Annotated in this window: 46 protein-coding genes, 1 tRNA gene, 1 other RNA gene, 1 pseudogene and 1 riboswitch (1 of these 50 cut by a window edge); of the genes and pseudogenes, 37 read left to right on the top strand and 12 right to left on the bottom strand. The window is 73.9% G+C overall.

Annotated elements, in window-relative coordinates:
* On the bottom strand, positions 1 to 106 hold the start of the coding sequence (locus ADK60_RS42230; RefSeq protein WP_079008570.1) for an SgcJ/EcaC family oxidoreductase. Its footprint begins 632 nt before the window's first position; only the first 106 of its 738 coding nucleotides appear in the window; its start codon is at positions 104 to 106; the stop codon falls past the left edge of the window.
* A 107-nt stretch (positions 107 to 213) separates the two neighbouring features.
* On the opposite strand from ADK60_RS42230, the gene ADK60_RS20975 reads away from it, so the two are divergent.
* A complete protein-coding gene (locus ADK60_RS20975; RefSeq protein WP_053648054.1) occupies positions 214 to 660 on the top strand; it encodes a MarR family winged helix-turn-helix transcriptional regulator in 447 nt (148 codons plus the stop codon).
* Between the two features lie 90 nt (positions 661 to 750).
* Here ADK60_RS20975 and ADK60_RS48470 read toward each other — a convergent pair.
* Together ADK60_RS48470 and ADK60_RS20970 are read right to left on the bottom strand one after the other, a co-directional pair.
* Positions 751 to 831 (bottom strand): annotated as a pseudogene (locus ADK60_RS48470) (IS5/IS1182 family transposase); the annotation flags it as partial.
* Positions 832 to 1026: 195 nt separating this feature from the next.
* The gene (locus ADK60_RS20970) at positions 1027 to 3840 is read right to left on the bottom strand and encodes an FtsK/SpoIIIE domain-containing protein (protein ID WP_053648052.1); all 2814 of its coding nucleotides are present in this window, start codon (positions 3838 to 3840) and stop codon (positions 1027 to 1029) included.
* Positions 3841 to 4267: 427 nt separating this feature from the next.
* Here ADK60_RS20970 and ADK60_RS20965 point away from each other — a divergent pair, with 427 nt between their 5' ends.
* The 3 genes from ADK60_RS20965 to prfB all read left to right on the top strand — a co-directional run bounded on the left by ADK60_RS20965 (position 4268) and on the right by prfB (position 8957).
* A complete protein-coding gene (locus ADK60_RS20965) occupies positions 4268 to 6256 on the top strand; it encodes a serine/threonine-protein kinase (protein ID WP_053648050.1) in 1989 nt (662 codons plus the stop codon).
* A 225-nt stretch (positions 6257 to 6481) separates the two neighbouring features.
* Positions 6482 to 7741, top strand: coding sequence for a serine/threonine-protein kinase (locus tag ADK60_RS20960; protein WP_045938707.1), 1260 nt, complete (start codon positions 6482 to 6484; stop codon positions 7739 to 7741).
* A gap of 103 nt (positions 7742 to 7844) precedes the next feature.
* Complete coding sequence (gene prfB, locus ADK60_RS20955; protein ID WP_053648049.1) at positions 7845 to 8957, top strand: peptide chain release factor 2; 1113 nt, start codon at positions 7845 to 7847, stop codon at positions 8955 to 8957.
* A 97-nt stretch (positions 8958 to 9054) separates the two neighbouring features.
* Here prfB and ADK60_RS20950 read toward each other — a convergent pair whose 3' ends face one another.
* Complete coding sequence (locus ADK60_RS20950; protein ID WP_045938705.1) at positions 9055 to 9249, bottom strand: hypothetical protein; 195 nt, start codon at positions 9247 to 9249, stop codon at positions 9055 to 9057.
* A 350-nt stretch (positions 9250 to 9599) separates the two neighbouring features.
* On the opposite strand from ADK60_RS20950, the gene ftsE reads away from it, so the two are divergent.
* The 8 genes from ftsE to ADK60_RS20915 all read left to right on the top strand — a co-directional run bounded on the left by ftsE (position 9600) and on the right by ADK60_RS20915 (position 18707).
* Positions 9600 to 10289 (top strand): cell division ATP-binding protein FtsE, encoded by a 690-nt coding sequence (ftsE, locus tag ADK60_RS20945; protein ID WP_030394280.1) that lies wholly within the window; start codon positions 9600 to 9602, stop codon positions 10287 to 10289.
* 76 nt (positions 10290 to 10365) lie between these two features.
* Positions 10366 to 11277 (top strand): permease-like cell division protein FtsX, encoded by a 912-nt coding sequence (ftsX, locus tag ADK60_RS20940; protein WP_030394279.1) that lies wholly within the window; start codon positions 10366 to 10368, stop codon positions 11275 to 11277.
* 122 nt (positions 11278 to 11399) lie between these two features.
* The gene (locus ADK60_RS20935; protein ID WP_053648046.1) at positions 11400 to 12548 is read left to right on the top strand and encodes a S41 family peptidase; all 1149 of its coding nucleotides are present in this window, start codon (positions 11400 to 11402) and stop codon (positions 12546 to 12548) included.
* Positions 12549 to 12592: 44 nt separating this feature from the next.
* A complete protein-coding gene (gene smpB, locus ADK60_RS20930; protein WP_043474758.1) occupies positions 12593 to 13069 on the top strand; it encodes an SsrA-binding protein SmpB in 477 nt (158 codons plus the stop codon).
* Positions 13070 to 13155: 86 nt separating this feature from the next.
* Positions 13156 to 13538, top strand: a transfer-messenger RNA (tmRNA) gene (gene ssrA / locus ADK60_RS41190).
* Positions 13539 to 13666: 128 nt separating this feature from the next.
* The gene (locus ADK60_RS20925) at positions 13667 to 15964 is read left to right on the top strand and encodes a HelD family protein (protein WP_045938703.1); all 2298 of its coding nucleotides are present in this window, start codon (positions 13667 to 13669) and stop codon (positions 15962 to 15964) included.
* Positions 15965 to 16394: 430 nt separating this feature from the next.
* Positions 16395 to 17867: an NAD-dependent malic enzyme gene (locus ADK60_RS20920; RefSeq protein WP_053648044.1), complete on the top strand. Its 1473-nt coding sequence runs from the start codon at positions 16395 to 16397 to the stop codon at positions 17865 to 17867.
* Between the two features lie 558 nt (positions 17868 to 18425).
* Entirely contained in the window at positions 18426 to 18707 is a 282-nt protein-coding gene (locus ADK60_RS20915; RefSeq protein ID WP_045938702.1) for an HU family DNA-binding protein, read from the top strand.
* Between the two features lie 105 nt (positions 18708 to 18812).
* Here the strand turns inward: ADK60_RS20915 and murA are convergent, their stop codons facing one another.
* Positions 18813 to 20186: a UDP-N-acetylglucosamine 1-carboxyvinyltransferase gene (gene murA, locus ADK60_RS20910; protein WP_053648042.1), complete on the bottom strand. Its 1374-nt coding sequence runs from the start codon at positions 20184 to 20186 to the stop codon at positions 18813 to 18815.
* 308 nt (positions 20187 to 20494) lie between these two features.
* On the opposite strand from murA, the gene ADK60_RS20905 reads away from it, so the two are divergent.
* The 6 genes from ADK60_RS20905 (at position 20495) to ADK60_RS20880 (ending at position 27921) form a co-directional block, all read left to right on the top strand.
* Positions 20495 to 21079 carry a YqgE/AlgH family protein gene (locus ADK60_RS20905; RefSeq protein WP_045938698.1) on the top strand — a complete coding sequence of 195 codons (585 nt, stop codon included), beginning with the start codon at positions 20495 to 20497 and terminating at the stop codon, positions 21077 to 21079.
* A gap of 85 nt (positions 21080 to 21164) precedes the next feature.
* A complete protein-coding gene (locus tag ADK60_RS20900; protein ID WP_030394272.1) occupies positions 21165 to 21446 on the top strand; it encodes a DUF3039 domain-containing protein in 282 nt (93 codons plus the stop codon).
* 96 nt (positions 21447 to 21542) lie between these two features.
* The gene (locus ADK60_RS20895; protein ID WP_053648040.1) at positions 21543 to 23153 is read left to right on the top strand and encodes a beta-N-acetylhexosaminidase; all 1611 of its coding nucleotides are present in this window, start codon (positions 21543 to 21545) and stop codon (positions 23151 to 23153) included.
* 303 nt (positions 23154 to 23456) lie between these two features.
* The gene (locus ADK60_RS46805) at positions 23457 to 24323 is read left to right on the top strand and encodes an FAD binding domain-containing protein (protein WP_051742572.1); all 867 of its coding nucleotides are present in this window, start codon (positions 23457 to 23459) and stop codon (positions 24321 to 24323) included.
* Positions 24320 to 25597, top strand: a complete 1278-nt coding sequence (locus ADK60_RS48465) for a (2Fe-2S)-binding protein (protein WP_502687440.1) — start codon at positions 24320 to 24322, stop codon at positions 25595 to 25597. The genes ADK60_RS46805 and ADK60_RS48465 overlap by 4 nt, the downstream gene beginning before the upstream one ends.
* Positions 25594 to 27921: a xanthine dehydrogenase family protein molybdopterin-binding subunit gene (locus tag ADK60_RS20880; protein WP_078896275.1), complete on the top strand. Its 2328-nt coding sequence runs from the start codon at positions 25594 to 25596 to the stop codon at positions 27919 to 27921. Before ADK60_RS48465 ends, ADK60_RS20880 begins: the two co-directional genes overlap by 4 nt.
* Positions 27922 to 28045: 124 nt before the next feature.
* Here the strand turns inward: ADK60_RS20880 and ADK60_RS20875 are convergent.
* Positions 28046 to 28120: transfer RNA gene (locus ADK60_RS20875), tRNA-Cys, on the bottom strand.
* A 256-nt stretch (positions 28121 to 28376) separates the two neighbouring features.
* A riboswitch (guanidine-III (ykkC-III) riboswitch) is annotated at positions 28377 to 28441 on the top strand.
* A gap of 45 nt (positions 28442 to 28486) precedes the next feature.
* Here ADK60_RS20875 and ADK60_RS20870 point away from each other — a divergent pair.
* Positions 28487 to 28801: a DMT family transporter gene (locus tag ADK60_RS20870; RefSeq protein WP_045938693.1), complete on the top strand. Its 315-nt coding sequence runs from the start codon at positions 28487 to 28489 to the stop codon at positions 28799 to 28801.
* A 108-nt stretch (positions 28802 to 28909) separates the two neighbouring features.
* On the top strand, positions 28910 to 30376 hold the full coding sequence (locus ADK60_RS20865) for an MFS transporter (protein ID WP_053648038.1): 1467 nt from the start codon (positions 28910 to 28912) through the stop codon (positions 30374 to 30376).
* A gap of 52 nt (positions 30377 to 30428) precedes the next feature.
* Here the strand turns inward: ADK60_RS20865 and ADK60_RS20860 are convergent, their stop codons facing one another.
* A complete protein-coding gene (locus ADK60_RS20860) occupies positions 30429 to 31673 on the bottom strand; it encodes a polysaccharide deacetylase family protein (RefSeq protein ID WP_053648036.1) in 1245 nt (414 codons plus the stop codon).
* Between the two features lie 434 nt (positions 31674 to 32107).
* On the opposite strand from ADK60_RS20860, the gene ADK60_RS20855 reads away from it, so the two are divergent.
* From ADK60_RS20855 to ADK60_RS20845, 3 genes are read left to right on the top strand one after another with little or no spacing between them, the layout of a single operon-like run.
* Entirely contained in the window at positions 32108 to 32752 is a 645-nt protein-coding gene (locus ADK60_RS20855; RefSeq protein WP_234325855.1) for a class F sortase, read from the top strand.
* Positions 32749 to 34077: an alpha/beta hydrolase gene (locus ADK60_RS20850; protein ID WP_053648035.1), complete on the top strand. Its 1329-nt coding sequence runs from the start codon at positions 32749 to 32751 to the stop codon at positions 34075 to 34077. The genes ADK60_RS20855 and ADK60_RS20850 overlap by 4 nt, the downstream gene beginning before the upstream one ends.
* Complete coding sequence (locus ADK60_RS20845; RefSeq protein ID WP_053648034.1) at positions 34074 to 36725, top strand: rhomboid family intramembrane serine protease; 2652 nt, start codon at positions 34074 to 34076, stop codon at positions 36723 to 36725. The genes ADK60_RS20850 and ADK60_RS20845 overlap by 4 nt, the downstream gene beginning before the upstream one ends.
* Positions 36726 to 36836: 111 nt before the next feature.
* Here ADK60_RS20845 and ADK60_RS20840 read toward each other — a convergent pair whose 3' ends face one another.
* Entirely contained in the window at positions 36837 to 37271 is a 435-nt protein-coding gene (locus ADK60_RS20840; protein ID WP_053648033.1) for an SsgA family sporulation/cell division regulator, read from the bottom strand.
* A gap of 325 nt (positions 37272 to 37596) precedes the next feature.
* Between ADK60_RS20840 and ADK60_RS20835 the strand changes: the two genes are divergently transcribed.
* The 3 genes from ADK60_RS20835 to ADK60_RS20825 all read left to right on the top strand — a co-directional run bounded on the left by ADK60_RS20835 (position 37597) and on the right by ADK60_RS20825 (position 41421).
* On the top strand, positions 37597 to 39429 hold the full coding sequence (locus ADK60_RS20835) for a DEAD/DEAH box helicase (protein ID WP_053648032.1): 1833 nt from the start codon (positions 37597 to 37599) through the stop codon (positions 39427 to 39429).
* Between the two features lie 455 nt (positions 39430 to 39884).
* Positions 39885 to 40535, top strand: coding sequence for an IclR family transcriptional regulator (locus ADK60_RS20830; protein WP_030308168.1), 651 nt, complete (start codon positions 39885 to 39887; stop codon positions 40533 to 40535).
* A gap of 79 nt (positions 40536 to 40614) precedes the next feature.
* Positions 40615 to 41421, top strand: coding sequence for a S16 family serine protease (locus ADK60_RS20825; protein ID WP_234371193.1), 807 nt, complete (start codon positions 40615 to 40617; stop codon positions 41419 to 41421).
* A 64-nt stretch (positions 41422 to 41485) separates the two neighbouring features.
* Here the strand turns inward: ADK60_RS20825 and ADK60_RS20820 are convergent, their stop codons facing one another.
* The gene (locus ADK60_RS20820) at positions 41486 to 41974 is read right to left on the bottom strand and encodes an Lrp/AsnC family transcriptional regulator (protein WP_053648031.1); all 489 of its coding nucleotides are present in this window, start codon (positions 41972 to 41974) and stop codon (positions 41486 to 41488) included.
* Positions 41975 to 42309: 335 nt separating this feature from the next.
* Between ADK60_RS20820 and ADK60_RS20815 the strand changes: the two genes are divergently transcribed.
* The gene (locus ADK60_RS20815) at positions 42310 to 42843 is read left to right on the top strand and encodes a VOC family protein (protein WP_052708877.1); all 534 of its coding nucleotides are present in this window, start codon (positions 42310 to 42312) and stop codon (positions 42841 to 42843) included.
* A gap of 30 nt (positions 42844 to 42873) precedes the next feature.
* Here the strand turns inward: ADK60_RS20815 and ADK60_RS44955 are convergent, their stop codons facing one another.
* Complete coding sequence (locus tag ADK60_RS44955; protein WP_052708876.1) at positions 42874 to 43443, bottom strand: hypothetical protein; 570 nt, start codon at positions 43441 to 43443, stop codon at positions 42874 to 42876.
* Between the two features lie 178 nt (positions 43444 to 43621).
* Here ADK60_RS44955 and ADK60_RS20805 point away from each other — a divergent pair, with 178 nt between their 5' ends.
* From ADK60_RS20805 to ADK60_RS20790, 4 genes are all read left to right on the top strand, one after another.
* Complete coding sequence (locus tag ADK60_RS20805; RefSeq protein ID WP_078880030.1) at positions 43622 to 44347, top strand: response regulator transcription factor; 726 nt, start codon at positions 43622 to 43624, stop codon at positions 44345 to 44347.
* Positions 44344 to 45900: a HAMP domain-containing sensor histidine kinase gene (locus tag ADK60_RS20800; protein ID WP_234371192.1), complete on the top strand. Its 1557-nt coding sequence runs from the start codon at positions 44344 to 44346 to the stop codon at positions 45898 to 45900. The genes ADK60_RS20805 and ADK60_RS20800 overlap by 4 nt, the downstream gene beginning before the upstream one ends.
* A gap of 210 nt (positions 45901 to 46110) precedes the next feature.
* Positions 46111 to 47784 (top strand): glycoside hydrolase family 18 protein, encoded by a 1674-nt coding sequence (locus ADK60_RS20795; RefSeq protein ID WP_053648029.1) that lies wholly within the window; start codon positions 46111 to 46113, stop codon positions 47782 to 47784.
* Between the two features lie 254 nt (positions 47785 to 48038).
* Positions 48039 to 49439, top strand: a complete 1401-nt coding sequence (locus tag ADK60_RS20790; protein ID WP_052708874.1) for a glycosyltransferase 87 family protein — start codon at positions 48039 to 48041, stop codon at positions 49437 to 49439.
* Positions 49440 to 49528: 89 nt separating this feature from the next.
* Here the strand turns inward: ADK60_RS20790 and ADK60_RS20785 are convergent, their stop codons facing one another.
* Positions 49529 to 49945, bottom strand: coding sequence for an SsgA family sporulation/cell division regulator (locus ADK60_RS20785; protein ID WP_045938677.1), 417 nt, complete (start codon positions 49943 to 49945; stop codon positions 49529 to 49531).
* 490 nt (positions 49946 to 50435) lie between these two features.
* Here ADK60_RS20785 and ADK60_RS20780 point away from each other — a divergent pair, with 490 nt between their 5' ends.
* On the top strand, positions 50436 to 51914 hold the full coding sequence (locus tag ADK60_RS20780; RefSeq protein ID WP_053648027.1) for an RDD family protein: 1479 nt from the start codon (positions 50436 to 50438) through the stop codon (positions 51912 to 51914).
* 82 nt (positions 51915 to 51996) lie between these two features.
* Positions 51997 to 52710 carry an RDD family protein gene (locus ADK60_RS20775; RefSeq protein WP_045938675.1) on the top strand — a complete coding sequence of 238 codons (714 nt, stop codon included), beginning with the start codon at positions 51997 to 51999 and terminating at the stop codon, positions 52708 to 52710.
* A 37-nt stretch (positions 52711 to 52747) separates the two neighbouring features.
* Here the strand turns inward: ADK60_RS20775 and ADK60_RS20770 are convergent, their stop codons facing one another.
* Entirely contained in the window at positions 52748 to 52975 is a 228-nt protein-coding gene (locus ADK60_RS20770) for a hypothetical protein (RefSeq protein WP_037779993.1), read from the bottom strand.
* Positions 52976 to 53203: 228 nt separating this feature from the next.
* On the opposite strand from ADK60_RS20770, the gene ADK60_RS20765 reads away from it, so the two are divergent.
* The 4 genes from ADK60_RS20765 to ADK60_RS20750 all read left to right on the top strand — a co-directional run.
* Positions 53204 to 53962, top strand: a complete 759-nt coding sequence (locus ADK60_RS20765; RefSeq protein ID WP_053648025.1) for an endonuclease V — start codon at positions 53204 to 53206, stop codon at positions 53960 to 53962.
* A gap of 94 nt (positions 53963 to 54056) precedes the next feature.
* Complete coding sequence (locus ADK60_RS20760; protein ID WP_159400520.1) at positions 54057 to 54521, top strand: DUF2563 family protein; 465 nt, start codon at positions 54057 to 54059, stop codon at positions 54519 to 54521.
* Positions 54518 to 56035 carry a WXG100 family type VII secretion target gene (locus tag ADK60_RS20755; protein WP_053648021.1) on the top strand — a complete coding sequence of 506 codons (1518 nt, stop codon included), beginning with the start codon at positions 54518 to 54520 and terminating at the stop codon, positions 56033 to 56035. The genes ADK60_RS20760 and ADK60_RS20755 overlap by 4 nt, the downstream gene beginning before the upstream one ends.
* A 136-nt stretch (positions 56036 to 56171) precedes the next feature.
* A partial coding sequence (locus ADK60_RS20750; RefSeq protein WP_159400519.1) for a S8 family serine peptidase occupies positions 56172 to 57244 on the top strand: 1073 nt, incomplete at its 3' end.

The following is a 57244-nucleotide window of genomic DNA, read 5'->3' as shown; positions in this document are numbered from 1 at the left end:
TACCGGTGCGGCGCCTGGGTGCCGGGTCGGCTGCAGGCGGCGCCGTGGGGACAGTGGGCTCGACAGGCCCGGTGGGCCCGGTCGGAGCGTTGGCGGTAGCAGGCATGGTGGTCCCCTCCCCATGGTAACTTCTTTGAAGAAGTTACTGTGTTGAAGATTTCTCTTCTCTGAGGAAGAGATTATGGAGAGGGGGAGCCCGTGTCAACGCCTGCCATGCGATCCGACGCGAGCGAGGTCTACCGCCGGTACCTGAGCGCGGTGATGCTCCACGGCCACGCGAGCGCCAGGGCGTGCGAACTCGGCGCCACCGACCTGTATGCGCTGAACATCCTTGAGCTGGCCGGGGCGATGACGCCCGGCGAGCTGAGCGCGCGCACCGGCCTGACGACCGGTCCGACCACCCGCCTGATCGACCGGCTGGAGCAGGCCGGCTACGTGCGCCGCGCACCCGACCCCGGCGACCGGCGCAAGGTCATCGTCGAGCCGCTCGGCGGGCCCGCCGACCTCGACCGCGTCATGGACCCCGCGCGGTGGCGGATCGGCGAGATCCTCGGGAGCTACTCGCCCGAGCAGCTCGAAACCCTCTTCGACTACTTCGCCCGCGCTGCCGAGGCCTACCGGGAGTCGGCCGAGCAGCTGCGCACCGGCGACGAGGACTGACGCCGACGGGCCCTCGCCGATGGCGGGTTCTAAAGCTCGTTGCAGAAGTGTGGGTGGGGGCAGGTCGGTGTGTGGTCCGACCTGCTGGTTTCATGCGGTGCGGGCGAGGTTGTGCATGTGGGCGACGGCCTGCACGGCGTGGTGCAGGCCGTCGCCCTTCTGTCGGCAGTTGTTCTGTGGGCCCACACCCATGGGTGCGGGCCCACAACTCGAAGGATCCGTCGGGGCCTTCGTTGGTTTTCTCCGCTGATGCCTGGGTGGCGTTTCGTCGCCGGGGTGCGGGCGGGGGAGTTCGAGGTCTGAGACGAATCGGACACAGCGGGCCCGCGTCCTCGGACGTGGGCCCGCTTCCTCTTCTCCGTTTCCTCAGCGGCCCGCCGCGCGCTGGAGGGCGCTGGCGAGGAGGGCGAGGTCGGTGGGGCCGTTTCCCAGCTCGCGGACGGGGCGGCGGGCGGGCGGGGCGCCCAACTGGAGCGGGTCTATGGCGACGACGGTGGGCCGCAGGGTCGCGGTGCGCGGGATGCGGCCGCTGATGCGGGCGGTTTGGAACGCGGTGACGCCGCCGTCCGGGAGGCGCAGGTAGCCGCGGCCCGGAGTCGAATCCGGCAGGGCCGCCGCGTCGCCGAGGTGGATCAGCAGATCGGAGTCGGCCGGGTCGTCCGTCCGCAGCGCGATCCGCAGCAGGGCGGCGTCGTCCACCTCGGTGCCGGTGGTCTCCTCCGGGCGGCCGGTGGTCACCGCGAGGTGGATGCCGAGCGGCCCGCCGCGGCGGGCGACGGCGGCTAGGGCCCGGGCGAGCGGCCGACCGGCCGGGGACGTCGGGGCGAGCAGGGCGTCGAAGTCGTCGACGACGACGACCAGCCGGGGAGGGCAGGGCCCGGCGCCCGCCGGAGGGGCAACTGCGGCCTCGGGGCTGCGCGGCTGGATGATCCGCGGGGTGCTCGCCGCCGGCGTCGGGGCGCCGACGGTGGCGGGGACCGGGACGGGCTCCCCGTCGAGGATGCGGGCCGCGTGCCAGGAGGCGAAGTCCAGGCCGTCGAACAGCCGCTCCCGCATCGCCAGCTCGTCCTCCAGCGCCTCGGCGGCGAGCAGCGCGGCGCGCGGGTCGGCGCCGGCGTTCACCAGGCCGGTGACGTGCGGGAGTTCGGTGCAGCCGGCGAGCCCGTCCTCGGTGGCCCGCCCCTCGACCACGGTGACGGCGAGGCGTTCGGGCCGCTCGGAGACGGCGAGCGAGGCGATCAGGGTGCGCAGCAGCTCCGTCTTGCCGGAGCCGCGGGCGCCGCCGATCAGCAGGTGCGGGCCGCCCGGGTCGGGGGAGGGGAGGGTGAGTTCGGGGTCGGCGAGGTCGAGCACGCACAGCTCGTCGCGGGTGGTGCCGAGCAGGGCGGTGGCGGCGCCGATGCCGCCGGCGTGGGCGTCCCAGCGGGCGGAGAGCTTGGCCGGGGTGACGGTGTCCAGCTGGAGCAGGTCGAGCAGGCGCAGCGCGTCCGGCAGCGGCCCCCGGTTGGCCGGGGTGGCCTCGCGCAGCGGGGCGAGGACCCGGGCGAGGCGCTCGGCCCAGGCGTCGGAGACGGCGTCCAGCGAGATCTCGTGCAGGGTCTCGCGGCCGCGGGCGACCGGGCCCGGGCGGTCGAGCGACAGCTGGGTGCCGACCTCGCCGGTGATCAGCGCGGTGGCGCCGAGGCCGCGGGGCAGCAGTTCGGGCTGCTCGGCGAGGCAGACGGGGAAGATGCCGACCGCCGGGCCCTGGCGCAGCAGCAGGTCGAGCGCCTGCCGGGCGGCCTCGGTGGCCGGGCGGCCGTCGACCACGACCACGGTGGCGGGGTGGCCGCCGAGGCCGACCGGGCCGCTGAGCCGGGTGGTGAGCTCGGTGAGCCGGGCGGCGGCCTGCTCGTCGTCGAGGCCGAGCAGCAGCCGGCAGTCCTGGCCCTCGGCGGGCCTCAGATGGGGCAGCCACAGGGCCCAGGCCCAGGTGTCGACGCGGTCCTGCGGGGTGCGCGCCGGGTCGGCGTCGACCACCACCAGGCTGAGTCCGGTCGGCGGGTGCAGCGCGGCGAGCTGGGCGACGACGGCGCGGGTCAGCGCGTCCAGCCGCTCGCGCGGGCCGCTGAGGCCGAGGCTGCCGGCGGTCTGCAGGTCGAGGGTGACCGGGACGGCGGGGAGCACGGTGCCGGGCGAGGTGCCGGGGCCGCCGGGCCGGTCTGCGGTGCCGAGCCGCAGGGTGAGCGCGTCGGGGTGGCCGGGGCCGCGCTCCCAGAGCCGGGGCCCGCGGCCGAGCGCGTTGAGCAGGAGGGTGGCGAGGTCGGGCCAGCGCTCGCGCTGGGCGGCGGCCTGCCGGGTGCGGACGGCGGCGTGGTGGCGCTCGGCGCTCTCCTCGGGCGGTTCGGCGGCGGAGCGGCCGAGCCGGAGCGAGAGCAGGCCGCGGCCGCGCCCGGTGGGCGGTTCGGGCGCGCTGGGCGGCTCGGTGACCGCCGGGGCGGAACGGACCGGTGCGGGGGCGGCGAGCTGGAGGTGGCCGTGTCCGTCGGGGAGCGCGGCGCGGGCGGGCGGCCCGGAGCCGTCCCGGGTGTCGGGGACGGTCACCCGCAGGGTGGTCTCGCCGAGCCGCAGCAGGCCGGTGCCGTCGAGCGGGACGGCCTCCTCCGGTGCTCCCGGCGGGACGATCCGCCCGTCCACGGTGGTGCCGTTGGTGGAGCCGAGGTCGCGGACGGTGACCGTGCCGTCCTCGGCGAGGTGCAGGGCGAGGTGCAGCCGCGAGACGTCGGGGTCGTCGACCGGGACGTCGGCCTCGCCGGAGCGGCCGACCCGGATCTCCCGGCCGTGCAGCCGGTGCACGCCGCCGGCGTCGGGGCCGCCGACGACGCGGAGTTCGGCGGCCGCGGGGGTGTCGTCCGGGTCGTCGGCGGTCGGGTCCGGCTCGTTGAGGGAGAGGACGGCGCCGTCGAGCAGCGGGGGGTGGCCGAGCAGGGTGTGCTCGTCCACCCGGCGCGCCCCGGTGTAGAGGTGCACATGGGTGGCGGCCCGGGGGCCGCGCACGCCGACGGCGCCCGCGAGCGCCCCGGCGAGGGAGCCCAGCGCGGTGCCCACGGGTGCGGTGACCAGCACGTCCACGTAGGGGATGGCGGTGCCGGCGACTGCCGGGCCGCTGCGCGGTCGGAGGACGGTCAGCCGGATCTGCATCTCGCCCGCGGTCCCTTCTGCTGGTGTGACGCCGTTGTGCCGCTGCCCGGGGCCGCCGCGGGGGAGCGGGGGTGACCGCGACACCGGTTGGGCCACAAGAGTGGCGAGTGTCATCCTGCCATCCGTCACGGACAGTCCGCGCACGGTACCGGATTTGACGATCTTGCGATCATCGCCATGTTTGCGGGCGACGGAGAGTCAGGTCAACCGGTGCCCGGAAAGGCAGGCCCGGCGGCCCCGGTGGAACCGCCGGCGGGCCCTGCGGGTCTTCCCGTAGGGGATGTCCCCCAACCCGGGCGAACGCCCTGCCGGTCGACCCAAAAACGTGAACGGGCCCCGTTAGAGTGGCCGGAAACACGGGCCCGGCAGGCTCACCGCACCGGCGGAGGAGCCGCCCGCGCGGGCGGCACGGCGAGGAGTGCGACAGGTGCGGCCAGTCGGGAGCAAGTATCTGCTGGAGGAGACCCTCGGACGAGGGGCCACCGGCACCGTCTGGCGCGGCCAGGTCCGTGCCGACGTCGAAGTCCCCGGTACCGCGCCCGGGCAGCAGGTGGCGATCAAGATCCTGCGCGAGGAGCTCGCCGCCGACCCCGATGTCGTGATGCGGTTCCTGCGCGAGCGCTCGCTGCTGCTGCGGCTCACCCACCCGAACATCGTCAAGGTCCGCGACCTGGTCGTCGAGGGCGAGCTGCTGGCCCTGGTGATGGACCTCGTCGACGGCCCCGACCTGGCCCGCTACCTGCGCCAGAACGGTCCGTTCAGCCCGATCGCGGGCGCCCTGCTGATGGCCCAGGTCGCCGACGCGCTGGCCGCCAGCCACGACGACGGCATCGTCCACCGCGACCTCAAGCCGGCCAATGTGCTGCTCGCCACCGCCGTCGTCGAGGGCACCGAGCAGATGCACCCGATGCTGACCGACTTCGGCATCGCCCGGCTCGCCGACTCCCCGGGCATCACCCGCAGCCACGAGTTCGTCGGCACCCCCGCCTATGTCGCGCCGGAGTCCGCCGAGGGCCGCCCGCAGACCTCCGCGGTGGACGTCTACGGCGCCGGGATCATGCTGTACGAGCTGGTCACCGGACGCCAGCCGTTCCAGGGCGACAACCCGCTGGCGATCCTCCAGGCGCACCTCGCCCAGGAGCCGCAGCGGCCGTCCACCATGCCCGAGCCGCTCTGGACGGTGATCGAGCGCTGCCTGCGCAAGGACCCGGCGCAGCGGCCCGGCGCGGTCTCGCTCTCCCGCGCGCTGCGGGTGGTCGCGGCGGGGGTGGGCGTGCACGCCTCCCCGGCGGCGGTGGACGCGGCGCTGGCCGTGGGCGCGCTGCTCGTGCCCGATCCGCAGCCGACCGTGGTGCCCGGCAACGCGGACGCCGCGGGCCAGGGCCCGCTGGGCGGTCCGGGCGTGGCCGGCCTGCCGTTCGGCGCCGAGGACCGCACCCAGGTGCTCCCGGCCGGCCAGGCTGCTCCCGGCCGGCCGGGCCAGGGGTACGACCCGGCGGCGGCCACCCGGGTGATGGACACCCAGCCGCCCCCGTACGACCCCGCGGCCGCGACCCGGGTGATGCCGCCCGCCGCGGTGCCGCCGCCCCCGGCCGGGCCGCCGCAGGCCGACGCGCCGCACCCGTGGCAGTCCCAGCTGCGGGCCGCCCGGGACCGCAACCAGCAGACCGAGATCGGCTACTTCGAGCCCGAGGACTTCGAGGCCCCGCCGGTCGCCCCGCCGCCCTTCCAGGCCGGGCAGGGGCACCAGCAGCAGGGCCACCAGGGCTACCCGCAGCAGCCGGGCCACCCCCAGCAGCCGGGGTACCGGCCGCCGCAGGGCTACCAGCAGGGCTACCCGCAGCCGGGCCAGCAGCAGGGCCAGCCGCCGCAGGGCTACCAGCAGCCGGGCCGGCCGCCCCAGGGCGGCGGCCACCACCAGGCCCCGCCCGGCTACGCCCAGCGCCCGCCGGTCGCCCCGCCGCCGTACCGGAGCGGACCGGGCGGGCAGCCGCCCGCCGGCTACAACCAGCCGTCGCAGCAGGGCCAGGGCCAGCCGTACGGGCAGCAGCCCCCGCCGGCCCCCGCGCCGTCGCAGCCGGACCCGCGCCGGGCGGCCGCGGCTCCTGCTGCCCCGCCGCGCCGGGCCGAGCCGCCCGCGCCGCAGCACCGCGAGCCCCCGCAGCGCCGCGCCGAGCCGCCGCGCGAGGCGCCCCGTGAGACGCCGCGCCGCGAGCCGCGCCCGCGCAGCCGCAACAGGATGTACATCCCGGGCCTGGGCTGTCTCAAGGGCTGCCTGATGGTGCTGCTGGTGCTCGCGGTGGCCGCGGTGGCGCTGTGGAACTTCACCCCGCTCCCCGAGTACTGGGCCAACGTCCAGGACTGGTTCACCAGCGCGAAGGACTGGGTGACCGACGTCTTCGACTCGAACAGATGACGGTGCCGCGGTGACGGCGGGGCGGCATCGGGGCCCGGTACCGGCTCCGGTCGGTGGAATTGACGTTTTGTCGACACTTCCCGGGAATTCTTGCCTTTTCCCGCCTGCCGAGCGGCCTCGGGCGGCCCGCGAAGGGTGTCCGGGCGCGTAGGTTGGTCGCTGTTGTCCCGCCCCACCGAGTGCACCGGACCCGCCCGGGGCGCTCCCGCCGCCCACGGAGCAGCATTGGCACGCAAGATCGGCAGCCGCTACACCGTCCACCAGGTGATCGGCCGGGGCTCGGCCGGGACGGTCTGGCTCGGCGAGGGCCCGGACGGTCCGGTCGCGGTCAAGCTGCTCCGCGAGGACCTGGCCGCCGACCAGGTGCTGGTCGGGCGCTTCGTCCAGGAACGCGCCGCGCTGACCAGCCTCGACCACCCCCGGGTGGTCGGCGTGCGCGACATGGTGGTGGACGGCAGCGACCTCGCCCTGGTGATGGAACTCGTCCAGGGCACCGACCTGCGCTCCCGGCTGGAGCGCGACGGCGCACTGCCCCCGCAGGCCGCCGCCTCGATCATCGCGGACGTCGCCGACGGCCTGGCCGCCGCCCACGCGGCCGGAATCGTGCACCGCGACGTCAAGCCGGAGAACGTCCTGCTCGACCTGGCCGCCGCCCCGGGGCCCGGCGGCTCCCCGCGGGCCAAGCTGACCGACTTCGGGGTGGCCCGGCTGGTCGACGCCCCCCGCCGCACCCGGGCGACCAGGATCATCGGCACCCCCGACTACCTCGCCCCCGAGATCATCGAGGGCCTGGAGCCGCGCGCCGCCGTCGACATCTACGCCCTCGCCACCGTGCTCTACGAGCTGCTGGCCGGCTTCACCCCGTTCGGCGGCGGCCACACCGGGGCGGTGCTGCGCCGGCACGTCACCGAGCAGGTGCCGCCGATCCCCGGCCTGCCCGACGGCCTGTGGCGGATCATCGCCGAGTGCCTGGCCAAGGCCCCGGCCTCGCGGCTGCGCGCCGCCGAGCTGGCGGCCCGGCTGCGCGAGCAGCTGCCCGCGCTGGCCGGACTGCCGGTGCTGGCCGTCCCGCAGCAGGGCCGGGCACCGGTCGAGGAGCAGCTGACCCCGGGCGAGGCGGTGTACGCCGAGGTGGACGCCGCCCCCGGCACCCACAAGCGCCGCCGCGGCCCGGCCGTCCCGCTGGTGCCGGGCGCCGCCCCGGACTCCACCCGGGACACCCACACCAGCCTGCGCCGCCCCTCCGCGCACGAGCTGGCCTCCTACGCGGCGGAGTCGCGGGCCCAGCGGACCGCCCCGGGCACGGCCCACCGCCGCGACCGCCAGGCGCTGCTGCGCCGCCGCCGGATGCTGGCCGTGCTGCTGGCCACGATCCTGCTGCTGGCCGGGGCCGCGGCGGCCTGGACCGCCTTCGCCGCGACCGCCCCGGACGCCGGTCCCGGCCCGCGCCCGGCCACCTCCGCGACGGCTCCGCGGGCTCCCTGACCGGCGCCGTCCGCGCCCCGGGCGGCCGCCCCGACGGCGTACTCCGGGCCTCGGAGGCCCCCGGGGTCGTCATGTGCACCCCGGGAACCATTACTCTGGGGGCGTGGCAGCCGTCGATCCTTCCGAAGAGCTCAAGAACCTCGATACGACCATGGGGTCGATCGAGGCCGTCCTCGACCTGGACAAGATCCGGGCCGACATCGCGGTCCTGGAGGAGGAGGCAGCGGCCCCCACCCTGTGGGACGACGTCGCGAACGCACAGAAGGTGACCAGCAGGCTCTCCTTCCTCCAGGGCGAACTGCGCCGGGTCGAGAGCCTCCGCAGCCGCATCGACGACCTGGGCGTCCTGTTCGAGCTGGCCGAGGCCGAGAACGACGCGGACACCCGCGCCGAGGCCGAGGTCGAGCTGACGGCCGTCGCCAAGGCGGTCGAGGAGCTGGAGGTCCGCACCCTCCTGTCGGGCGAGTACGACGCCCGCGAGGCGCTGATCAACATCCGCGCCGAGGCCGGTGGCGTGGACGCCGCCGACTTCGCCGAGCAGCTGATGCGCATGTACCTGCGCTGGGCCGAGCGGCACGGGTACCCGACCGAGGTCTACGACACCTCGTACGCGGAGGAGGCCGGCATCAAGTCCGCGACCTTCACCGTGAAGGCCCCCTACGCCTACGGCACCCTCTCGGTCGAGCAGGGCACCCACCGCCTGGTCCGCATCTCGCCCTTCGACAACCAGGGCCGCCGGCAGACCTCGTTCGCCGGCGTCGAGGTGCTCCCGGTCGTCGAGCAGTCCGACCACGTCGACATCGACGAGTCGGAGCTGCGCATCGACGTCTACCGCGCCTCCGGCCCCGGCGGCCAGGGCGTCAACACCACCGACTCGGCGGTGCGCATCACGCACATCCCGACCGGCGTGGTGGTCTCCTGCCAGAACGAGCGCTCGCAGATCCAGAACAAGGCGTCCGCGATGAACGTCCTCCAGGCCAAGCTGCTGGAGCGGCGCCGCCAGGAGGAGCGGGCCGCGATGGACGCGCTCAAGGACAGCGGCAGCTCCTGGGGCAACCAGATGCGCTCCTACGTGCTGCACCCGTACCAGATGGTCAAGGACGTCCGGACCGCGTTCGAGGCCGGCAACCCGCAGGCCGTGCTGGACGGCGACATCGACGGCTTCATCGAGGCCGGCATCCGCTGGCGCAAGCAGCGTGAGGCCGCCGCGCAGTAGTCGATACGGGAAAGGCCCCGACCGGAACTCCGGTCGGGGCCTTTCCCGTATGTAGGTGTACCGCTGTGCAGGTGTCCGGGTACCGCCGGTACCTTCCTCAGGCCAGTGCCTGCCGCGCGAGCAGCACCACCGCGAGCAGCCCTGCCAGTACGGCCAGCAGCATCGCGGGGGAGAGCGCGGCGAACGGACCCTGCTGCTCCTGCAGCCTGGCCCGGGTGGCCCGGCAGGCGGGGCAGCGGCCCTCGCTGACGCGGCCGTTGCAGTTGGCGCACACCAGATGGTCGCAGGTCATGCGATCTCCTCCTCGCTGCTACTGCCAACGCACCGGAGCGGGCCTTGGTTCCTTGTTGTGCCCTGTGCGGCGGAGCGGTCGGGCCCGACCGCAACCTCCACTCTGCCAGGTTCCGGCGATTCCGGCCCCCGGGCTGTGAGATGGCTCCCAATTTTCAGGGCATAACCGGGCATTCTCCCCCAGTTTTCTGCCGCTGTCACGCCCTGAACCTGCGGGCCGGGCGGGCCTTCGCGTATGGTCCCAAGCCGGGAGCGGCCGTTCCGCTCCCCTCGCCCGCCCCGGGCCGGGCATGCCGGGGGGCGGACCGACCGAGGAATGGCGCCGCCTAGGATGGCCTCCGTGATGCAGCCGTGATCAGATTCGACAACGTCTCCAAGACCTATCCCAAGCAGAACCGTCCCGCCCTGGACAACGTCTCGCTGGAGATCGAGAAGGGTGAGTTCGTCTTCCTGGTCGGCTCGTCCGGCTCGGGGAAGTCCACCTTCCTGCGGCTGTGCCTGCGCGAGGAGCGGCCCAGTACCGGCGAGGTGCACGTCCTGGGCAAGGACCTGGGCAAGCTGTCCAACTGGAAGGTGCCGCACATGCGCCGCCAGCTGGGCACCGTCTTCCAGGACTTCCGGCTGCTGCCGAACAAGACCGTCGCGCAGAACGTCGCGTTCGCGCTGGAGGTCATCGGGAAGCCGAAGAGCGCCATCGGCAAGGTGGTGCCCGAGGTGCTCGACCTGGTCGGCCTCGGCGGCAAGGAGGACCGGATGCCCGGCGAGCTGTCCGGTGGTGAGCAGCAGCGCGTCGCGATCGCCCGGGCGTTCGTCAACCGCCCGATGCTGCTGATCGCGGACGAGCCCACCGGCAACCTCGACCCGCAGAACTCGGTCGGCATCATGAAGCTGCTCGACCGCATCAACCGCACCGGCACCACGGTGCTGATGGCCACCCACGACCAGGCCATCGTCGACCAGATGCGCAAGCGCGTCATCGAGCTCGACAAGGGGCTGCTGGTCCGCGACCAGGCCCGCGGCGTCTACGGGTACCAGCACTGACCGCTCGGCGCTGAACCCGTGGGCCGTCCGCCCGCCTCCTCCGACCAGCAGTACCGACCCTGGAGTTGTTGAACGCATGCGCGCCCAGTTCGTCCTGTCGGAGATCGGTGTGGGTCTCCGCCGCAACCTGACGATGACCATCGCGGTCGTCGTCAGTGTCGCGCTTTCCCTCGCCCTCGCCGGTGCCTCCCTCCTGGTCCGCGACCAGGTCAACTCCATGAAGGGGTACTGGTACGACAAGGTCGAGGTGAGCATCTACTTCTGCACCAAGGCCGACGCCCGGAACTCGCCCCAGTGCGACAAGGGCGCGGCCACGGACCAGCAGATCGCCGACATCAAGACCCAGCTGGACAAGATGGACTCGGTGGTCCAGACCTCGACCTTCGAGAACTCCACCGAGGCGTACAAGCACTGGAAGGAGATGAACCCGGACAACCCGCTCATCTCTGTCCTCGGCCCGGACGCCATCCCGCAGTCCTGGCGGGTCAAGCTGAAGGACCCGACCAAGTACGACGTCATCCAGAGCGCCTTCGCCGGCAAGCCGGGCGTCAAGTCGGTCGAGGACCAGCGGAAGATCCTGGAGAACCTCTTCGGCCTGCTGAACGGCCTCCAGACGGCGGCCTTCGTGATCATGGTGCTGATGCTCTTCGTCGCCCTGCTGCTGATCGTCAACACCGTCCGGGTGTCGGCGTTCAGCAGGCGGCGCGAAACCGGCATCATGCGCCTGGTCGGCGCCTCCAACTTCTATGTGCAGATGCCGTTCATCGCGGAGGCCGCGTTCTCCGCGCTGCTCGGCGCGGTGATGGCCTCCGGCCTGCTGCTCGGCGGGCACTTCTTCGTCCAGAACTGGCTGGCCGAGCGGGTGCAGTTCATCCACTTCATCGGCCTCTCCTCGGTGCTCGCGGTGATCCCGCTGCTGGTCGTGGTGGGTATGGGCATGGCCGGCATCGCGGCCTTCTTCACCCTCCGCAAGTACCTGAAGGTCTGACCGGACCGCGCTCCGGACGACCGGGCGGCCCCGGACGGCACTGCGCCGTCCGGGGCCGCCCGCGTTCCGCCGCCGTCCGTTCCGCCCCTCCCGGTTCCGGCCTGCGCCTAGACTCCGGTGCCATGCCCGTCTCTCCCCGTGCGACCCGTCAGGCGGCCACCCTCGGCCTGGTGTTCGGCGTGGTCCTGCTGGCCGGGGCCGCCACCGGCGCCTGGGGCGAGCAGGACGCGGCGGCCCGCCCGCCGTCGGTGGACACCGCCCAGGCCGTGGCCGCGCCCCTCGGGGCCGGCCAGGACCCGGCCGGCGCGAACCTCTCCGAGCAGCAGGCCGAGCATCTGATCGGCGCCACCGGGGACCGCTGGGGCGCGTACTACAGCGCCCAGGAGTACGCCGAGTTCAGCCAGGGCCTGGACGGCCGCTACCTGGGCGTGGGCCTGTCGGTCGGCCGGGGCGAGGACGGCGTCACCACCGTCTCCCAGGTGCTGCCCGCCGGTCCGGCGGCCGCCGCCGGGATCGCGGTCGGCGACCGGCTGCTGCGGATCGGCGAGGACGAGGCCGACCGGCTGCCGGTCACCGAGGTGGTCGCCCGGCTGCGCGGACGCGAGGGCGCCGAGCGGCAGGCGGGCTCGGAGGTGGTGCTGGAGCTGCGGCGGGGCGAGGACGGGGTCCGCGAGGTCCGGCTGCGCCGGGCGCTGCTGGACAGCCAGCAGGTGACCGTCGAGCACCTGGCCGGAGGCGTGGTGCGGATCGCCGTCCGGGCCTTCACCTCCGGCGTGGCCGAGCAGGTGCGCGCCGCCGTGCGCGGCGCGCGCGCCGGGGTGGTGCTCGACCTGCGCGGCAACTCCGGCGGACTGGTCGAGGAGGCCGTCGGCACCGCCGGGGTCTTCCTGGACGGCGGCCCGGTCGGCTCCTACCAGGACCGCGGCGGCACCCGCGAGCTCACCGCCCCGCCCGGCGGCGACCAGCGCAGCCCGCTGGTGGTGCTGGTGGACGGCGGCACCATGAGCGCCGCCGAACTGCTCACCGGCGCCCTCCAGGACCGGGGCCGGGCCGTGGTGGCCGGCGCCAGGACCTTCGGCAAGGGCACCGTGCAGCAGCCCAGCCGGCTCGCCGACGGCGCCGTGCTGGAACTCACCGTCGGCCGCTACTACACCCCGGCCGGACGCTCCCCGGAGGGCGCCGGGCTGGCCCCGGACGTCCCGGCGGACGCCGCGGAGGACGCGGACGCGCTCGCCCTGCGGGTGCTCGCCGGTCTCGGCAGCCGTACGTAAAGGGGCTGCTGGAAGACGGCCGGAGGTGCGAGAATGACGGCGCTATGGCAAAGGAAACCGGACACAAGCTGATCGCGCAGAACAAGAAGGCGCGACACGAGTACACCATCCTCGACACCTACGAGTGCGGCCTCGTGCTCACCGGGACCGAGGTGAAGTCACTGCGCGAGGGGCGGGCGAACCTGGTCGACGGCTACGCCTACATCCAGAACCACGAGGCGTGGATCGACAACGTCTTCATCCCCGAGTACACCCAGGGGACGTGGACCAACCACGCGGCCCGGCGCAAGCGCAAGCTGCTGCTGCACCGGATGGAGATCCAGAAGATCGAGACGAAGGTCCGCGACGCCGGCCACACCCTCGTCCCGCTCTCGCTGTACTTCAAGGACGGCCGGGTGAAGCTCGAACTGGCCCTCGCGGTCGGCAAGAAGCTCTACGACAAGCGGCAGACCCTGCGCGAGAAGCAGGACACCCGCGAGACGGCGCGCGCCGTGGCGGCCGCCCGGCGGCGCCAGAGTTAATCGGCTGGACCCCCGCTGGTCGCCTCGCGTAGGATGGCGCCAGCAACAAGGACGGTCACCGTCCGCGCTGTTTCTCAAAAAAACATGGGGATGATCGGTTTCGACAGGGGATGTTGAAACAGGGGAAGCGAGCCGAGGAACGCGGCAATGATCTCGTTAACCACGTGTCGCAAAAAAATAATCGCCAACTCTAAGCGCGATTCCCAGCAGTTCGCTCTCGCTGCCTAATTAAGCACCGATAGCGCTTGGGTGTCAGACCGGGGAGTTCCCGACCCGGACCCTGGCATAATCTAGGGAACTCAACCGTCCACCCGGGCTGCGGGGGTGGAGGGGAAATCAAACAGCAGCTGGGCCTGTTGGCGGCTTGTCCGCGTGACTGCCAGGGCCGAGAAAAGCACAGCGGACTGCGCTCGGAGAAGCCCTGAATTAACTCCACTGGACCCGGGTTCGATTCCCGGCATCTCCACCACCCCATGTTCACAGTGAAGGCCGTCCACCGCGTTGCGGAGGGCGGCCTTCACGTTTCCCCCGGCCTGGGCGTAGGATCGTCCGTCCGCTCGTTTCCCGGAGCGGGATTCCGCCGCAACCACCGAGGCCATGCAGAGCAACACGGACACCACTGCCACCGACCACGAGACCGTGCGCGCGCGCGAGATCGCCGGTGAGCAACGCCACCTCGACACCGTCTACCACCGTCTGGAGGAGAAGCTCGCCGAGGCCGAGTACATCCTCGAGGACGCCGCCAAGCGGGTGCACGTCGGTACTCCGGGCGCGCTCGCCGAGCGCGATGCCCAGGTCTACCGGGCCGGCGCGCATCTCCAGCGGCTCAACAACGAGTTCGAGGACTTCCTGTTCGGCCGGGTCGACCTCCAGCAGGCCGATGCCCCGGAGGAGCACGGCATCCCCTCGAACACCCCGCTCGACCCCGCCGACCCGGCCGTCGCCGAGAGCCTGCACATCGGCCGGCTCGGCGTGCTGGACGCCGAGTTCGGCCCGCTGGTGATCGACTGGCGGGCGCCCGCCGCCGCGCCGTTCTACCGGTCCACCCCGCTGGAGCCCGGCCGGGTCCTCCGGCGCCGGGTGATCCGCTCCAAGGGCCGCAAGGTGATCGGGGTCGAGGACGACCTGCTCCGCCCCGACCTCACCCCGACCCTCGACGGCGAGGAACTGCCGGTGGTCGGCGACGGCGCGCTGATGGCCTCGCTCGGACGCGCCCGCAGCCATTCGATGCGCGACATCGTCTCCTCCATCCAGAAGGAGCAGGACGAGGTCATCCGCGCCGCCGCGGCCGGGGCCACCCTGGTCACCGGCGGCCCCGGCACCGGCAAGACGGCCGTCGCGCTGCACCGCGCCGCCTTCCTGCTCTACCAGGACCGCCGCCGGTACGCCGGGGGCATCCTGGTGGTCTCGCCGACCCCGCTGCTGGTCTCCTACACCGAGGGCGTGCTGCCCTCGCTCGGCGAGGAGGGCCAGGTCGCCATCCGCGCGGTCGGCTCGCTGGTCGACGGCATCGAGGCCGGCACCTACGACACTCCGCGGGCGGCCCGGATCAAGGGCTCGGCCCGGATGGTCCAGCTGCTGCGCCGGGCCGCCAGGGCGACCCTGGAGCTGCGCGCCCCGCAGGAGCTCAAGGTGGTCGCCCGCGGCGAGGTGCTGCGGCTGGACGCGGGCCGGCTCAGGACCGTGCGCGGCAATGTCGTCGGCTCCGGCGGCACCCCGCTCAACCTGCTCCGCCCGCGGGCCCGCCGGCTGCTGCTGGACGCGCTCTGGCAGGAGGCCGTCCGCGACCTGCCCAGGCCGGCCGACCACTACGCCCGGGAGCGGCGCCAGGAGGAGAAGGAGGCCTTCGACGAGTACGTCTCGGACGAGGCGCCGTTCCTGGCCTTCCTGGACGCCTGGTGGCCCGCGGTCACCCCGCGCCGGGTGCTCGGGACCCTGAAGCAGTCCCGGCACACCAACCGGATCGCCCGCGGCGCGATCACGCCGGAGGAGTCGAAGGTGCTGGCCGCCTCCTGGCGGCACCTGTCCGAGCACGGCGAGGGCGAGCTGTCGGCGCACGACGTGGCGCTGGTGGACGAGCTCCAGCTGCTGCTCGGCGAGCCGGCCAGGCCGAAGTTCCGCGAGGTCGACGCGGCGGACCTGCTGACCGGCCTGGACGAGGTCACCACCTTCGCCGACCGGAACGCCCGGCAGCGGGAGGTGCCGGCCGAGCGCACCGAGTACGCCCATGTGATCGTGGACGAGTCGCAGGACCTCACCCCGATGCAGTGGCGGATGATCGGCCGCCGGGCCCGGACGGCCACCTGGACCATCGTCGGCGACCCGGCGCAGTCCTCCTGGCCGTTCCCGCAGGAGGCCCAGGCCGCGCTGGACGAGGTGCTGTCCGGCAAGCCGCGCCGCCGCTACACGCTGACCGTGAACTACCGGAACCCGGCCGAGATCGCCGAGGTGGCGGCCAAGGTGCTGGCGCTGGCCGCGCCGGGCACCCCGTCGCCGAGCGCGGTGCGGCACGTGGGCGTCGAGCCGAGGTTCGCGGCCGTCACCGACCCCTCGCCGGAGGTCTTCGGCGCGGCAGCCCGGGCCGAACTGGAGCTGCTGCTGGGCGAGGTGGACGGCACGGTGGCCCTGGTGGTGCCGATGGACCGGCGGGCCGAGGCGGCCCGCTGGACCGAGGGGCTGGGCGAGCGGGTGGTGACCCTGGGCAGCCTGGAGGCCAAGGGCCTGGAGTACGACGCGACCGTGGTGGCCGACCCGACCGGGATCGCCGGCGAGTCGGAGGCGGGCCTGCGGGTGCTGTACGTGGCGCTCACCCGGGCGACCCAGCGGCTGACCGTGCTGTCCGGGCCGGACGACCTGCCCGACGCGGCCGGGACGCCCGCGCTGCTGCGCGGCTGAGCGCGCCGCCGTCCGCCCGAGCGGGCGTCTGACGGAGTGTGACGGCCGGCCCGCCCGGACCGGCCGTCACCGGGCCGCCGGACCGCTGCACGGGGACGGTGGCGGAGCACCGCAGGAGCACGAAGAAGGCCCCTCACCCGGTGGGTGAGGGGCCTTCAGAAGCTACGACACCGACCCGCCATGCTCGCCTCGCGGCAAGTGGTCCCTCGAAGGGACGAAGGTTGGGCCCGGGGGCTTGGATCGAGCCGGTGTCCCGTCCAATGTAACGCATCGGGCGCCGGAGGCAAGAAGTTGTCGGGTCCGCACACTCAATGAACGTTATTTCTGACTACGCCCTGGTAGGTGCGACGATCGAGGTCTAGCATGCGCAGGCGAGGGACTTCAACAAACTGTTGAACTCGCGGACGGACAGACGGAAGAAGGAACGTCGATGGCGACGGTGCCCAGTGTCTCCAACTCGATCACGGTGCGGCTGGAGGTCCCGGCCACGGGCAACGCCGTCAGCGCGATCACCACGGCGGTGGAGTCCTCCGGCGGCTCGGTGACCGGCCTCGACGTCACGGCCTCCGGCCTGGAGGCGCTCCGGATCGACGTGACCGTGGCCGCCGCCTCGGTGGCGCACGGCGAGGAGATCGTCGAGAAGCTCCGGACCATCGACGGCGTCACGATCGGCAAGGTCTCGGACCGAACCTTCCTGATGCACCTCGGCGGCAAGATCGAGATGTCCTCGAAGCTGCCGATCCGCAACCGTGACGACCTCTCGATGATCTACACCCCGGGTGTCGCCCGGGTCTGCATGGCGATCGCCGAGAACCCCGAGGACGCCCGCCGCCTCACCATCAAGCGCAACAGCGTCGCCGTGGTCACCGACGGCTCCGCGGTGCTGGGCCTGGGGAACATCGGTCCGGCCGCCGCGCTGCCGGTCATGGAGGGCAAGGCGGCCCTGTTCAAGCGCTTCGCCGGGATCGACGCCTGGCCGATCTGCCTGGACACTCAGGACACCGACGAGATCGTGGCCATCGTCAAGGCGATCGCCCCGGGCTTCGCCGGCATCAACCTGGAGGACATCTCCGCGCCGCGCTGCTTCGAGATCGAGGCCCGGCTGCGCGAGGCCCTGGACATCCCGGTCTTCCACGACGACCAGCACGGCACCGCGATCGTGGTGCTGGCGGCGCTGATGAACGCGCTCAAGGTGGTCGGCAAGGAGATCTCCGAGATCCGGGTGGTGATGTCGGGCGCCGGCGCCGCCGGCACCGCGATCCTCAAGCTGCTGATGGCGGCGGGCGTCGAGCACGCCACCGTGGCGGACGTGCGGGGCGTGGTCCACCAGGGCCGCGACGACCTCAACGACAACCTGCGCTGGATCGCCGACCACACCAACCGCTCGGGCCGCACCGGCAGCCTCAAGGAGGCCGTGGCGGGCGCCGACGTCTTCATCGGCGTCTCGGCCCCGAACCTGCTGGACGGCGAGGACCTGGCCACCATGGCCGGGGACGCGATCGTCTTCGCGCTGGCCAACCCGGACCCGGAGGTCGACCCGGCGGTGGCCCGGCAGACCGCCGCGGTGGTCGCCACCGGCCGCAGCGACTTCCCGAACCAGATCAACAACGTGCTGGTCTTCCCGGGCGTCTTCCGCGGCCTGCTGGACGCCCAGAGCCGCACCGTCAATACCGAGATGATGATCGCCGCCGCCCGGGCGCTGGCCGCCACCGTCGGTGACGACGAGCGCAACCCGAACTACATCATCCCCAGCGTGTTCCACAAGGACGTGGCCAAGACCGTGGCCGCCGCCGTTCGGGACGCCGCCCTGGCCGCCGCCTCGGAGGCGCCCGCGCCGTCCCGTCCGACCCCGGGCATCGTCGGCACGCTCGACACCGCGTCCTTCCCCGCTGTGCGGCTCTGACCTCGGAATCCTTCGACGGGCCCCTGCGCCGGGCCCGGCATCCGGCTTCCGCGGCGCTGCCCGCGCGGTGACGTGGATCGATCAAATGACCGATTAACGGTCGTACCCGCCCATTCCCGCCCCGAACCCTTGCGACACAAGGGCGAGGGGCGTGTTTGGGCTTGTCGGACCTAGGGCGTACGGTAGCCCTGCACGGGGCAGGCGTGTCCGACAAGTACGGAACGTCCCCCTGGTCTTCCGGCGCGTCGTCCCGACCGCCGCCCGCGCCCGGTCCGCCGGAGCCGACGGAGCGTCACACCTCCGGCGGGCGGGCGCTGTTCGGGTCGTTCCGCCGGGGCCCGATTGGCTTTCTCGGGGCCGGTCGGGGCAGGATTCGTATCCGGGCAGGCAGGCGGGCCTTCGAAGGCACGGCGCGCGGCACTGGGTGCGGACCCGGCCCGCGACCACGCATTGCCTGCATGAGCACAGTGTGCGGACCCGCGGCCCATCGGGGTGCCTCCCGTTGGGAGTACCGACGGGCCCCGGCACACCGCAAGCGAACAGACCACAGGAGTACACATGAACCGCAGTGAGCTGGTGGCCGCGCTGTCCGAGCGCGCCGAGGTGACCCGCAAGGACGCCGACGCCGTTCTGGCCGCCTTCGCCGAGATCGTCGGCGAGGTCGTCGCCAAGGGCGACGAGAAGGTCACCATCCCCGGTTTCCTGACCTTCGAGCGCACCCACCGCGCGGCCCGCACCGCCCGCAACCCGCAGACCGGCGAGCCGATCCAGATCCCCGAGGGCTACAGCGCCAAGGTGAGCGCCGGCTCCAAGCTGAAGGAAGCCGCCAAGGGCGTCTGAACAACCCCTTGAACGCCCGGGAGGCCGGGTCCCCCTCGTGGGGACCCGGCCTCCTGCCGTTGTCCGGGGGCCCCGGCGGCCCCGGAGGGCCGCCGGACGCACCGGTCAGGCGTCGACGAGCTCGCTGCTCGGCTCGCCGGCGGCCACCGCGGGCAGCTCGCCCGGCAGCTCGACGTGGGCGCCGAGGTCGCGCAGCTTGTCCATGAAGTTCTCGTAGCCGCGGTTGATCAGGTCGATGCCGTGCACGGTCGAGGTGCCCTCGGCCGCCAGCGCCGCGATCAGGTACGAGAAGCCGCCGCGCAGGTCCGGGATGACCAGCTCGGAGCCGATCAGCTTGGACGGGCCGGAGACCACCGCGGAGTGCTGGAAGTTCCGGGCGCCGAAGCGGCACGGGGTCGCGCCCAGGCACTCGCGGTAGAGCTGGATGTGCGCGCCCATCTGGTTCAGCGCGCCGGTGAAGCCCAGCCGCGACTCGTACACCGTCTCGTGGACGATGGACAGGCCGGTGGCCTGGGTCAGCGCGACGACCAGCGGCTGCTGCCAGTCGGTCTGGAAGCCGGGGTGCACGTCGGTCTCCAGGGCGATCGCCTTGAGCTCGCCGCCCGGGTGCCAGAAGCGGATGCCCTCGTCGTCCACCTCGAAGGCGCCGCCGACCTTCCGGAAGGTGTTGAGGAAGGTCATCATCTCCAGCTGGCGGGCGCCGCGGACGTAGATGTCGCCCCTGGTGGCCAGCGCCGCGCAGGCCCAGGAGGCGGCCTCCAGCCGGTCCGGCAGCGCCCGGTGGTTGTAGCCGCCCAGCTCGTCGACACCGGTGATGAGAATGGTGCGGTCGGTGCCCAGGGTGATGATCGCGCCCATCTTCTGCAGCACGCAGATCAGGTCGACGATCTCCGGCTCGATGGCCGCGTTGCGCAGCTCGGTGACGCCCTCGGCGAGGACGGCGGTGAGCAGCACCTGCTCGGTCGCGCCGACCGACGGGTAGGGCAGCTCGATCCTGGTGCCGCGCAGCCGCTGCTGGGCGACCAGGTAGGTGCCCTGCGGGTGCTTCTCGATGGTGGCGCCGAACTGGCGCAGCACCTCGAAGTGGAAGTCGACCGGACGGCCGCCGATGTCGCAGCCGCCCAGGCCCGGGATGAAGGCGTGGCCGAGGCGGTGCAGCAGCGGGCCGCAGAAGAGGATCGGGATGCGCGAGGAGCCGGCGTGCGCGTCGATGTCGGCGACGTTGGCGCTCTCCACGTGCGAGGGGTCGAGGATCAGCTCGCCGTCCTCGTCGCCGGTGCGCACGGTCACGCCGTGGAGCTGCAGCAGGCCGCGGACCACCTTGACGTCGCGGATGTCCGGGACGTTGCGCAGTCTGCTGGGGCCCTGGCCGAGCAGGGCCGCGACCATGGCCTTGGGGACCAGGTTCTTCGCACCGCGGACGCGGATCTCGCCTTCGAGCGGGTTTCCGCCGTGGACCAGCAGGACGTCGTCGGTCATCGTTCTCGCAATCCGGGGTGCCAGAGGAGTGGGGCGGGCTCGGCGACGAGCCAGGCGGTGGAGCATTTCACGGGCGCGTCGGGCCCCCGGTGTGACCGAGTCGGCACCGTGGAGGGGCGTCCACCATCAGTAGATGGTAGTGGTCGTGCCGATGGTTCCTGTGAGCCTCTCCCGTGATGGTGCTCTCCCCGGGCCCGGGGGGCGCGCCGGTGCGTCCGTACGGGTGTTCGTGGCGGGCGGGGCCGGGTGGCCGCGGCGGTCGCCGTTTCGGGTGCCGCCGGCGGGGGTTCTGCGGGATCATGTGAGGCATGACGGCGGCCCATTCGCACGGAGGCCGGTCCCACACCGGCCGACTGCTCGTCGCGACGCCCGTGCTCACCGACCCGAACTTCGCCCGGGCGGTGGTGCTCCTCCTCGACCACGACGTCGAGGGGGCGCTCGGTGTCGTGCTGAACCGGCCGACGCCGGTCGAGGTCGGCAGTGTGCTGGACGGCTGGGGGGTGCTGGTCGGCCTGCCCGCGGTGGTGTTCCAGGGCGGGCCGGTGGCGCTGGACTCGGCGCTCGGCCTGGCGGTGGCGCCGGGGGAGCCGGGCACCGGGGAGCCGCTCGGCTGGCGCCGGGTGCACGGCGCGATCGGCCTGGTGGACCTGGAGGCGCCGCCCGAGGTGCTGGCCGGGGAGCTCGGGGCGCTGCGGATCTTCGCCGGCTACGCGGGCTGGGCGCCCGGGCAGCTGGAGTCGGAGATCTCCACCGGCGCCTGGTACCTGGTGGACTGCGAGCCCGGGGACATCTCCAGCCCGGAGCCGGAGCGGCTGTGGCGCGCGGTGCTGCGGCGCCAGCGCGGGCCGCTGGCGCTGCTGGCGACCTATCCGGACGATCCGACCCTGAACTGAATCCGGCTCGGAATCGAAGGTGCGCCGTCACGGCGGCGCCGCGACACTGGCCCGCTTCTCCGGGGCGCCCATAGACTTGGCACTCATGAGCACTCTTGAGCCCGAGCGCGGCCTCGGCACCGGCACCCTGGTCGAGCCCGTCCCGCAGGTGTCCCACGGGGACGGCGACCACGAGCGCTTCGCGCACTACGTCCAGAAGGACAAGATCATGGAGAGCGCGCTCTCCGGGTCCCCCGTGGTGGCGCTCTGCGGCAAGGTGTGGGTGCCCGGCCGCGACCCGAAGAAGTACCCGGTCTGTCCGATGTGCAAGGAGATCTACGACGGCATCGGCAAGCCGCAGGACGGGGACGGCGACAAGGGCAAGTAGCCTGCGTCCCCCTCGTTCCGCACACCACCGTTTTGCATGGTGCCGCGTTTCCCGAGTGGTCTATGCCACTGGTCGGGGTCGGGGCAGGATGGCGCAATGGACCTCATCCCTGCCCCCGTGAGTTCCGTCCGTCTCCCGGACCAGGACTTCCCGCTCGACCGGACGACCACCCTGACCGCGCCGCCCGAGCTGGCCGGGGCCGAACGGTGGCTGCGTTCCTCGCTGACCGCCGCCACCGGCCTGCCGCTTGCCCCGGGGCGGCCCGGCGAGGGCGTCGAACTGCTCCTCGACCCGGCGCTCCCCGGTGAGGCGTACCGGCTCTCGGTGCGCCCCGGCCACGCGGTGATCACCGCCGGCGGTCCGGCCGGCGCGCTCTGGGGCGCCCAGACGCTGCGCCGGCTGCTCGGCCCGGACGCCTACCGGCGCGCGCCGCTGCGACCGTCCGGCTGGGTGCTGCCCGGCGTCGATCTCACGGACGCGCCGAGGTTCGGCTGGCGCGGGGCGCTGCTGGACGTCGCCCGGCACTTCCTGCCCAAGTCCGACGTGCTGCGCTTCGTCGACCAGCTGTCGGCGCACAAGCTCAATGTGCTGCACCTGCACCTGACCGACGACCAGGGCTGGCGGGTGGAGATCAAGCGCTACCCCGGGCTCACCGAGCGGGCGTCCTGGCGCGAGCGCTCGATGGTCGGCTACCGGTCCGCCGGGCGCCGTGACGACCGCCCGCACGGCGGCTTCTACACCCAGGACGACCTGCGCGAGATCGTCGCCTACGCGGCCGAACGGGCCGTCACGGTGGTGCCCGAGATCGACCTGCCGGGCCACACCCAGGCCGCCGTCGCCGCCTACCCCGAGCTGGGCAACACCGATGTGGTGGACACCGGGGCGCTCGGGGTGTGGACCGACTGGGGGGTCAGCCACAACGTGCTCAACCCCTCCGAGGCCACCCTGCGGTTCTTCGAGGGCGTGCTGGAGGAGGTCCTGGAGATCTTCCCGTCCGAGTTCGTCCACCTCGGCGGCGACGAGTGTCCGAAGGAGCAGTGGAAGGACAGCGCGGCCGCGCAGGCGCGGATCCGCGAGCTGGGCCTGAGCAACGAGGACGAGCTGCAGAGCCACATCATCCGGCACTTCGACCGCTGGCTGGCCGAGCGCGGCCGCCGGCTGATCGGCTGGGACGAGATCCTGGAGGGCGGCCTCGCCCCGGGCGCCGCCGTGTCCTCCTGGCGCGGCTACGGCGGCGGGATGGCCGCCGCGCAGGCCGGGCACGACGTGGTGATGTGCCCCGAGCAGCACGTCTACCTGGACCACCGGCAGGCGCCGGGGGAGCAGGAGCCGATCCCGGTCGGCTTCGTGCGCACCCTGGAGGACGTCTACCGGTTCGAGCCGGTGCCGGCCCAGCTCGACGAGGAGGCGGCGCGCAGGGTGATCGGCACCCAGGCGAACCTGTGGAGCGAGTTCATGGACAGCGCCCGGGACATCGACTACCGGGCCTTCCCCCGGCTCGCGGCCTTCGCCGAGGTCGCCTGGTCCGCGCTGCCCGCGGACCCGGCCGCCCGCGACTTCGCCGGCTTCGAACAGCGGCTGGCCGGCCATCTGGAGGTGCTGGACGCGCTCGGCGTCGAGTACCGCCCGGCCGGCGGGCCGCACCCGTGGCAGACCCGGCCGGGAGTGCAGGGCCGGCCGATCGACGGACCCCCGCCGGCGGTCTGAACCGGACGGCCGCGGGAACTTCCGGGCGGTCGTCGGACGTCAAGAACAGATGAACATCCGTCCCGGTCCGAACCGGACCGGGGCGGATACCGCCCGGTATCGGTCCCAATCGGGCAGTACCGTTCGCCTGTCCCGAAATGATCATCGAGCATTGTGTGCCAGAGTTGCCCAACCCGGCCCGATCGCCCGTACCCTACGGGCCAGGCCGGGCTGCCGGAGCGGACACCCCGGTCCAGGGGCCGCGGGCGGCAGGCGATCGATGAGCAAGTGGAGCACGGTGGGACCCAGGTGAACCGGACGATCATGCTGCCGGCCTCCCTCGACGAGGCCGTCGAAGCGCTGGCCGCTCACCCGGCCGCGGTGCCGGTGGCCGGCGCCACCGACCTGATGGAGGCCGTCAACGCCGGACGCCTCCGCCCCGCCTCGCTGGTCGGCCTCGGCCGGATCACCGAACTCCGCGGCTGGCGCTACGAGGACGGCGGCACCGCGGTCCTCGGCGCCGGGCTGACCCACGCCCGGATGGACCGCCCGGACTTCGCCGCCCTGATCCCCGCGCTCGCCGACGCCGCCCGCACCGCCGGCCCCCCGCAGGTCCGCAACGTCGGCACCCTCGGCGGCAACATCGCCACCGCCGCCCCGGCCGGGGACACCCTGCCGGTGCTCGCGGCGCTGGAGGCCAGCGTCACCCTGGCCCGGGCCGGCGCCACCCGCGAGGTCCCGGTCAGCCACCTGTTGACCGGTCTCGACCCGCTGCGGCCCGGCGAACTGCTCACCTGGGTACGGGTCCCGCTGCTGCACGCCCCGCAGGTCTTCCTCAAGGCCACCGGCCGCAGCGGCCCGGCCCGCGCCACCGCCTCCGTCGCCCTCGTCCTGGACCCGGCCCGGCGCGCCGTCCGCTGCGCCGTCGGCGCCGTCGCCCCGGTGCCGCTGCGGCCCCTGGAGGCCGAGGCCTGGGTGGCGGGCTGCATCGACTGGGACGGTTCGCGGGAGATCGACCCCGCCGCGACCGCCGCCTTCGGCGAGTACGTGGCCGCGGCCTGCGTCCCCGACGGCTACGGCGCGGAGGGCGCCTGGGAGGCCGTCACCGAGGGGCCGAGCGCGGCCGCCGTCCGTCTGCGGCGTACCGTAGCGGTGCTGGCCCGCCGGGCACTGGGAAGGGCGCTCAAGTGACCACAGACCACCCCATCGAGGCCCTGGACGCGGGGCTGCTCGACCACGCGCACGACCACGCGCCGCAGGTCAGCCGGGAGCTGCGGCCGACCACCTCGTACACCCTGCGGGTCAACGGCTTCGAACGGCCCGTCACGGACGCCTGGATCGGCGAGAGCCTGCTCTACGTGCTGCGCGAGCGGCTGGGCCTGGCCGGCGCCAAGGACGGCTGCGAGCAGGGCGAGTGCGGGGCCTGCTCGGTGCAGGTCGACGGCCAGCTGGTGGCCGGCTGCCTGGTGCCCGCCGCGCTCGCCCAGGACAGCGAGATCAACACCGTCGAGGGCCTGTCGGCCGGCGGCGGCGCCAGCGACGTCCAGCAGGCACTGGCCGAGTCCGGCGCGGTGCAGTGCGGCTACTGCGTGCCCGGCCTGGCGATGGCCGTGCACGACCTGCTCCAGCGCAACCACCGGCCCACCGAGGTCGAGGCGCGCCAGGCGCTGTGCGGCAACCTCTGCCGGTGCACCGGCTACCGGGGCGCGCTGGCCGCCGTGCAGACCGTCGCCGACGCGCGCGCGGCGGTGGCCGGGGCCGCGGAGGCGGCCGCCGAGGAGGCCGCGGCCACCCCGGCGGACCGGACCACCGCACCCGCCGCGGCCGTCCCCGAGCCGGTGCCCGCGGCCGCCCCCGCCGACCCCGGACCCCGGACCGCCGACCTCCCGGTCTACACCGAGGACACCTGGATCGAGCACGTCCCGCAGCCGCGCGCCGAGCAGGCCGGCACCCCGGTCGGCACCGGCACGGGGTACGGCGCCCCGGACGGGCACGGCGGGTCCGACGGACAGGCTGCTCCCGACCGGCACACCGCTCCCGGCGCCCCTGACGGCCGGGGGGGCTACGACGGGCAGGGCGGCTACGACAGCGGGGTGTACGACACCGCCGTGCTGGCCCCGGTCCGGGACGTCCCGGCGCAGCAGACCGACGGGTCCGGGTTCTACCCCGCCCAGGGCTACCCCGAGCAGCAGCCGTACCCCGGCGCGACTCCGGCGCACGGCACCTACCTGCCCGGGACCGGCTACCCCGACCAGGGCGGTTACCCGCAGCAGTCCGGCTACGACACCGCCTCGGCGTACGACGGCCCGGTCTACGAGACCCCCGCCACCCCCGCGCACGGCACGCCGTACGACCCCGCACCCCCGCACGGCGTCCCGGCCGAGGGCACCGCCCAGGCCGGCGTCCCGTACGGCGCCACCCCCGCCCACGGCATCCGGCTCCCCGAGGACGACCACGCATCATGACGTCGCCTACCGACATCGGCGCAGCACTCCAGCAGGACGGCGACGCGGGCGGCGCGACGGAGCCGTTCGGGCTGGGCAGCTCCCCGCTGCGCAGCGACGCCCTGCCCAAGGCGCTCGGCATCTACCCGTACGCCGCCGACCTGTGGGCCGAGGGCCTGCTGTGGGGCGCGGTGCTGCGCTCCCCGCACCCGCACGCCCGGATCCTCGGCATCGACACCTCGGCCGCGCTGGCCCTGCCCGGTGTGCACGCGGTGGTCACGGCCACCGACCTGCCGGCCGGTCCGGACGGCAGCCCGGACGGCGCGCCGTCCGGACCGATCGTCGCCGACCGCCCGGTGCTGGCCGCCGGGGTGGTCCGCCACCACGGCGAGCCGGTGGCCGCGGTCGCCGCCGACCACCCCGACACCGCCCGGCTCGCGGTCGGTCTGATCGTCGTCGAGTACGAGCCACTGGAGGCCGTCACCGACCCCGAGCAGGCCTTCACCGCCCCGCCGCTGCACCCGGACGGCAACCTCTTCCGCCATCTGCCGCTGCGCACCGGCGACCCGGAGGCGGCCGGCGAGATCATCGTCGAGGGCCTGTACCAGGTGGGCCGGCAGGACCCGGCCCCGCTCGGCGCCGAGGCCGGCCTGGCCGTGCCGCGCCCGGACGGCGGGGTCGAGCTGCACCTCTCCTCCACCGACCCGCACGGCGACCGGGACCGCACCGCCGCCTGCCTGGGCCTGGAGCCGGACCGGGTCCGGCTGGTGGTCACCGGCGTTCCCGGCGCCACCTCCGACCGCGAGGACCTCTCCTTCCAGGTCACCCTGGCGCTGCTGGCGCTGCGCACCGGCCGCCCGGTGAAGATGACGCTCACCCGCGAGGAGTCCTTCCACACCCACACCTCGCGCCACCCGGCGCTGCTGCGCTACCGCCACCACGCGGACGCCGACGGCACGCTGGTGAAGGTCGAGGCGCAGATCCTGCTGGACGGCGGCGCCTACGCGGACGTCTCGGCCGAGGCGCTGGCCGCCGCCACCGCCTTCTCGGTCGGCCCGTACAACTGCCCCAACGTCTTCGTGGACGCCTGGGCGGTGCGCACCAACAACCCGCCGGCCGGCCGGATGCGCGGCGAGGGCGCGCTGCAGGCGTGCTTCGCCTACGAGTCGCAGCTGGACCAGCTGGCCGCCCGGATCGGCGTGGACCCGGTGGAGGTCCGCCGGCGCAATGTGATGGCGACCGGGGACCCGCTGCCCACCGGACAGGCCGTCACCTGCCCGGCGCCGGTGACCGCGCTGCTGGACGCCGTGGCCGCGGAGCCGCTGCCGGCGCTGCCGGTGGACGACCCGGACGCCGAATGGCTGCTGCCGGGCGGGCCCGGCGGCGCGGGCGACCCGGCCGCGGTGCGGCGGGGGATCGGCTACGCGCTGGGCATGGTGCACATGCTGGGCGCCGAGGGCGAGGACGAGGTCGCCACCGCGACGGTGCGGGTCAGCGGCGACCACGCCACGGTGATCTGCTCGGCCGTCGACGCCGGCCAGGGCTTCGCCACGCTGGCCCGGCAGATCGTGCAGAGCGTGCTGGGCGTCAGCGAGGTGTACATCGCGCCCGCCGACAGCGACCAGGCGGTGGCCGGGCCGTCGGCCCGGGGCCGGCACACCTGGGTGTCCGGCGGTGCGGTCGAGCGGGCCGCGCTGATGGTCCGCCACCAGCTGCTCCAGCCGATCGCCGCCGACTTCGGGATGTCGGTGGAGCTGCTGCAGATCGCCGAGGGCAAGATCACCTCGTACGACGGGGTGCTCGGCATGCCGGTGGCCGAGGCGCTGGAGGGCAAGGAGCTGTGGGCGACCGCGCAGTGCCGCCCGCACCCGACCGAGCCGCTGGACGAGGCCGGGCAGGGCGACGCCTTCGTCTCCATCGCGTTCTGCGCGATGCGCGCGGTGGTGGACGTGGACATCGAGCTGGGCGCGGTCCGGGTGGTCGAGGTGACGGTGGCCCAGGAGGTCGGCCGGGCGCTGAACCCGCGGCAGATCGAGGACCGGATCGAGGCGGGGGTCGCCCAGGGCGTCGGCCTGGCGCTGCTGGAGGACCTCCGCACCGAGGGCGGTCTGCTGGCCAACCCCTCGCTGACCGGCTACCGATTGCCGACCGCGCTGGACACCCCGGAGATCCGGGTCGCCGCCCTGCTGGAGGAGCGTGACGTGGTGGCTCCGTTCGGGGCCAAGGCGGTCAGCGCGGTGCCGGCCGTGACCGCGCCGGCGGCGGTGGCCGCGGCGGTCCGGGCCGCCACCGGCCTGCCGGTGGGCCGGCTGCCGATCCGCCCGGAGGACGCCGTCGCCGGCTGAGCCGGTGGCACCGGGTGATTCCGCAGGATCTGCGGAATTACCCGGCATCCGCGCTTTTCCGCGGAAAGCACGACGAATTGCCGGGCGGCGCCCTTTTCGGGGCCGGACCGGCAATTCGTCTTTATGGAGGCCATGACGGGAATCGAACCCGTGTGCACCGCTTTGCAGGCGGTTCCCTAAACCACTCGGGCACACGGCCGTGGGGTGGGGCTGGTGGTGCGGCTGGAACTGCGGGTGCGCTCAGGCGCAGCGGCAGCAGCGACAGGCGCGACAACACCGGGGAGCGGTGGTGCAGGTGCGGGGCGCGAGGGCCGCCGTCTTCCTGTCCATGTCCGACTCCTGTCGTCGTTCGCCGTGTTGGTGAATTCAGTCTGGCGGAATGCCGGGCGCAGCGTCAATATCCTTCTGTAAATTCTGTGTGGCGGGATTCCCGACCGGGTGTGCTACGGTCGGTAACAGGTGGTCCTCGCGGCCGCCCCGGACGAGCGCGTCGTACCCGGTCACGACAAGACGGCGCAGTGACAGCGGCAACCAGGCCGCTGCCGACTGCGGAGGTACGACCGTCATGGCTTGGCTCGTTCTGATCATTTCCGGTGTCCTGGAGACGGTGTGGGCGGTGGCCCTGGAGAACTCCAAGGGCTTCTCCCGGCTGGTCCCGACCGTGGTGTTCGGTGTCGCGCTGGCGCTCTCGATGGGTGGCCTGGCGTACGCGATGCGCTCGATCCCGATCGGCACCGGCTACGCGGTCTGGGTCGGCATCGGCGCGGTGGGTACGGCGCTGTACGGCATGACCGTGCTCGGTGACGCGGCGACCCTGGCCCGGATCGGCTGCCTGCTGCTGATCGTCTCCGGCGTGGTGGGCCTGAAGGTGCTGCACTGAGCCCCGTGCCGAGCCGCCGCTGATCCTTCCGTCCTAGGGCCGGGGGAGGAGTGGAACTACGACCACGGTCAGGGGCCATCGGGCCAGATGCGCCTTACGATCATACGTATGACCACAGCCTCCCCCGTGTCGGCCGACACCGCCTCCGTTCCGATATCGACCGACCCCGGCGGAGGGGTCATGGGCGACCGCTTCCGGGCGCTGACCCTGGGCATCGTCTCGGTGGTCCTGGTGATCGCCTTCGAGGCGACGGCCGTCAACACCGCGATGCCGGTCGCCGCCGGCGAGCTCGACGGCTTCGGGCTGTACGCCTTCGCCTTCTCCGGCTACTTCACCACCACCCTGTTCGCCCTGGTCGTCTCCGGGCAGTGGTGCGACCGCAGCGGGCCGCTGCGGCCGCTGTTCACCGGTATCGCGGTGTTCGGCGCCGGCCTGCTGGTGGCCGGGGCGGCGCCCGGGATGTGGATCTTCGTGGGCGGCCGGGCGCTCCAGGGCCTCGGCGGCGGCCTGGTGATCGTCGCCCTGTACGTGGTGGTCGGCCGCGCCTACCCCGAGCGGCTGCGGCCCTCGGTCTTCGCGGCCTTCTCCGCGGCCTGGGTGCTGCCCTCGATCGTCGGCCCGCTGGTCGCCGGGGCGGTCACCCAGCACCTCGGCTGGCGCTGGGTCTTCCTCGCGGTGCCGGTGCTGATCCTGCTGCCGCTCGCGGTGATGGGCCCGGCGCTGCGCCGCTCGATGGGGGTCCCCCCGGCCGGAGGCGGGGGGAAGGAGCAGCCGCTGCTCGGGGGCGCCGCGTTCGACCGCCGCCGCACCGGGCTGGCCGCGATGGCCGCGGTCGGCGCCGGTCTGCTGCAGTACGCGGGCCAGCGGCTCGACCTGCCCGGTCTGCTGCCGGCCGCCGTGGGGGTGGCGCTGCTGCTCCCGGCGGTGCTGGGGCTGCTGCCGACCGGGACGCTGCGGGCCGGGCGCGGGCTGCCGACGGTGATCCTGCTGCGCGGGGTCGCGGCCGGGGCGTTCTTCGCGGCCGAGGCGTTCATCCCGCTGATGATGAGGACCGAGCGCGGTCTCTCGCCGACGCTGGCCGGCCTCACCCTCACCAGCGGTGGCCTGTCCTGGGCGCTGGGCTCCTGGATCCAGGGCCGGCCGGGGGCGGAGCGCTACCGGACGCTGATGATCCGCGGCGGTTTCGTGCTGACCGCGGTGGCCATCGCGGGCGCGGCGCTGGTGCTGGTCCCGGCGGTGCCCGCCTGGGTGGCGGCGGTGGCCTGGGGCGTCGGCGGGATCGGCATGGGCCTGGCGGTGGCGAGCATCAGCGTGCTGATGATGAAGCTGTCCACGCCGGAGGACGCCGGGGCCAACTCGGCCTCGCTCCAGGTGAGCGACGCGCTGGGCAATGTGCTGCTGATGGGTCTGGCGGGGGTGCTGTTCGGGGCGCTGGGCGGTGGCTCGGTGGCCGCCGTCCACGACGGCGCCGCGGGCGCCGGCTCGACCGGCGCCTTCGCGGTGATCTTCCTGGTCATGGCCGGGGTGGCGCTGCTCGGCGCCCTGGTCTCCGGCCGGGTCCGCAAGGCCGCCTGAGCCGGGGCCGACGACTCCCGCCCCGAGGCCCTCACGCAGGAGCGGGCGACAATCAGAAGGTCTCCCAGCCCCCGGCCGGTGCCTGGCCGGGGGCGAGGCCCTGCAGCTTGCGCAGCAGCGCCGGCTCCTGGGCGTCCAGCCAGTCGACCAGCTGGCGGAAGGACACCATCCGCACCTCGGGACGGTCGGCGATCGCCTTGATCACCTCTTCGACGGCGTTCATGTAGATGCCGCCGTTCCACTCCTCGAAGTGGTTGCCGATGACGAACGGGGCGCGGTTGGTGGTGTAGGCGCGCTCGAAGCCCATCAGGTAGGCGTCCCGGGCCTGGGTCTGGAAGCCGGGGTGGAGCGCCGGGTCGGCCTTGGTGTTGCTGCCGCACTGGTTGAACATGATGTTGTAGTCCATCGACAGCACCTGGAAGGTGTGCCCGGGGAAGGGGATGGACTGCAGCGGGAGGTCCCAGAGCGCGCCGCCCTGGATCTTCTGCGGCCACACCTGGGTCCCGTTGCCGCTGCTGTCGTAGCGCCAGCCGCGCCGGACGGCGGTGGGCAGCAGGTTGCGCTGGCCCTCCAGGCAGGGGGTGCGGCTGCCGATCAGCTCCTTGCGGTAGTCGAAGGGCAGCGCCGGCAGGTCGGTGAAGCCGGTGTTGGTCCGCCAGTTCGTGACGAAGCCCATCGCCTGCTCGATCTCGCTGTCCCACTCCTCGGCGGACCACTGGCCGACGCCGTTGGCGCCGCAGAAGTGCCCATTGAAGTGGGTGCCGATCTCGTGCCCCTCCAGCCAGGCGGCGTGCAGGTTCTCCAGGGTGTCGTGGATGTGCTGATCGCTGAGGTAGCCGATGTCGGAGGCGCCGACCTTGTGCTGCGGCGGGCGGTAGAGGTCCTTCTTCGCCTCGGGCAGCAGGTAGAGGCCGCTGAGGAAGAAGGTCATGGACGCGTTGTGCTCCCGGGCGAGCCGGCGGAAGCGGGCGAACAGGCCGTTGTCGAGCTCGGCGGCGCCGTCCCAGGAGAGGACGACGAACTGGGGCGGGCGCTGGCCGGGCCGCAGCGGTTCGAGGCTGGGCTGGTTCGGCTGCGGGCCGGTGTCCGAGGTGGAGCCGTCGCCGATCAGGGTGACCGGGGGCTTGGCGGCCTCGGTCGGGGTCGTCGCGTGGTCCTCGGCCGGGGTGGCCGGGACCGGGGCCGGAGTGGTCGCCTGTCCGCCGTCGGGATCGGTCCGGCTCGCGCAGCCCGCGGCGAGGCTGGCGGCGCCGGCGGCACCCGCGGCCAGCAGGGTGCGGCGGGAGAGGGCGTCCATGGTCACTCCGTTCGTGGGGCGTGCGCGGGGGCGGGGCACGGCAGGCGCGCGCGACCGTCCGCCGGACCGGGGTCCGGTGGGACAAGTGCGGTGATAGGCCTGTGAACGGGGTCAGCATGGCATGTGATCGGAAGCGGTCAACGCTTCACCACGAACGGTCGGAACTCATCGCCCGAAGGATGCAACCGTGATGACGTTCCTGAGTGTCAGATGAAGAGATCGTCGCTGCATCGGACAACCGCCAGGTGACCGGAGCGTGGCGTCACGGTGACGACTCACTCGCGCGGACCATGTCGAGCCCCTCGGACCCTGCCGAACGGGGGGAGCGAGTACGACCATCGTATGGATGTGGCATAAGGTCCGATCCGGTTGCATTGTTCTCAGACATCTCCCAGAAACCGGCAACCGTTCGACGTCAGCAGAGGGGAGCGCCGGTGGGCGCCCAGCAGAGCAGGAGCCCGTGGCCGGGTACCCTGGCGGTCGGCGCCGCGCTCGTGCTGGGTGCGTGGCTGCTCACCGACGGCGGTCACACCGTGCTTCCCCCGGCTCCCGGCAGCGGGCAGGCCCTCACCGGCTTCGCCCCGGTCTCCGTGGTGCCGCCGCTCGGACCCTCCAGGCCGACCAGGATCCGGATCCCGGCCGTGCGGCTCGACGCCCCGGTCACCGGCCTCGGTCTCGACCGGGAGGGCCACCTCCAGACCCCTCCCGAGGAGGACCGAAACCTCGCCGGCTGGTACCGGGACGGTGCCACCCCCGGCCAGCGCGGCACGGCCATCATCGCCGGCCACGTCGACAACCACAGCGGGCCCGCCGTCTTCTACGACCTGGGCGCGCTGCACCGCGGGGATCGGATCGAGATCCTCCGCGAGGACGGCCGCACCGCGGTCTACCAGCTCTACGCCATCGAAGTGCACGATCGAAAGGACTTCCCGGACGACCGGGTGTACCGCCAGGCCGCCGACGCCCAGCTGCGGGTGATCACCTGCGGCGGAGGCTACAGCGAGGAGCGGGGCTACGACGGCAACGTCGTCGCCTACGGCTTCCTGGCCGACACCAGGCGTTCGGGGACGAACGTATGACCACCGTCTCCCTTGCTCTGAGCTGGAACCCGATCGACTGGCCGCTGACCCGCGGCCCGATCCCGCGCGCCGTCCTGGTGGCCGGCTGGGGTTCACTGCTGTTCCTCGCCTGCTACGCCCGCACCCGCGGGTGGTGGCGCCGCCGGCTGCCCGCCGCCCTGGTCACGGCGGCGGCGCTCAGCCTGCTGCTCGACACCGCCGTCGACGACTGGTGGCACCCCTTCCCCGAGGGGACCCCGCACTACGTCACCTGGTGGATCGCCGTCGGCCTGCTCGGGCTCTCGCTGGTCGCCTTCCGGATGCGCGGCAGCACGCTGCGCCGCAGGCTGCTGGCGATCGGCGCCGGGGCCCTGGTGCTGCTGATGGCCTCCTCCCAGGTGAACCGGGGCTTCGACCAGTACCCGACCGGCCGGGTGATGCTGGCGCCGTGGCTGGAGAAGACCCAGGAGCTGACCACGGGGAAGGCCGCCGCCACCATCGGCCGGCCGCCCGGCAAGGTGCTGGAGGAGGTCTGGCAGGCGCCGGCGGACCTTCCGGCGAAGGGCACCGTCTCGTCGGTCGCCGTTCCGGGCACCAAGTCCGGCTTCGAGTCCCGCGACGGGTACGTGTACCTGCCGCCGGCCTACCAGGCCACCCCCCGGCCGCTGCTGCCGGTGGTCGTGCTCCTGGCCGGCCAGCCGGGCACTCCGGGCGACTGGGTGTTCGGCGGCCAGATCGCCGACTCCCTCGACGCCTTCGCCGCCGAGCACCACGGGCTGGCCCCGATCGTGGTGATGGTCGACCAGCTGGGCTCGACCTGGAACAACACGCTCTGCCTCGATTCCAAGATCGCCAATGTCCAGACCTTCCTGGCCGAGGACGTGCCGGCCTGGGTGCACGCCAACCTCCAGACGGCCGAGGGCCGCAAGAACTGGGTGATCGCCGGTGCCTCGATGGGCGGCACCTGCGCACTCCAGCTCGCCGTCAACGCGCCCGAGGTCTACGGCTCGTTCCTCGACATGTCCGGTCAGGACGAGCCCACCCTCGGCACCCGTGAGGAGACCGTCCAGGCGGCCTACGACGGCGACGCGGCGAAGTTCGCCGCCGTCGACCCGCTCCAGGTGATGGCGCGGAAGAAGTTCCCGGACACCGCGGGGGCCATCGTGGTCGGCCGCGACGACGACGAGTTCCGGCCGCAGCAGGAGAAGGTGTACCGCGCGGTCGTGGAGGCGGGAATGCAGGCCAAGTTCGACCTCATGCCCGGCGGGCACGGCTGGATCATCTTCCGGCCCGGCATCGCCGACCAGCTGCCCTGGCTGGCACAGCAGACCGGGATGATCCGGTGACCCTGCTCGGCGCCTCCCCGGGAGTCGCCGCCGAGCAGGAGCAGAGCCGCGGCGGGGGACAGTCGCGCCTGCTCGTGCCCAGGCCCTTCCGCACCGGGTCCGGCTCCAACCGCTCCGACACCGCGGGCGCGGGCTCCGGCGGGTCCGACAACGGCGCTCCGGGCCCCGGCGCGCCCGCGCCGCGGCCCCCGCAGCGGGTCGTCCGCGCGGCTGCGGGGCTCGTCGCCCGGCTGGCCGCCCGGCTCGGCGAGGCCCCGCTGACCCTGGTGCTGCTGGTCGGCCTGTGGGCCGTCGGCGCCGCCACCGGCAGCCTCGCCCGGGGGCCGTCCGACGCCCTGCTGGAGCAGGTCGGCATCGGACGGCCGACCCTCCACGCTGGCCGCTGGTGGACGCCCCTCACCTCGCTGTTCTGGTGCTCCGGCATCGGCTCCTACGTCTTCACCAGCCTGCTGCTGCTCCTGGTCGGCCCGGCCGCCGAGCGCCGCCTCGGCCGGCTGCGCACCGTCGGGGTGCTGGTCGCCGGTCAGCTGGCCGGCGTCATGGCCGGGACCGTCGTGGTCGCGGTCGGCGCGAAGCTCGGCGAGCAGTGGACCCTCTCGATAGCCGGTCAGACCGCCGTCGGCCCCGGCGTCGGCCTGTTCGCGCTGGCCGGCGTGCTCGGTTACCGGCTCACCGTGCTCTGGCGCCGGCGGCTGCACCTGCTGGTGCTGCTGATGCCGCTGGTGATGGCGCTGTACGTGGGGCACCTGCAGAGCGTCCAGCGGTTCAGTGGGGCGCTGGTCGGCCTGGCCGCCGGCGCGCTGCTGTTCCGCCGCCGCCCGCACCTGCGCTCGCACCGCTCCTCCCACACCGAGACCCGGGTGCTGGTCGCGCTCTGCCTGGTCGCCGCCGCGCTCGGCCCGATGATCGCCTCGCTGTACGACAACGCGGCCGGCCCGTTCAACACCTTCTCGGAGATCTACCTCTCGCACCGGCTCACCCCGGACGAGGTCGCCGACTTCTGCTCGGTCTCGGCCCACGACTGCGCCCGCGCGCACGCCGTGCAGCGGATCTTCGACACCCCGGCCCGGCTGATGGCCACGCTCTTCCCGGCCCTGCTGCTGGTGCTCGCCGAGGGCCTGCGCCGCGGCCTGCGGTTCGCCTGGCGGATCACCATCGCCACCGAGCTGCTCTGGACCGCGATGCTGGTCGTCCTGTTCGCGGAGACCAGCACCGGTTCGAGCGACGTCCTCCAGTACTTCGTCGAGGCGCTGCTGCTGCCGATGGTCACCGTCGGCCTGCTGCTGGCCACCCGCAAGCGCTTCACGCTGCGGCTGCCGCGCGCGGTGCTCGGCCGGCTGTTCGCGGTGGTCGGCGGGGCGCTGGCCGTCGCCTCCGCCGCCTACACCGGGCTGGGTGTCCTGGCCGCCGGTCAGTTCGAGCCGGGCGCGACCTTCCGCGGCCTGGTCCACGGGCTGCCGGCCCAGTTCCTGCCGCCCGCCTACAACGACCTGCTGCCGGACTACCCGATCGCGGTCGGGCGGTTCGCCCGCGCCCTGGAGACGTACTGCGGGCTCGGCTTCTGGGCGGTCGCCCTGGCCGCGCTGCTGCTGACCTTCCGTCGGCCGGTGGTCCAGGTCGCCGCCGAGGACGCCGCCCGGGCCCGGGCGCTGCTCACCGAGCACGGTGGCGGCACGCTGTCCTTCCTCACCACCTGGGACGGCAACCACTACTGGTTCGACGAGGAGGGCCGGGCCGCCGTCGCCTACCGGGTGCTGAACACCGTGGCGCTGACCACCGGCGACCCCTTCGGCGACCCGGCGGCCCGGGACCGCGCGGTGGCCGGCTTCGCCCGGTACTGCGACGCCCGGGGCTGGACGCCGTGCTTCTACAGCGTCACCCCGCAGACCCGGGCCGCGGCCGGGGAGCTCGGCTGGCGCTCGCTCCAGGTCGCCGAGGACACCGTCGTCGCCCTGCCCGACCTCGCCTTCACCGGCCGCAAGTGGCAGGACATCAGGACCGCGCTCAACAAGGCCGGCAAGCAGGGCATCACCGCCGAGTGGTGGTCGTACCACGAGGCGCCGCTGGCGCTGAAGGAGCAGATCCGGGCCATCTCCGAGGAGTGGGTCTCCGAGAAGGGCCTGCCCGAGATGGGGTTCACCCTCGGTGGCCTGGAGGAGCTGGACGACCCGGCGGTGCGGCTGCTGATCGCGATCGACGAGGACCGCAGTGTGCACGGTCTGACCAGCTGGATGCCGGTCTACGAGAACGGCGAGCCGGTCGGCTGGACGCTGGACTTCATGCGGCGGCGCTCGGACGGCTTCCGCGGTGTCACCGAGTTCCTGATCGCCTCGGCCGCGCTCGGCTTCAAGCAGGAGGGCGCGCGGTTCCTCTCGCTCTCCGGCGCGCCGCTGGCCCGCTCGGAGAAGGAGCCGCCCACCGGGCTGCAGAAGACCCTGGACTGGCTGGGCCGGGTGCTGGAGCCGGTGTACGGCTTCCGCTCCCTGCTCGCCTTCAAGGCGAAGTTCCAGCCGGAGTACCGGCCGATGTACATGGCGTACCCGGACCCGGCGGCGCTGCCCAGCATCACCCGGGCGATCGGCAAGGCCTACCTGCCGCACCTCACGCCGACGCAGGGCGTGCGGCTGATGCGCAAGCTGTCGTCCTAGCCGGACCGCCCGTGCCTCAGGGACACGGGCGTGCGGTCCGGAACGCCGGCCGCCCGGGACTTCGGTCCCGGGCGGCCGGCGTTCTCGTGCGCGCGGCCGGGCCGCCCCCGTTCAGCCGAGCAGCTGGGCGAGGGCGCGGTCGGCGTCCAGGTACAGGTGCTCCTCGCCCTCGGGCACCAGCAGGTGGCTGCGCCAGAGGAAGCGCCGCAGGTCGGCGGTGTCGAACCGGACCAGCGCGGTGCCCTCGGGCGCGCGCAGCTCGACCAGGGTGCTCCGGCCGGGGCCGGGCCGCACCTGCACGTCGCCGACGCCGGAGGGCAGCTCCAGGCCGCCCGCGAGCAGCCGGCGGGCGAAGACCCAGACGATGTCGCCGGCCTCCGGGCCCGCCGCACCGGTGGGTTCGTCCAGCGAGAACTCGCCGGGGAAGGCCATCCGGACCGCGAGCGGGTCGTCGGTCCGATAGGTCAGGGCGACCCGCAGCCGGGCGTACCGGTGCGCGGACAGGATCAGGCGGGCCTGGACGGTCTCTTCGGCGGTGGCGTGCACGGCGCTTCCCTTCGCTGGTGAGGCCGCGGCGGGCGGTGGAGGGTGGAGCGGCCTCATTCCGAAGAGAGGCGGTGGGAGGGGTTCCGCTTACGCGGGTTTCCCGGAATTCCGCCGTGATCCACCTCACATCGATTTCCGGCCGCACCCGCCCCGGGCAGGGCGGACGCCCGCCCGGCCCGGCCCCGCCGTGGCCGCGCGAACGGCGCCGGGACCGGTACGCTGGGTGGGTTGTCCGAACGCCGTCCGACCGCGGACCGAGGCTGCGAAACCGCCTCTGACCTGCGATGATCCCCCCTCGGAGACCGTGAGTACTGCCGCCGCCCCGATGCCGCTCTTCTCCGACGCGAACGAGTCGCACGCGCCCGTCCGGGCCGTCGGCCATGCCGCGCCGGCCTCCTCGCACCAGCTGTCCCCGGCCTTCCCCGGCCGTGCCCCCTGGGGCACCGCGGGCAAGCTCCGGGCCTGGCAGCAGGGGGCGCTGGACAAGTACATCGAGAAGCAGCCGCGCGACTTCCTCGCCGTCGCGACCCCGGGCGCCGGTAAGACCACCTTCGCGCTGACCCTGGCCTCGTACCTGCTCCACAACCACCTGGTGCAGCAGATCACCGTGGTCGCGCCGACCGAGCACCTGAAGAAGCAGTGGGCCGAGGCCGCCGCCCGGATAGGCATCAGGCTGGACCCGGGCTACTCCTCCGGGCCGCTCTCCCGGGACTACCACGGCATCGTGGTCACCTACGCGGGCGTCGGCGTGAACCCGATGCTGCACCGCAACCGCACCGAGGCCCGCAAGACGCTGGTCATCATGGACGAGATCCACCACGCCGGTGACTCGAAGTCCTGGGGCGAGGCCTGCTTCGAGGCCTTCGAGCCGGCCTCCCGGCGCCTCGCACTGACCGGTACGCCGTTCCGCTCGGACACCAACCCGATCCCGTTCGTCCAGTACGAGGCCGGGGGCGACGGCATCCGCAAGTCGGTCGCCGACTACACTTACGGCTACGGGCACGCGCTCGCCGACCACGTCGTCCGTCCGGTGATCTTCCTGTCCTACAGCGGCAACATGCGCTGGCGCACCAAGTCCGGCGACGAGCTGGAGGCCCGGCTCGGCGAGCCGATGACCAAGGACCTCATCGCCCAGGCCTGGCGCACCGCGCTCTCCCCGCAGGGCGAGTGGATCCCGTCCGTGCTGCAGGCCGCCGACCGCCGGCTCACCGAGGTCCGCAAGGCGATCCCGGACGCCGGCGGCCTGGTGATCGCCACCGACCAGAACGTGGCCCGCGCCTACGCCAAGATGCTGCGCGAGATCAGCGGCGAGAAGGTCACCCTGGTGCTCTCCGACGAGACCGAGGCCTCGCAGCGGATCTCCGACTACGCGGCCGGGACCTCGCGCTGGATGGTCGCGGTCCGCATGGTGTCCGAGGGCGTCGACGTGCCCCGGCTGTGCGTCGGCGTCTACGCCACCTCGATCTCCACCCCGCTGTTCTTCGCCCAGGCCGTCGGCCGCTTCGTGCGCGCCCGCAAGCGCGGCGAGACCGCCTCCGTCTTCCTGCCGACCGTCCCGATGCTGCTGGGCTTCGCCAACGAGATGGAGCTCCAGCGCGACCATGTGCTGGACCGGCCGAAGAAGGAGGGCGAGGGCCTCTTCGACGAGGAGGACCGGCTGCTCGCCGAGGCCGAGCGGGCCAACGACGGCCCGGACGGCGCGGGCGGCGACGAGTTCTCCTACGAGGCGCTGGGCTCCGAGGCGGTCTTCGACCGGGTGCTGTACAACGCCATGGAGTTCGGGATGCAGGCGCACCCGGGCAGCGAGGAGGAGGAGGACTACCTCGGCATCCCGGGCCTGCTGGAGCCGGACCAGGTGCAGATGCTGCTGCAGAAGCGTCAGCACCGGCAGATCCAGCGGAGCAAGGGCAAGCCGGCCGAGGAGGCCGACCTGCTGGAGCTGCCGGCCGAGCAGCGGCCGGTCGTGACCCACCAGGAGCTGCGGGAGCTGCGCAAGGAGTTGAACGCGCTGGTGGCCGCCTGGCACCACCGCACCAACCAGCCGCACGGCACGGTCCACAACGAGCTGCGCCGGCAGTGCGGCGGTCCGCTCACCGCGCAGGCCACCGCCAACCAGCTGAAGGCGCGGATCGACAAGATCCGGGAGTGGGCGAAGTAACGATCCGTCGGATCCGCCGGATCCGCCGGAGGGGCGGCCGGGGCGACGTTCCTGGGGTGCTGCGGGGGTGCTCCCGGTCGTTCCCGGTCACTCCGCGGCCGTTCCGGGCCGGTCGCCCGGCCCCTCCGGTCCCGGGTGTCTGTCCGGACTTCGGACTGTGCTCGAACTTGCGCCCGGTCGGGCCGGGTGGAATGCAGCAGTTCGTCCGCTTCTGTCCGGCCGGACAGAATTGATCTTGACCGAATTTTGGACAAACACTTCCGCCGCCGCATTTCCTTCACTACCTTTCCCCCACGCTCTCCCGCCGGGCAACCCCCGCCGGACGGGCGCCGCAGGGCCCCAGGACGTCAAGGACGACACACCGCGGCCCTGGCGCGGCCACCCCCCTGCGCGCGACCACCGAGTCCCGGACCGGCCAGCCGATCCGCGACCGCCGCGGAAAGGAATTGCGCGTCGTGACTGCAGAGACCTCCCAGACCCTGGACCGGGGAGTCCGGGTCCTCAAACTCCTCGCCGACTCGGAGCGCGGACTCACCGTGACCGAACTGGCGGCCCGCCTCGCCGTCAACCGGACCGTCGTCTACCGGCTGCTGGCCACCCTGGAACAGCACGGGCTGGTCCGCCGGGACATCGGCGGCCGGGCCCGGGTGGGCCTGGGCGTGCTCCGGCTCGCCCACCGGGTCCACCCGCTGCTGCGCGAGGCGGCACTGCCCGCGCTGCGCAGCCTCGCCGAGGACCTCGGGGCCACCGCCCACCTGACCCTGGTGGACGGCAACGAGGCGCTCGCGGTGGCCGTCGTCGAACCCAGCTGGACCGACTTCCACGTCGCCTACCGGACCGGGCTGCGCCACCCGCTCGGGGAGAGCGCGGCGGGCCGGGCGATCCTGGAGGCCCGGACCTTCCCCAGCCAGCGCCGGCCGGAGCAGGGCTTCGTCATCACCCGGGCGGAGGAGCAGTCCGGCGCGTCCGGTGCCGCCGCGGCGCTGCTCGGACTGAGCGGCATCGAGGGCAGCGTCGGCGTGGTGATGCTGAACGGGCTGGTCCCGGAGCGGGTCGGCCCCCGGGTGGTGGAGGCGGCCACCGAGGTCGCCGACGCGCTGCGCTGACCGCCCGGTCCGCCGGGTGGGCCGTTCGGGTGGCCGTGTGCGTGCCCGCCGGACGGCCCCGGTGTGTTTGGATGCCTCTGTGTCCGACACCAAGCTGCCCACGGCCCTGACCTCCCCCCGGACCCGGGCCCTCGCGCTCTGCGGCGCGACGGTCGCCGCGCTGTTCGGGGTGGCCGCCTTCGTCCCGCTGCCCTACACGCTGACCTTCCCCGGCGTGACCGCGGACACCCTCGGCAGCTACCAGGGCCGCCCGGTGCTCACCGTCACCGGCGCGCCGGTCCGCACCACCCAGGGGCAGCTGCGGATGGTGACCATCTCGGCGACCAACCCGGGGGAGCGGACCACGCTGTGGCGCTCGCTCCAGGCCTGGTTCGACGAGGACGAGGCCGTCCGGCCCAGCGAGACCGTCTACCCGCAGGGCGACCCGGCCAAGGCCAACGAGGTCACCGCCCAGCAGATGGCCGAGTCCCAGGACGCCGCCACCACGGCCGCGCTCGGCTACCTCCAGCTGTCGCCCGCGCAGGTGAAGGTCAAGGTCGACCTCGGTGACATCGGCGGCCCCAGCGCCGGGCAGATGCTCGCGCTCGGCATCGTCGACAAGCTCCGCGGGGACGGCAAGGGCGGCGACCTCACCGGCGGGCTGACCGTCGCCGGCACCGGGACCATCGACGAACAGGGCGTGATCGGCCCGGTCGGCGGTGTGCCGCTCAAGACCCAGGCGGCGGCGCGGGACGGCGCGACCGTCTTCCTGGTGCCCAAGGACGAGTGCTCGGACGCCAAGGTCAACCTCCCGGCGGGGCTGCGGCTGGTGCCGGTCGGCACGCTGGGGGAGTCCGTCTCGGTGCTGGAGGCGCTGCAGTCGGGCGGGGCCGTTCCGGGGTGCTGAGCCGCTGACCGGCCGACCGGCCGCCCGGCTGGGGGGCTGACCGGCTGGGTGGCCGGACGGCGGGCTACTCGGCGGCGGCCTGGTCGACCAGCGGCAGGATCCGGTAGGGCACCGGGTTCTCCAGCGCGATCGCGGTGGAGGAGCGGACGATCCCGTCGAAGCCCACCACCCGGTCGATCACCCGCTGCAGATCGGCGTTCGACCGGGCCACGATCCGCACCATCATGTCGCCGTGCCCGGTGATGGTGTGCAGCTCCAGCACCTCCGGCACCGCCGCCAGGTGCGCGCGCACGTCCGCGCCCTGGCCCTGGGAGATCTCCAGGGTCGCGAAGGCCGTCACCGGGTAGCCGAGCGCCGCCGGGTCCACCTCCGGGCCGAAGCCGCCGATCACCCCGCGCGCCTGGAGCCGGTCCAGCCGGGCCTGCACCGTGCCGCGGGCCACCTGGAGCCGTCGTGAGCACTCCAGGACGCCGATCCGGGGCTCCTCGGCGAGCAGCCGGATCAGCCGGCCGTCCAGGGCGTCGATGGCGTCGTTGGTGCTCCCCGGGGCCACCCCGGCTCCGGCCGCGGCCGCGGTCCCGGCCCCGGTCCCGGCAGTGGCCGGGGTGGTGCCGGAATGCCCTTGTCCGGTGGGCGAGTTGGGCGATCCGGGCGCGCCCGTCGGGCTGGGGGCGTGGGCGGGGGGCATCGCGGGCTCCGTCCTCGGGTGGGCATTGTGTACAGCGGTGCGGCCGATTCTCCCGCCCCGGAGCACAGCTTGACCAGGAGGAAACGGAACAGTTGCGCGGATGTCGCCCCGGCGCCACCCTCCAGCCACGACCCCGCGCGCCGGCCCCCACCGGTCCGCGAGCGGAACCGTGGTCCCGTACCCCCACCGGGAGGGCTGACATGACCGACACCGCCGCCGAACCCGTGCTGCTCACCGCCGCCGGGCCGGACGAGCCCGGCCTCCTCCCGATGGGCCGCGCCGACGCGGTGGTGTTCGCGGTCGGCGACGCCGAGCGGGCGGCCCACCGGTACGCGGTCGCGCTCGGCCTGCGCTGCACCGCGTACGCCGGGCCCGAGACCGGCGAACCCGAGATCGTCTCCTATGTGCTGCAGGCGCCCGGCACCCGCTTCGTGCTGACCTCGCTGGTCCAGGTGATCGGCCCGCGCGGCCGGGAACTGGCCGGCCGGCTGGCCCGGCACGGTGACGGCGTGATCGACCTCGCGGTGGCCGTGCCGGACGTCTGTTACGCCTACGACTACGCCGTCGACCGGGGCGCGGCCTCGCTCGCCGAGCCGTACGAGGTGCGGGACGCGTACGGCACGGTGGTGCTCGCCGCGATCGGGGTGCCCGGCGGGACCAGGCACACCCTGGTCGACCGGTCCCGCTACCGGGGGCCCTATCTGCCGGGCTACGTGCCCTTCGAGCGGTGGTGACGGAGCGCCGGGGGCGCGGCCCCGGCCCGCTCAGCGGGTGACGGTGTCGACCACCGGCGGGTGCCCGTTCCAGTAGACGAACACCGAGTTGGCCTGGTTGTCCTTGGTGAAGTCCACCCGGATCCACTGCGGGCCGTCCCAGACCTGCATCTGCCAGCCCGGGTCCGGGGCGGCCGTGACCAGCGAGGCCCGGTCGGACCGGAGGTCCAGGGCGACCTTGCCGCCCGGGACGAGATAGCTGCGGACGGAGGACGTCGTGCTCGTGGCCGGCGCCGGGCGGTGCGACACGGCGGCGGCGGTCGAGGGGGCCGCGGGTGGCGCGGCGGCGGCCGGGGAACCGGACCTGGACGGGGCGGCCGACGCCGGGGCGGTGGACGGCGGCGCGGCCGGATCCGGCCGGCCGGCCGACTGCGTGGGTTCCGCCGACGGAGTCGGCGTGGGTCTCGCGCCACCGGCCGAGGCCGGTGAGGGCAGCGGCAGCGCGGTGGGCTGTTCGAACGCGGCCCCGGTCAGCACCGTGTGCACGCCGAACCAGGACAGCGCCACCGCCGCCCCGGTGGCCGCCGCCCAGGCGCCGAGCTGTACCAGTCCGTTCCGCATAGTGCGCACATCCTGCCCCATCACCGCTCCCAGCAGGTGGGCACCCCCGCACTTCCACAGGGGACTTGCACAAACCCGTGACGTTCCGGGCGAACCCTTCCCGAAGGTTCACGGAGCGCTGCCCGGGGCGACCCCGAGGTACAGACCATTCGGGGCCGATGCCGTACCGTGCAGCCCCATGGCAACAGTGCTCGTGGTCGAGGACGACCCCTTCGTGCGATCCGCCCTCATCCGCCACCTGTCCGACACCGGCCACGCGGTCCGCAGCGTGGGCACAGCCCTGGAGGCGCTGCGCGAGGTCGCCCAGGTCGGCTGCGACCTGGTGATCCTGGACCTCGGACTGCCGGATCTGGACGGCAGCGAGGCGCTCAAGATGATCCGCGGTCTGACCAACGTCCCGGTGATCATCTCCACCGCCCGCGACGACGAGGCCGAGATCGTCCGGCTGCTCAACGACGGCGCGGACGACTACCTGGTGAAACCGTTCTCCGGGGAGCACCTCAGCGCCCGGATGGCCGCCGTGCTGCGCCGGCTCGGCGGCGGGGCGGCACCGGTCAGCCAGGTGCTCAGGGTCGGCGGGCTGGCGATCGACCTCCAGCGCCGGGAGGCCGCACTGGACGGGCGGGCACTGGACCTGACCCGGCGTGAGTTCGACCTGCTGGCCTTCCTCGCCGCCCGCCCGGGCGTGGTGGTGCCCCGCAAGGAGATCCTGGCCGAGGTGTGGCGGCAGACCTACGGCGGTGACCAGACGATCGACGTGCACCTGTCCTGGTTGCGCCGCAAGCTCGGGGAGACGGCGTCCAGCCCGCGCTATCTGCACACCGTGCGCGGGGTCGGGGTCCGGCTGGAGGCGTCCGGGCATCCCGCCGGGCCCGGGCCCGTCCCGGTGGAGCGCCGGACATGAGGCGGTTGCGGCACTCGCTGCGCTGGGCCCTGATCAAGGCCGCCGTGGCCGGTACCACGATGGTCGCGCTGGCCTTCCTCATCCCGCTCGGCCTGATGGTCCAGCAGACCGCCCGCGACCGGGCGTTCACGGCCGCGGAGCGGCAGGCGGCAGCGCTCGGCCCGGCCCTGGCCATCACCACCGACCAGGACGCCATCGCCCGGGCGGTGGCCTCGACGGACGCCGGTGCGCAGGGGCGGATGGCGGTGCACCTGCCGCCGGCCGAGGCGGCCGGGGCCGGTGCGGGGGCGCTGCCGGGACCGGGCGGCGCCGCGGGCGGGGTGGCCTCGGCACCCGGCGGGACGGCCTCCGGCGGGACGGCCCCGGCGGGGAAGGTCTCGGACGGGACGGCGGCGGCCGGCGGCGCGGGGCCGGCCGCCGGCGCGACCATCGGTGAAGTCCGCGCACTGGCGGCCGACGTGGCCAGCGCCGGGGGCCAGGGACGCTCGTTCACCGTCGAGGTCCCGGGCGGCTACGCGCTGCTCCAGCCGGTCGCGGTGGACACCGTCCGGACCGCCGTGGTCGAGGTGTTCGTGGCCGACGGGGACCTCACCCGGGGCGTCGCCACCGCCTGGCAGGTGCTCTCCGGGGTCGCGCTCGGCCTGGTCGCCGTCTCGGTGCTGGTCGCCGACCGGATGGGCGCCCGGATCGTCGGCTCGGCCCGCCGGCTCGCCGCCGCGGCCCGTTCGCTCGGCGCGGGCGACCTCGCGGTCCGGGTGCCGGTGGACGGCAAGCAGGCCGCCGGCAGCCCCGAGGAGCTGCGGGAGGCCGCCCACGCGTTCAACGCCATGGCCGACCGGGTGGTCCAGCTGCTGGCCGCCGAGCGGGAGTTGGCCGCCGACCTGTCGCACCGGCTGCGCACCCCGCTGACCGTGCTGCGGCTCAACGCGGCCTCGCTGGGCGAGGGCGACGCGGCCGACGCCACCCGGCACGCGGTGGCGCAGCTGGAGCGCGAGGTCGACCAGATCATCCGCTCGGCCCGCCGTGCACCCGAGGACGCGCCCGCCGTCACGGTCGGCTGCGACGCGGCCGAGGTGATCCGTGAGCGGGTCGGCTTCTGGTCGGCGCTCGCCGAGGACGAGGGCCGCCGCTGGCAGCTGGCCGGCGCGGACCGGGAGACACCGGTCCCGGTCCAGCGCGGGGACCTGGCCGCCGCCGTGGACGCGCTGCTCGGCAATGTCTTCCGGCACACGGGCGTCGGCACCGCCTTCTCGGTGGACGTGCTGGCCACCGGGAGTTCGGTGATCGTGCTGGTCGGCGACGCGGGCCCGGGCTTCACCGATCCGGAGGCGGCCCTGAAGCGGGGCGAGGGCCACGGCGGCGAGGGCTCGACCGGGCTCGGGCTGGACATCGTCCGCAAGTTCGCCGAGGCCACCGGCGGGGATCTCGCGCTCGGCCGGTCGGCGGTGCTGGGCGGGGCCGAGATCCGGCTGCGGCTGCGGTCCAGGCCGGACGGCATCCTCCCGCCCCGGACCGGTCGGCGCCGTGGCCGGGGATCGCTGTTCGCGCGCTGAGCAGGGGTGCCGTGGAGCGGTTGAAGAAAGGTTTCGGCGCCGGCCCGGGCCGGGGGCTGGACGCGGACCTCTTTCTTAAGCGCGCCGTAAGGGAGTTCTACCCCTGGCTCAGCAGACGGATTCCGGCCATTCGGTCCCGCTAGCGTCGTCCGGGTCGGCCGCGCCGGTCACCCCCCGACCGCGCATCTGCCAGCCCCGGAGGTACGCCCCATGACGACCCAGCAGCCCCCTCGCCGCCCCGGCGGCCGCCGTCGGCGCAGCCGCAGGGGCACGGTGCTCGGCGCCTCGGCGGTCGCCGCCGCCCTGGTCGCCGGCGGTGTCGTCGTCCTGGCCTCCTCGGCCAGTGCCGCCCCGCTCGGCGCCGTCTACACCCGCACCAGCGGCTGGGACTCCGGCTACACCGGCCAGTACCTGGTCACCAACCCGGCGGACCACGCGATCGAGGACTGGACGCTCACCTTCGACCTGCCCGCCGGCGCGAAGATCGACTCGCTCTGGAACGCCACCTTCACCGCCGAGGGCGGGCACATCACCGTGCGGCCCGAGTCGTGGAGCAAGCGGCTGGAGCCCGGGCGGAGCGTCGTGGTCGGCTACGTCGCCCAGGGCACCGGCGCGGCCCAGGCCGAGCCGGGCAACTGCCTGATCAACAAGACCTCCTGCAAGGCCGGGGACGGCACCGTGCCCACTCCGTCCGGCCGCCCGACCGGCAGCGCGTCGGCCTCGGCGTCCGCCTCGCCCTCCGCCTCCGTCCCGGCGACCGCGACGGCCTCCGCCTCGGCCACCGCCACCGGGACCGGGACCGCCCGGCCCACCACCGGGGCGCCGAGCCCGACCGGCACCGCGACCGCCCGGCCGACCACTCCGACCCCGACGGCCAGCACGACCGCCACCGTCGCGCCCACCACCCCGGTGCCCACCACCCCGGCGCCCACCGCCACCGCGACCGGCACCCCTGCCCCGGCGGGCGGCGGCCGCTTCGCGCCCTACGTCGACACCTCGCTCTACCCGCCGTACGACCTGGTCGCCACCGCCAAGGCCACCGGGGTCAAGGACTTCACCCTGGCCTTCGTCGTCTCCGGCGGCGGCTGCACCCCGAAGTGGGGCGGTGTGACCGAGCTCGCCGACGATGCGGTGGCGGCCCGGATCGGCGCCCTGCGGGCGATCGGCGGCGACGTCCGGGTCTCCTTCGGCGGCGCCAACGGCAGCGAGCTCGCCCTCGCCTGCTCCTCCGTCGCCGACCTGACCGCCGTCTACCAGCGGACCGTCGACGCCTTCGGCCTCACCCGGCTCGACTTCGACGTCGAGGGCGGCGCGATCGCCAACACCGCGGCCAACACCCGGCGCGCCCAGGCCGTCGCCCAGCTGCAGAAGAACGCCGCCGCCAAGGGCAAGGCCCTGGACGTCTCCTTCACCCTCCCCGCGCTCCCCTCCGGGCTGACCCAGGAAGGCGTCGACCTGGTCGCCGACGCCAAGAACAACGGTGTGACGATCGGGGCGGTCAACATCATGGCGATGGACTACGGCGACGGGGTCGCCCCCGACCCGCAGGGCCGGATGGGCAGCTACGCCATCGCCGCGGCCACCGCCACCCAGGCGCAGGTGAAGAGCGTGCTCGGCCTGGACGACGCGGCCGCCTGGCGCCGGGTCGCGGTCACCCCGATGATCGGCGTCAACGACGTGGCCAGTGAGGTCTTCACCGTCGCCGACGCCAAGCAGCTCGCCGAGTTCGCCAGGAGCAAGCACCTGGCCTGGCTGGCGATGTGGTCCGGCACCCGCGACAAGGCCTGCGAGGGCGGCGCCAAGGCGTACGCGGACGCGAGCTGCAGCTCGATCGTCCAGCAGCCGCTGGACTTCACCCGGGCCCTGGGCGCCTACACCGGCTGACCGGCCCGCCGGGCCGTGACGGGCCACCGCCGACCGGCCCGCCGCGTCCGTGACGAGCCACCGCCGACCTCGCGCGGCACCCTGCGGATCCGTCCGCCGCACCGACTCCGGCCGTCCGTGCCCCGACCGCAACGGGGCACGGCCGGCCGGCTCCAATTCCCCATTCATCACTCTCCGTGACGATGCTCGACCCGACCCGTCCGCCGGGCATCCGGTATCGTCGCTGGTTGGCCGATCGGCGGACGGAGCGAGAAGTGACAGCGGTGCAAGACGAGCGCGGCGCGGTGGACACCCCACCCGACCTGACGCCCGCCCCCCTGTCGGACCGGCTGCGCTCGGCCCTCGGCGCGCCCGTCCGCGCCCTGCGCGAGGCCCCGCGCCGCCCGCTGCTGATCGTGTCCTTGCTCGCGCTGGTCTCCCTGCTCGGCTACGCGGTGGTGCGGCACTTCGCGCACACCTCGATGGTCGACATGATCGTCTACCGGGCCGAGGGCGCCGCCGTCGTCAACGGCGGGGACCTCTACGGCCTGCGCGTCACCCAGTGGAACCTGCCCGCCACCTACCCGCCGTTCGCCGCGATGCTGTTCGTGCCGACGACCTGGTTCCCGGTGCCGTTCCTGCGGGTCGCGATCACGCTCTGCAACCTCGGGCTGCTCGCGCTGTTCGCCCACCTGTCGTTCAAGCTGGTCGGCTGGCCGCGCCGGGACCTCCGCGCGATCGGCGTGATCCTGGTCACCGGCGCCGGCGTCTGGCTGGAACCCGTCTACACCACGCTGCGCTACGGCCAGATCAACCTCGCCCTGGCCTGCCTCATCCTCTGGGACCTCACCCGGCCCGACGGGAAGCGCAGCAAGGGCGTCGCGATCGGCATCGCCGCCGGCATCAAGCTCACCCCCGGCCTGTTCGCGGTCTACCTGCTGCTCACCGGCCGGATCCGGGCCGCGTTCGTGGCCGGCGCGACCTTCCTCGGCACCTTCCTGCTCGGCGCGCTCGTCCTGCCCGACGCCACCTGGGGCTTCTGGACCAAGTACCTCTACGACTCCTCGCGGGTCGGCAAGACCGAGGTCGTCGACAACCAGGCACTAAGCGGCGCCGTCGCCCGGTTGCTGCACACCCCCGCACCGGGCCTCACCGGCACTCTGGTGGCCGTCGCCGTCGCGGTGGCCGGCCTCGGCGTCGCCACCTGGGCCGCCCGCAGCTCGCGCTGGCTGGCGCGCTCCGAGGCGTGGGGCGTCTGCTGCGCCGCCGTCACCGCCGTCCTGATCTCGCCGATCAGCTGGACCCACCACTGGGTCTGGTGCGTGCCCGTGCTGGTGCTGCTCGGCTGCGAGGCCGCGGTCGAACGGGCCCGCCCGGCCGCCGTCCGCAAGCTGCGCTGGCGGCTCGCCTTCGGGGCCACGCTGATCGCCTTCCTGTCGTTCGCGATGTGGCTCGCCAAGCCCAAGGGCGCGCTGGTGCTGGAGCTGTCGCCGCTGCACCAGATCCCGACCTCGGTCTACCCGCTCGTCGGGATCTGCTTCCTGCTGGCCGCCGCGCTACGCGTACGGGCCCGGCGCCTGGCGGCCGGGGCGGCACCGACCGCGCTGCCCGGTCAGCGCGACGGCGGTTCGTCGGAGTCCGCGCGCGAGCGTCAGCAGGCCCCCGCGGCCCGCTGACTCGGCCCGGTTGCCGGGGAGGGCCGGACGGGCGCCGGTGAGGCACCGCCGGTCCGGCCGATCCGTGCGGTGGACCGGGACGCGACGCCTCACGCGAGCAGCTCGGCCAGCGAGCCGTCCATGTCCAGCGCGGCCATCTCGCTGCCCGGCGGCACCAGCCGGTGCGCCCGCTCCAGCCAGGCGGCCACCACCGGCAGCGGCGCCTCCAGCAGCGCGTCCCCGGCCGGGGAGCTCAGCGCCAGGCAGAGCACGCTGCGCCGTCCCGACCGGGTCGGCCAGATCCGCACGTCGCCCTGGCCGCAGGGCCGGAAGGTGCCCTCCACCAGCAGCTCGCGGGCGAACACCCAGGTCACCGGCGAGCCGGTGTCCAGGTGGAAGGTGATGTGCACGGCGTACGGGTCGTGGCTGCCGTAGGACAGCCGGGCGGGGACGGGGACGCTGTGCTCGGGGGAGAGCACCAGGTTGAGCTCCAGCTCGTGCTCGACCACGCTCGTCGGGCGCTCCATGATCGGGTTCCTCTCTGCCTGCGGTTCGTGCCCGGTGTCGGGCCCTGTCACCTGGGAGAGCGCGGCCCGGGAGCGCTCTTACACGGGTTTCCGGAATTTCTTCGGCCCGGGATTCCCGGCGGACGTCCGGGCGGGCGGGTGCGGGGGCGGACGTCTGGGCGGACGCCTGGGGCGGGACTCCTCGGGGGACTCCGCGGCGGGTCCGTTGCCGGGGGTACACGGAGTGGTGAACGGGGCAGGGCGGGCGCGTGGTCGGGCATGTGCGCCGTCTTCCTTACCGTGGGCGGCCCCGGGCTGTCCCCCGAATGGGCAACTTCGCACCGCGCCCCCGCCGAGGTACTACGCTTTGTGACTGCCCGGCGACTGTCCGCCTCCTCGGCGGCACCCCCTCGCGCGCGCCGACGGCGGAGCCATCCGGGTCGCCCGTGCCACCGTCGCGCACCCCGCTCGCCGGGCGAGCCGCATCGGCCCTGCCAGGAAAGAGACCCCCATGACGGACCGGCCCCACGCCGGCGGCAGCACGGAGACGGCCGTCGGCCCCGCGCCGGGCTACTACCCCGACCCGTCCGTTCCCGGTTTCGTCCGCTACTGGGGCGGCTCGGCCTGGGTGCCCGGCACCAGCAGGGCCGCCCCGGCCGAGGGCGAGGTGCTGGAACCGCCCCGGTACGCGACCCGCCGCCCCGCCGCCGCGGGCGCCGGCGCCGGGGCCGGGGCCCGGTACGTGCCGCCGCCGGTGGCCGCCGAGCCGGTGCCGGTGTCCGTGTCGATGCCGGTGTCCGTACCGGTGCCGGAACCGGCGTCCGGCGGGGACACCGGGCCGGTGTACCTGGACCGGACGGCGGGCGGGGCGTCGTTCACCTTCGCGGCCCCGGGCAACGGCCCGGTGTTCCGCCGCGGCGGGGAGCCGGTGGTGGTCGACGGGCCCGCGGGACCGGCGCCCGACCCCGTACCGGAGGCGCCGGCCCAGCCGGCACCGGAGCCGGCCGGCTGGCAGGTGGACCCCCGGGCGCAGCGGGGCCTGATGGAGACGGGGAGCGCGCCGCGGTGGGTGTCCTGGGGGGTCCTCCCCGGCGCGGAGGAGCCGTCCGGCGCGGTGGCTGCCGAGGCGCCCGCCGCGGTCGAGGTGCCCGTACCGGCCTCCGAACCGGCTTCCGTGCCCCCCTCGGGGCCGGCGTCGCCCGTCACCCCCGGCCCGGCCGAGCGGCGTTCCGTCCCGGCGGCGAGGGTCGCGGCCCCGGTGCACTCCGACGTCGTGGAGTCCCCGGTGCGGCCGGAGCCGGAGGAGGAGGGGGCGGTGGATGTGGTGGAGGCCGTCGAGCCGCCCCCGGCCGCCGCCGTTCCCGCCCGCCGTCCCGTCCCCGCCGCTCCCGCTGTCACCGCCGCTCCTGCCGTCACCGCCGCTGCCACGGCGCCTGCCCGGGCGTCGTCCGCCGCCCCCCGCCGCCGCACCGGGGCGGCACCGGCGCCCCGCCCCGCCGGCCTCGGCCGTCGGCTCGTCGCCCGGCTGGTCGACACCGCCGTCCTGGCCGTGGTCGCCGTCGCCGCCGGAGTCCCGCTCGGCCGCTCCGTCGAGGCCCACCTCCAGCGCAAGCTCGACCAGGCCCGGATGGCCAGCAGTCTCACCCGCCGTCAGGTGGACGTCTGGCTGGTGGACGGCACGGTGCTCGGCAAGGTCGCCGTTCTGCTCGGCATCCTGCTCTTCGTCGGCCTGCTCTTCGAGGCCCTGCCGACCGCCCGCACCGGCCAGACCTTCGGCAAGCGGCTCGCCCGGATCCGGGTGGTCGCCACGGCCCGGGCGGGCTCGGCCGCCGTCCCGGACCGTCCCGGGCTCGGCCGTTCCCTGGTCCGCTGGCTGGTCGGGCAGGCGTCGGCGCTGCTGGTGGTCGGCCTGCTCTGGCCGCTGTTCGACCGCCCGGCCCGGCGCGGCTGGCACGACCGGGCGGCCCGCACCCGGGTCGTCCGGCTCTGATCCCTGCCCTGGCGGTGGCCTCGGCCGACAAAACGGACTGAATATCCCGAATCAACAGAATGCGTGATGTTCTACTCGGGGAATGAGTACCTACGACCCCTCAGGCCCCGAGCCGGAGGGGGGCGGCAAGCCCTCCTTCGGCAAGCAGCCCCCGCAGCAGGGCGGCGGCACGCCGGAAGGTGCGCCGTCGGACCCGTACGGCACCCCGCCACCCCCCGGTGGCCCCGGAGCCGGCGGCCCCGGCGCGTACGGCGGCACCTACGGCGGAGCCCCCGGCGGCCAGGGCCCCTACGGCCAGTCGCCCTACGACCAGCCGCCGCCCGGGCAGGGCCCCGCCGGATACGGCACGCCCGGCGGCGGCCCCGTCCCCGGGATGCCCCCGCTCGGCACCTGGCCCAACCGGATCGTCGCCCGGCTGATCGACTACGTGCTGGTCCAGGCCGTCGCCGTGATCCTGATCCTGCCCTTCGCCAGCCTCACCGACCGCTCCGGTTCGGCCGGCTCGTTCTGGCTCGCCTGCGGGCTCTACCTCGTCTACGACGGAGTGATGCTCGGCCGGGACGGCCAGACCCTCGGCAAGAAGGCCATGAAGGTCCGGGTCGCCATGCTGGTCGACGGCAACACCCCTACCCAGTCGGCCGCCTGGACCAGGGCGGCGGTCTTCATCCTGCCCGCCGTGCTCTGCTGCGCCGTCCTCTGGTGGCTGATCGACGGCCTGTTCGGCGTGTTCGACAAGCCGTACCGGCAGTGCATCCACGACAAGGCCGCGCGGACCGTGGTGGTCTCCACGACCTGAACCGGCCCGAGGTGTCTGAACCGGCCCGAGCGGCCTGTTACTCGTGCCCGCCGACCGGCGTGCGGTGCTCCGCGCGCCGGTCGGCCGCGTGCGGGGCCGGCGCCGCGAGCACCGTCACCAGGGTGCCCAGCGCGAGCGCGAAGAGCACCACCACGGCGACCCCCAGGACGCCCGAGACACCGGTGGCGGCCAGCAGGGCGACCGTGGCGGCGACCACGGTGAAGACACCGAGCGCGAACTGCGCGGTGGTCGGGCGGTGCGACATGGCGGAGTCCTTCGCGCGTCGGGGGGAACGAGCGGGCCGTTGCCGGGGCGGACGCCGGCCGCCCCGTGAGCGTTCCGGCGGTCGTCCGCGGCATTCCGTCCAGGCTAGCCCGGCGCGCCCGGGGCACGGGGGGCGCACGGGCTCACGGAACCGCCCCCGAGCCCGTCCGCCCCGCTCGGTACCGTGGGCCCGACCGCACCACCGCACCACGCACCAGGGGGAACCGCCGTGCCCATCCCCGCCGACTGGCCCACCACCGAGGCCGAGGCGCTCGCCGAACAGGAACGCCTGCGCCCGCTCGTCCGGCCGACCGGGGCGCTTGCCACCGCCCCGGCTTCCTCCGTTCTGGCCTCCTCCGTTCCGGTCGGTGACGACCGGCTGATCGCCGGCGTCGACGTCGCCTACGACGACGAACGGGACCTCGTCGTCGCGGCCGCCGTGGTGCTCGACCGCGCCACCCTCGCCGTCGTCGACGAAGCCACCGCCACCGGACGCATCGCCTTCCCCTACATCCCCGGCCTGCTCGCCTTCCGCGAGATCCCCGCCGTCCTCGACGCCCTCGACGCCCTCACCCACCGCCCCGGCACCGTCGTCTGCGACGGCTACGGCCTCGCCCACCCCCGCCGCCTCGGCCTCGCCAGCCACCTCGGCGTCCTCACCGGCCTGCGCACCCTCGGCGTCGCCAAGACCCCGTTCACCTTCGACCACCGGCCCCCCGGCCCCGACCGCGGCGACCGGACTCCGCTCACCGACCCGGCCACCGGAGAAGAGGTCGGCAGCGCCGTCCGCACCCGGGCCGGCGTCAAACCCGTCTTCGTCTCCGTCGGACACCGCATCGGCCTCACCGAAGCCGTCGGGACCACCCTCGCCCTCACCCCCCACTACCGCCTCCCCGAAACCACCCGGCACGCCGACTCGCTCTGCCGCCGCGCCCTCGCCGCCCTCACTGCCGCCGACGCCACCGGCGCGACCTCGGACGTGAACTGACGGCACGCCAGGGGCCCGGATCGTGTGTTAGACATGACCGGATCACCAGAACCGTGAACGACACACCGGCCGGACGCACGGGGGAGGCGCCGCAGTGGCAACGGGGAACGGAACGGGGAACGGAACAGGATCGACCGGGGGAGCCGGACGCGGCTACCGCGTCGAGGTCGAACAACTGCGCGCCTTCGCCGCCCAAGTGCGGCTGCTCCTCGCCGAGTTCCAGCACCACGCGGACGGCACCGCCACCCACGGCCGCAGCGGCATCGGCCCCAAGGCCCTCGGAACCTTCGCCGAGGCCACCGACCTGCACGGCCGCTACCAGACCATGCGCGACGGCCTGCGCGACGTCCTCGACCAGCTCCAGGAAGCCGTCGACGAGGCCCAGAAGAAGGCCGAACTCACCGCGACCAACTACGAGGAACAGGAACACCGCACCAGGACCAAGCTGAAACTCGGCGACGACGGCTGGTCGGTCGCCAACCCCTCCGCCACCAGCGCCGCCGCCTACGCCCGGACCACCGCCCCGGCCCGGCACGACGACGGGAAGGGCGTCCGATGAAGTACACCGACTTCCGGCAGTTCAGCCACGCCGAACTCCGCGCCATGGTCCAGGCCCTCAACCCCGGCGAGGTGATGGCCGCCGCCGACCCCTGGCGCCGCGCCGCCGACACCCTCAAGGCCATCCGCACGACCCTCACCCGCGCCAGCACCGAGGCCGCCACCACCTGGGAAGGCAGCACCAGCGACGCCTTCCACGCCCGCATGCTCCACCTCGCCACCACCATCAACACCGCCGCCTCCTACGCCAACGACGCGGCCATCACCCTCAAGGCGGTCTCCGAGGCCATCGCCGAGGCCAAACGCAACATGCCCGAGGAACCCAGCGGCTGGGCTCAGTTCAAGGACGGCGTCGGCGACACCTTCTCCTCCCTCTTCGGCGCCGACGACGAGGACGCCCGCACCGACCTCGCCAACCAGAAGAAGGCCGAAGCCGCCACCGTCCTCCAAACCCTCGCCATGCACTACCGCACCGCCGCCCCCATGCTGAAGCCACCCCCACCCCCGCCGAAGCCGGGAAATAAGGACGGTTACACGGATCTGCCGGAGGATGACGGCGCCGGAGCGAGTGGATACGCGGCTGTCGGTGGTTTCCTCGGCGGTGTCGGGGCAGGCCACCCCGGGGCGGGCACGGTGCCTGTCTCCCGGCCACGGGAGACGGGGGTAGCGGATCCTTGGACCGGCGGTACCGGACGTTCGACCTCCCAGGCGGCGAGTCCGTCGTACTCGACACCACCACCCGCCCCCTCCGACCCTGGTGTCAAGGGTGGGGTTGCCATGCCGCCGCCCAAGTCTGCACCGGTGAGTTTCGGTGCCGGAACGGTCGTGGACGGCACCGAGCCTGGTTCCTCCCCGGCGTCCGGTAGGAAGTCGCCGGACCCCAGCAGCACGTCTCTGCTCGGTACGCCGGGGGCTGGCGGCAATCAAGCTCTGCCAAGCAGTTCGGCGGCCCAGTCCGTCGCGTCGCAGGGGCCTGGAGGCACCTCTCCCCATCCGACCGGGACAGCGCAGCCCTTTACTCCTGTTGGCAAGCAAGGGCCCGGCTCGGGGGCCCGACGCGAAACGTCGGGACCCGAGGCCCCGCGTGCCGGCAAGGAGGGGACATCGGGCCGAAACCCCGCTGGTCGCAGCAGTGCGGCCTTTGGCGCGGAGGGTATGTCTGGTGCGAGCGGCGGCGGGACAACCGGCGCCGGTTCTACCCGGGGGAGAGGCACTGCCGGAGGTGCAGCCGGGCGCGCCGGAGGCACGATCGTCGGTGCAGGTGACCGGCCCGGGAAGGGCGGCGGAGGAAAGCAAGCCTTCACCGAAGGTGGCTCGGGGTTGGGAGCGCGGGGGCGGATCCAGCCGGAGACCGGTGGCAGGAGTCCTTCGATGCAGATGCCTTTGATGCCCCTCGGCAGCTCTGACAGAGGAAGAAAGGACGAGGAGAAGAAGCGGCGACGTCCCGACTACCTGGTCGAGGACGAGGAGACCTGGGCATCTGACGAGCCCGCAAATCCGAACGTGGTGGAATGACGGCAGGCCTTCGGGCCCAGGCGAATCGATCGGGTGCCCAGCGGGTCGTTCGGATCCGGGGCAGCCTCTGCGCTGAGTGGGGTGGCAGGGCTTGAGTGGCTGGCGTCTTGGTCGCGGGACAGCCGTGTTGGCGGGGGTGGTGCTGGCGGTCGCCGGCGCTGGGGTGTCCCGCGCCGACAGCGTGAGGGATTCTCAGTGGCCGCTTGCTACGTACCGGGCCGAGTCCGCTGTCTGGCCGGTCTCGCAGGGGGACGGTGTCACGGTTGCGGTCATCGACAGCGGAGTACTGAAGGACCATCGAGACCTGACGGGACAGGTGCTGGCAGGTAAGGACTTCACCGGGGCGAACACCGACGGCACCGTGGACACCAATGGCCACGGAACCGGTATGGCCAGCCTCATCGCCGGCCATGGCCACGGCGATGGGGCCGGCATCATGGGTCTGGCTCCCAAGGCCAAGATTCTTCCGGTTCGGATCCCGCTGGAGGGGGAGTCGCTCTCGCCGCAGTCGGAGCTCGCTATGGCGATCCGTTATGCAGCCGACCACGGTGCGGGCGTCATCAATATGTCCATCGGTGGACTCTCCCGGACCGATCCCGAGGAACGCGCGGCGGTCAAGTACGCGGTCGACAAGGACGTCGTCCTGGTGGCAAGTACAGGGAATGAGACGAGTTCTGTCCTTTACCCGGCAGCCTTCCCCGGGGTGGTCGCGGTAGGGGCCGTCGACCAGACCGGCCAGCTCTGGGGCAAGTCCAACGTCGGCCCCGAGACCACCCTGGTGGCTCCTGGCGCGGAGATCCCCCGGGCTGGTGCCAAGTCGACGAGTGCGCAGGGCATCGGTAACGGGACCTCCGACGCCACCGCCTACGTCTCCGCCACCGCCGCCCTGATCCGCGCGAAGTACCCGTCGCTCTCCGCCGGGCAGGTCATCAATCGGATGATCAAGTCCGCCTCGGCACCCGGCGACGGGTCGGCGGTGCCCAGCAACCGGTACGGGTACGGGGTGTTGGCGCCGGGGAAGGCGTTGGAGGTGAATCCGGCGGTGGACGGGGGGTCGCGGGAGAATCCGCTGGTGGGGCGGGTGGAGTCGCAGGGGAGTGTGCCGCCGCCGCCGTCGGAGGAGGCGTGGGAGTCGCCGGAGGCCGTGGCGCCGGTGGCGGACGGGGGGAACCGCGGGGTGCGGTGGGTGCTGGTGGGGGCGGCGGGGGG

The organism is Streptomyces sp. XY431 (genome assembly GCF_001279805.1).
In the GTDB taxonomy this organism is placed as follows: Bacteria; Actinomycetota; Actinomycetes; order Streptomycetales; family Streptomycetaceae; genus Kitasatospora; species Kitasatospora purpeofusca.
This window is presented reverse-complemented; position numbering and strand designations above follow the sequence as displayed.

Bases quoted from the DNA above. Each gene is read 5' to 3' on its own strand.
- ADK60_RS20975 (WP_053648054.1), top strand. From the start codon at position 214: ATGCGATCCGACGCGAGCGAGGTCTACCGCCGGTACCTGAGCGCGGTG.
- ADK60_RS20970 (WP_053648052.1), bottom strand. From the start codon at position 3,840: ATGCAGATCCGGCTGACCGTCCTCCGACCGCGCAGCGGCCCGGCAGTC.
- ADK60_RS20950 (WP_045938705.1), bottom strand. From the start codon at position 9,249: ATGACCTGCGACCATCTGGTGTGCGCCAACTGCAACGGCCGCGTCAGC.
- ftsX (WP_030394279.1), top strand. From the start codon at position 10,366: ATGCGCGCCCAGTTCGTCCTGTCGGAGATCGGTGTGGGTCTCCGCCGC.
- ADK60_RS20935 (WP_053648046.1), top strand. From the start codon at position 11,400: ATGCCCGTCTCTCCCCGTGCGACCCGTCAGGCGGCCACCCTCGGCCTG.
- smpB (WP_043474758.1), top strand. From the start codon at position 12,593: ATGGCAAAGGAAACCGGACACAAGCTGATCGCGCAGAACAAGAAGGCG.
- ADK60_RS20925 (WP_045938703.1), top strand. From the start codon at position 13,667: ATGCAGAGCAACACGGACACCACTGCCACCGACCACGAGACCGTGCGC.
- ADK60_RS20920 (WP_053648044.1), top strand. From the start codon at position 16,395: ATGGCGACGGTGCCCAGTGTCTCCAACTCGATCACGGTGCGGCTGGAG.
- ADK60_RS20915 (WP_045938702.1), top strand. From the start codon at position 18,426: ATGAACCGCAGTGAGCTGGTGGCCGCGCTGTCCGAGCGCGCCGAGGTG.
- murA (WP_053648042.1), bottom strand. From the start codon at position 20,186: ATGACCGACGACGTCCTGCTGGTCCACGGCGGAAACCCGCTCGAAGGC.
- ADK60_RS20905 (WP_045938698.1), top strand. From the start codon at position 20,495: ATGACGGCGGCCCATTCGCACGGAGGCCGGTCCCACACCGGCCGACTG.
- ADK60_RS20900 (WP_030394272.1), top strand. From the start codon at position 21,165: ATGAGCACTCTTGAGCCCGAGCGCGGCCTCGGCACCGGCACCCTGGTC.
- ADK60_RS20895 (WP_053648040.1), top strand. From the start codon at position 21,543: ATGGACCTCATCCCTGCCCCCGTGAGTTCCGTCCGTCTCCCGGACCAG.
- ADK60_RS46805 (WP_051742572.1), top strand. From the start codon at position 23,457: ATGCTGCCGGCCTCCCTCGACGAGGCCGTCGAAGCGCTGGCCGCTCAC.
- ADK60_RS20880 (WP_078896275.1), top strand. From the start codon at position 25,594: ATGACGTCGCCTACCGACATCGGCGCAGCACTCCAGCAGGACGGCGAC.
- ADK60_RS20870 (WP_045938693.1), top strand. From the start codon at position 28,487: ATGGCTTGGCTCGTTCTGATCATTTCCGGTGTCCTGGAGACGGTGTGG.
- ADK60_RS20865 (WP_053648038.1), top strand. From the start codon at position 28,910: ATGACCACAGCCTCCCCCGTGTCGGCCGACACCGCCTCCGTTCCGATA.
- ADK60_RS20860 (WP_053648036.1), bottom strand. From the start codon at position 31,673: ATGGACGCCCTCTCCCGCCGCACCCTGCTGGCCGCGGGTGCCGCCGGC.
- ADK60_RS20850 (WP_053648035.1), top strand. From the start codon at position 32,749: ATGACCACCGTCTCCCTTGCTCTGAGCTGGAACCCGATCGACTGGCCG.
- ADK60_RS20835 (WP_053648032.1), top strand. From the start codon at position 37,597: ATGCCGCTCTTCTCCGACGCGAACGAGTCGCACGCGCCCGTCCGGGCC.
- ADK60_RS20815 (WP_052708877.1), top strand. From the start codon at position 42,310: ATGACCGACACCGCCGCCGAACCCGTGCTGCTCACCGCCGCCGGGCCG.
- ADK60_RS44955 (WP_052708876.1), bottom strand. From the start codon at position 43,443: ATGCGGAACGGACTGGTACAGCTCGGCGCCTGGGCGGCGGCCACCGGG.
- ADK60_RS20805 (WP_078880030.1), top strand. From the start codon at position 43,622: ATGGCAACAGTGCTCGTGGTCGAGGACGACCCCTTCGTGCGATCCGCC.
- ADK60_RS20800 (WP_234371192.1), top strand. From the start codon at position 44,344: ATGAGGCGGTTGCGGCACTCGCTGCGCTGGGCCCTGATCAAGGCCGCC.
- ADK60_RS20795 (WP_053648029.1), top strand. From the start codon at position 46,111: ATGACGACCCAGCAGCCCCCTCGCCGCCCCGGCGGCCGCCGTCGGCGC.
- ADK60_RS20785 (WP_045938677.1), bottom strand. From the start codon at position 49,945: ATGGAGCGCCCGACGAGCGTGGTCGAGCACGAGCTGGAGCTCAACCTG.
- ADK60_RS20780 (WP_053648027.1), top strand. From the start codon at position 50,436: ATGACGGACCGGCCCCACGCCGGCGGCAGCACGGAGACGGCCGTCGGC.
- ADK60_RS20775 (WP_045938675.1), top strand. From the start codon at position 51,997: ATGAGTACCTACGACCCCTCAGGCCCCGAGCCGGAGGGGGGCGGCAAG.
- ADK60_RS20770 (WP_037779993.1), bottom strand. From the start codon at position 52,975: ATGTCGCACCGCCCGACCACCGCGCAGTTCGCGCTCGGTGTCTTCACC.
- ADK60_RS20755 (WP_053648021.1), top strand. From the start codon at position 54,518: ATGAAGTACACCGACTTCCGGCAGTTCAGCCACGCCGAACTCCGCGCC.